The sequence below is a fragment of the Ruegeria sp. CDSC085 genome, from assembly GCF_059610465.1.
Genome location: NZ_JBXWNR010000008.1, coordinates 57672 through 112290, shown reverse-complemented (window position 1 = coordinate 112290; position 54619 = coordinate 57672). Strand labels below are relative to the sequence as shown.

55 protein-coding genes (2 of these 55 only partly in view) are annotated in these 54619 nt (G+C 58.2%); 33 read left to right on the top strand and 22 right to left on the bottom strand.

Annotation, left to right across the window (positions count from 1 at the left end; genetic code table 11):
- Nucleotides 1–318 carry the 3' portion of a 2-hydroxyacid dehydrogenase gene (locus AC2FJB_RS13255; protein ID WP_496718740.1) on the top strand. The gene continues 633 nt to the left of window position 1, outside the view, so the window shows 318 of its 951 coding nt (coding positions 634–951); its start codon lies beyond the left edge, outside the window; it ends in the stop codon at nucleotides 316–318.
- Here AC2FJB_RS13255 and AC2FJB_RS13250 read toward each other — a convergent pair.
- Nucleotides 315–893: a thymidine kinase gene (locus AC2FJB_RS13250; protein WP_299895409.1), complete on the bottom strand. Its 579-nt coding sequence runs from the start codon at nucleotides 891–893 to the stop codon at nucleotides 315–317. The two genes, AC2FJB_RS13255 and AC2FJB_RS13250, sit on opposite strands and share 4 nt — an antisense overlap.
- Nucleotides 894–1247: 354 nt before the next feature.
- Between AC2FJB_RS13250 and AC2FJB_RS13245 the strand changes: the two genes are divergently transcribed.
- Both AC2FJB_RS13245 and AC2FJB_RS13240 read left to right on the top strand, forming a co-directional pair.
- Entirely contained in the window at nucleotides 1248–1709 is a 462-nt protein-coding gene (locus AC2FJB_RS13245; protein ID WP_117872550.1) for a hypothetical protein, read from the top strand.
- Between the two features lie 166 nt (nucleotides 1710–1875).
- Nucleotides 1876–3678, top strand: coding sequence for a hypothetical protein (locus AC2FJB_RS13240; RefSeq protein WP_496718741.1), 1803 nt, complete (start codon nucleotides 1876–1878; stop codon nucleotides 3676–3678).
- Nucleotides 3679–3696: 18 nt separating this feature from the next.
- Here AC2FJB_RS13240 and AC2FJB_RS13235 read toward each other — a convergent pair whose 3' ends face one another.
- Nucleotides 3697–4821 carry a beta-ketoacyl-ACP synthase III gene (locus tag AC2FJB_RS13235; protein ID WP_496718743.1) on the bottom strand — a complete coding sequence of 375 codons (1125 nt, stop codon included), beginning with the start codon at nucleotides 4819–4821 and terminating at the stop codon, nucleotides 3697–3699.
- 159 nt (nucleotides 4822–4980) lie between these two features.
- On the opposite strand from AC2FJB_RS13235, the gene AC2FJB_RS13230 reads away from it, so the two are divergent.
- From AC2FJB_RS13230 to AC2FJB_RS13220, 3 genes are read left to right on the top strand one after another with little or no spacing between them, the layout of a single operon-like run.
- A complete protein-coding gene (locus AC2FJB_RS13230) occupies nucleotides 4981–5448 on the top strand; it encodes a MarR family winged helix-turn-helix transcriptional regulator (protein WP_496718744.1) in 468 nt (155 codons plus the stop codon).
- Nucleotides 5445–6482: an efflux RND transporter periplasmic adaptor subunit gene (locus AC2FJB_RS13225; protein WP_496718746.1), complete on the top strand. Its 1038-nt coding sequence runs from the start codon at nucleotides 5445–5447 to the stop codon at nucleotides 6480–6482. Before AC2FJB_RS13230 ends, AC2FJB_RS13225 begins: the two co-directional genes overlap by 4 nt.
- An 11-nt stretch (nucleotides 6483–6493) precedes the next feature.
- Nucleotides 6494–9535 (top strand): efflux RND transporter permease subunit, encoded by a 3042-nt coding sequence (locus tag AC2FJB_RS13220; RefSeq protein WP_496718747.1) that lies wholly within the window; start codon nucleotides 6494–6496, stop codon nucleotides 9533–9535.
- A 232-nt stretch (nucleotides 9536–9767) separates the two neighbouring features.
- Here the strand turns inward: AC2FJB_RS13220 and carB are convergent, their stop codons facing one another.
- Nucleotides 9768–13112: a carbamoyl-phosphate synthase large subunit gene (carB, locus tag AC2FJB_RS13215; protein WP_496718748.1), complete on the bottom strand. Its 3345-nt coding sequence runs from the start codon at nucleotides 13110–13112 to the stop codon at nucleotides 9768–9770.
- 177 nt (nucleotides 13113–13289) lie between these two features.
- Between carB and AC2FJB_RS13210 the strand changes: the two genes are divergently transcribed.
- The 4 genes from AC2FJB_RS13210 to aspS all read left to right on the top strand — a co-directional run bounded on the left by AC2FJB_RS13210 (nucleotide 13290) and on the right by aspS (nucleotide 17540).
- Complete coding sequence (locus AC2FJB_RS13210) at nucleotides 13290–14417, top strand: aminodeoxychorismate synthase component I (protein ID WP_496718821.1); 1128 nt, start codon at nucleotides 13290–13292, stop codon at nucleotides 14415–14417.
- Nucleotides 14372–15019 (top strand): aminotransferase class IV family protein, encoded by a 648-nt coding sequence (locus tag AC2FJB_RS13205; RefSeq protein ID WP_496718749.1) that lies wholly within the window; start codon nucleotides 14372–14374, stop codon nucleotides 15017–15019. The genes AC2FJB_RS13210 and AC2FJB_RS13205 overlap by 46 nt, the downstream gene beginning before the upstream one ends.
- Nucleotides 15016–15687: a CPBP family intramembrane glutamic endopeptidase gene (locus AC2FJB_RS13200; RefSeq protein WP_496718750.1), complete on the top strand. Its 672-nt coding sequence runs from the start codon at nucleotides 15016–15018 to the stop codon at nucleotides 15685–15687. The genes AC2FJB_RS13205 and AC2FJB_RS13200 overlap by 4 nt, the downstream gene beginning before the upstream one ends.
- 77 nt (nucleotides 15688–15764) lie before the next feature.
- The gene (aspS, locus tag AC2FJB_RS13195) at nucleotides 15765–17540 is read left to right on the top strand and encodes an aspartate--tRNA ligase (protein ID WP_117867931.1); all 1776 of its coding nucleotides are present in this window, start codon (nucleotides 15765–15767) and stop codon (nucleotides 17538–17540) included.
- 173 nt (nucleotides 17541–17713) lie between these two features.
- On the opposite strand, the gene AC2FJB_RS13190 is transcribed toward aspS, so the two are convergent.
- Nucleotides 17714–18433, bottom strand: a complete 720-nt coding sequence (locus AC2FJB_RS13190) for a response regulator (RefSeq protein WP_496718751.1) — start codon at nucleotides 18431–18433, stop codon at nucleotides 17714–17716.
- A 136-nt stretch (nucleotides 18434–18569) separates the two neighbouring features.
- Between AC2FJB_RS13190 and mce the strand changes: the two genes are divergently transcribed.
- Together mce and AC2FJB_RS13180 are read left to right on the top strand one after the other, a co-directional pair.
- Complete coding sequence (gene mce / locus AC2FJB_RS13185) at nucleotides 18570–18974, top strand: methylmalonyl-CoA epimerase (RefSeq protein WP_496718753.1); 405 nt, start codon at nucleotides 18570–18572, stop codon at nucleotides 18972–18974.
- A 24-nt stretch (nucleotides 18975–18998) separates the two neighbouring features.
- The gene (locus tag AC2FJB_RS13180; protein ID WP_117867937.1) at nucleotides 18999–19271 is read left to right on the top strand and encodes a DUF1467 family protein; all 273 of its coding nucleotides are present in this window, start codon (nucleotides 18999–19001) and stop codon (nucleotides 19269–19271) included.
- Nucleotides 19272–19283: 12 nt separating this feature from the next.
- Here the strand turns inward: AC2FJB_RS13180 and AC2FJB_RS13175 are convergent, their stop codons facing one another.
- The gene (locus tag AC2FJB_RS13175; protein ID WP_496674313.1) at nucleotides 19284–19976 is read right to left on the bottom strand and encodes an EI24 domain-containing protein; all 693 of its coding nucleotides are present in this window, start codon (nucleotides 19974–19976) and stop codon (nucleotides 19284–19286) included.
- Nucleotides 19973–20551, bottom strand: a complete 579-nt coding sequence (locus AC2FJB_RS13170; RefSeq protein ID WP_496674316.1) for a nitroreductase family protein — start codon at nucleotides 20549–20551, stop codon at nucleotides 19973–19975. The genes AC2FJB_RS13175 and AC2FJB_RS13170 overlap by 4 nt, the downstream gene beginning before the upstream one ends.
- 135 nt (nucleotides 20552–20686) lie before the next feature.
- On the opposite strand from AC2FJB_RS13170, the gene AC2FJB_RS13165 reads away from it, so the two are divergent.
- Nucleotides 20687–20962, top strand: a complete 276-nt coding sequence (locus AC2FJB_RS13165) for a DUF167 domain-containing protein (RefSeq protein ID WP_496718754.1) — start codon at nucleotides 20687–20689, stop codon at nucleotides 20960–20962.
- On the opposite strand, the gene AC2FJB_RS13160 is transcribed toward AC2FJB_RS13165, so the two are convergent.
- Nucleotides 20950–21198 (bottom strand): DUF8831 family protein, encoded by a 249-nt coding sequence (locus AC2FJB_RS13160; RefSeq protein WP_117867943.1) that lies wholly within the window; start codon nucleotides 21196–21198, stop codon nucleotides 20950–20952. The two genes, AC2FJB_RS13165 and AC2FJB_RS13160, sit on opposite strands and share 13 nt — an antisense overlap.
- A gap of 120 nt (nucleotides 21199–21318) precedes the next feature.
- Between AC2FJB_RS13160 and AC2FJB_RS13155 the strand changes: the two genes are divergently transcribed.
- The 5 genes from AC2FJB_RS13155 (at nucleotide 21319) to AC2FJB_RS13135 (ending at nucleotide 23256) form a co-directional block, all read left to right on the top strand.
- Nucleotides 21319–22026, top strand: a complete 708-nt coding sequence (locus tag AC2FJB_RS13155) for a M48 family metallopeptidase (RefSeq protein ID WP_496683331.1) — start codon at nucleotides 21319–21321, stop codon at nucleotides 22024–22026.
- A complete protein-coding gene (locus tag AC2FJB_RS13150; RefSeq protein ID WP_496683334.1) occupies nucleotides 22023–22391 on the top strand; it encodes a YigZ family protein in 369 nt (122 codons plus the stop codon). The genes AC2FJB_RS13155 and AC2FJB_RS13150 overlap by 4 nt, the downstream gene beginning before the upstream one ends.
- 69 nt (nucleotides 22392–22460) lie before the next feature.
- Nucleotides 22461–22712, top strand: coding sequence for a DUF6455 family protein (locus tag AC2FJB_RS13145; RefSeq protein WP_117867945.1), 252 nt, complete (start codon nucleotides 22461–22463; stop codon nucleotides 22710–22712).
- A 14-nt stretch (nucleotides 22713–22726) separates the two neighbouring features.
- Nucleotides 22727–22996, top strand: a complete 270-nt coding sequence (locus tag AC2FJB_RS13140; RefSeq protein ID WP_117867947.1) for a DUF6455 family protein — start codon at nucleotides 22727–22729, stop codon at nucleotides 22994–22996.
- Complete coding sequence (locus AC2FJB_RS13135) at nucleotides 22996–23256, top strand: DUF6455 family protein (protein WP_117867949.1); 261 nt, start codon at nucleotides 22996–22998, stop codon at nucleotides 23254–23256. Before AC2FJB_RS13140 ends, AC2FJB_RS13135 begins: the two co-directional genes overlap by 1 nt.
- On the opposite strand, the gene AC2FJB_RS13130 is transcribed toward AC2FJB_RS13135, so the two are convergent.
- Nucleotides 23257–23499: a CDGSH iron-sulfur domain-containing protein gene (locus AC2FJB_RS13130; protein ID WP_496718755.1), complete on the bottom strand. Its 243-nt coding sequence runs from the start codon at nucleotides 23497–23499 to the stop codon at nucleotides 23257–23259.
- 229 nt (nucleotides 23500–23728) lie between these two features.
- Here AC2FJB_RS13130 and AC2FJB_RS13125 point away from each other — a divergent pair, with 229 nt between their 5' ends.
- The gene (locus tag AC2FJB_RS13125; RefSeq protein ID WP_050604769.1) at nucleotides 23729–23917 is read left to right on the top strand and encodes a hypothetical protein; all 189 of its coding nucleotides are present in this window, start codon (nucleotides 23729–23731) and stop codon (nucleotides 23915–23917) included.
- A gap of 132 nt (nucleotides 23918–24049) precedes the next feature.
- Here the strand turns inward: AC2FJB_RS13125 and AC2FJB_RS13120 are convergent, their stop codons facing one another.
- Nucleotides 24050–24409, bottom strand: a complete 360-nt coding sequence (locus AC2FJB_RS13120; protein ID WP_496718756.1) for a hypothetical protein — start codon at nucleotides 24407–24409, stop codon at nucleotides 24050–24052.
- Nucleotides 24410–24521: 112 nt separating this feature from the next.
- Complete coding sequence (gene rimO, locus AC2FJB_RS13115) at nucleotides 24522–25910, bottom strand: 30S ribosomal protein S12 methylthiotransferase RimO (RefSeq protein ID WP_496718757.1); 1389 nt, start codon at nucleotides 25908–25910, stop codon at nucleotides 24522–24524.
- 94 nt (nucleotides 25911–26004) lie between these two features.
- Between rimO and AC2FJB_RS13110 the strand changes: the two genes are divergently transcribed.
- Nucleotides 26005–27960, top strand: a complete 1956-nt coding sequence (locus AC2FJB_RS13110; RefSeq protein WP_496718758.1) for an AsmA family protein — start codon at nucleotides 26005–26007, stop codon at nucleotides 27958–27960.
- A gap of 47 nt (nucleotides 27961–28007) precedes the next feature.
- Here the strand turns inward: AC2FJB_RS13110 and AC2FJB_RS13105 are convergent, their stop codons facing one another.
- From AC2FJB_RS13105 to AC2FJB_RS13090, 4 genes are read right to left on the bottom strand one after another with little or no spacing between them, the layout of a single operon-like run.
- Nucleotides 28008–29504, bottom strand: coding sequence for a phosphomannomutase/phosphoglucomutase (locus tag AC2FJB_RS13105; RefSeq protein WP_496718759.1), 1497 nt, complete (start codon nucleotides 29502–29504; stop codon nucleotides 28008–28010).
- 15 nt (nucleotides 29505–29519) lie between these two features.
- Nucleotides 29520–30353: a 3-deoxy-8-phosphooctulonate synthase gene (gene kdsA / locus AC2FJB_RS13100; RefSeq protein ID WP_496683353.1), complete on the bottom strand. Its 834-nt coding sequence runs from the start codon at nucleotides 30351–30353 to the stop codon at nucleotides 29520–29522.
- A gap of 5 nt (nucleotides 30354–30358) precedes the next feature.
- Nucleotides 30359–31936, bottom strand: a complete 1578-nt coding sequence (locus AC2FJB_RS13095) for a KpsE/RkpR family capsule polysaccharide export protein (RefSeq protein WP_496718760.1) — start codon at nucleotides 31934–31936, stop codon at nucleotides 30359–30361.
- Nucleotides 31914–32573 carry an ABC transporter ATP-binding protein gene (locus tag AC2FJB_RS13090; RefSeq protein ID WP_117867966.1) on the bottom strand — a complete coding sequence of 220 codons (660 nt, stop codon included), beginning with the start codon at nucleotides 32571–32573 and terminating at the stop codon, nucleotides 31914–31916. Before AC2FJB_RS13090 ends, AC2FJB_RS13095 begins: the two co-directional genes overlap by 23 nt.
- Nucleotides 32574–32819: 246 nt before the next feature.
- Here AC2FJB_RS13090 and AC2FJB_RS13085 point away from each other — a divergent pair, with 246 nt between their 5' ends.
- Complete coding sequence (locus tag AC2FJB_RS13085; RefSeq protein WP_496674457.1) at nucleotides 32820–33407, top strand: uracil-DNA glycosylase family protein; 588 nt, start codon at nucleotides 32820–32822, stop codon at nucleotides 33405–33407.
- Nucleotides 33400–34188, top strand: a complete 789-nt coding sequence (locus tag AC2FJB_RS13080; RefSeq protein WP_117867968.1) for an SseB family protein — start codon at nucleotides 33400–33402, stop codon at nucleotides 34186–34188. The genes AC2FJB_RS13085 and AC2FJB_RS13080 overlap by 8 nt, the downstream gene beginning before the upstream one ends.
- 59 nt (nucleotides 34189–34247) lie before the next feature.
- Here the strand turns inward: AC2FJB_RS13080 and yghU are convergent, their stop codons facing one another.
- Complete coding sequence (gene yghU / locus AC2FJB_RS13075) at nucleotides 34248–35126, bottom strand: glutathione-dependent disulfide-bond oxidoreductase (protein ID WP_496718761.1); 879 nt, start codon at nucleotides 35124–35126, stop codon at nucleotides 34248–34250.
- A gap of 236 nt (nucleotides 35127–35362) precedes the next feature.
- Between yghU and AC2FJB_RS13070 the strand changes: the two genes are divergently transcribed.
- Entirely contained in the window at nucleotides 35363–35881 is a 519-nt protein-coding gene (locus tag AC2FJB_RS13070; protein WP_117872564.1) for a YHS domain-containing (seleno)protein, read from the top strand.
- A gap of 49 nt (nucleotides 35882–35930) precedes the next feature.
- Here the strand turns inward: AC2FJB_RS13070 and AC2FJB_RS13065 are convergent, their stop codons facing one another.
- Together AC2FJB_RS13065 and metF are read right to left on the bottom strand one after the other, a co-directional pair.
- Nucleotides 35931–36596: a J domain-containing protein gene (locus AC2FJB_RS13065; RefSeq protein ID WP_496674350.1), complete on the bottom strand. Its 666-nt coding sequence runs from the start codon at nucleotides 36594–36596 to the stop codon at nucleotides 35931–35933.
- A 230-nt stretch (nucleotides 36597–36826) separates the two neighbouring features.
- Complete coding sequence (gene metF, locus AC2FJB_RS13060; RefSeq protein WP_496718763.1) at nucleotides 36827–37693, bottom strand: methylenetetrahydrofolate reductase [NAD(P)H]; 867 nt, start codon at nucleotides 37691–37693, stop codon at nucleotides 36827–36829.
- A 94-nt stretch (nucleotides 37694–37787) separates the two neighbouring features.
- Between metF and AC2FJB_RS13055 the strand changes: the two genes are divergently transcribed.
- Together AC2FJB_RS13055 and AC2FJB_RS13050 are read left to right on the top strand one after the other, a co-directional pair.
- The gene (locus AC2FJB_RS13055) at nucleotides 37788–38693 is read left to right on the top strand and encodes a LysR family transcriptional regulator (RefSeq protein ID WP_117872567.1); all 906 of its coding nucleotides are present in this window, start codon (nucleotides 37788–37790) and stop codon (nucleotides 38691–38693) included.
- 98 nt (nucleotides 38694–38791) lie between these two features.
- Nucleotides 38792–39577 (top strand): inositol monophosphatase family protein, encoded by a 786-nt coding sequence (locus tag AC2FJB_RS13050; RefSeq protein WP_496718764.1) that lies wholly within the window; start codon nucleotides 38792–38794, stop codon nucleotides 39575–39577.
- An 18-nt stretch (nucleotides 39578–39595) separates the two neighbouring features.
- On the opposite strand, the gene AC2FJB_RS13045 is transcribed toward AC2FJB_RS13050, so the two are convergent.
- A complete protein-coding gene (locus tag AC2FJB_RS13045; protein ID WP_496718765.1) occupies nucleotides 39596–40339 on the bottom strand; it encodes a rhomboid family intramembrane serine protease in 744 nt (247 codons plus the stop codon).
- A 42-nt stretch (nucleotides 40340–40381) separates the two neighbouring features.
- On the bottom strand, nucleotides 40382–43780 hold the full coding sequence (gene putA, locus AC2FJB_RS13040; protein WP_496718767.1) for a bifunctional proline dehydrogenase/L-glutamate gamma-semialdehyde dehydrogenase PutA: 3399 nt from the start codon (nucleotides 43778–43780) through the stop codon (nucleotides 40382–40384).
- 108 nt (nucleotides 43781–43888) lie between these two features.
- Here putA and AC2FJB_RS13035 point away from each other — a divergent pair, with 108 nt between their 5' ends.
- Both AC2FJB_RS13035 and AC2FJB_RS13030 read left to right on the top strand, forming a co-directional pair.
- Complete coding sequence (locus AC2FJB_RS13035) at nucleotides 43889–44371, top strand: Lrp/AsnC family transcriptional regulator (RefSeq protein ID WP_117872569.1); 483 nt, start codon at nucleotides 43889–43891, stop codon at nucleotides 44369–44371.
- Between the two features lie 12 nt (nucleotides 44372–44383).
- On the top strand, nucleotides 44384–44968 hold the full coding sequence (locus tag AC2FJB_RS13030) for a tetratricopeptide repeat protein (protein ID WP_496818451.1): 585 nt from the start codon (nucleotides 44384–44386) through the stop codon (nucleotides 44966–44968).
- 113 nt (nucleotides 44969–45081) lie between these two features.
- On the opposite strand, the gene AC2FJB_RS13025 is transcribed toward AC2FJB_RS13030, so the two are convergent.
- Complete coding sequence (locus AC2FJB_RS13025) at nucleotides 45082–45855, bottom strand: FadR/GntR family transcriptional regulator (RefSeq protein WP_299895329.1); 774 nt, start codon at nucleotides 45853–45855, stop codon at nucleotides 45082–45084.
- A gap of 335 nt (nucleotides 45856–46190) precedes the next feature.
- Here AC2FJB_RS13025 and AC2FJB_RS13020 point away from each other — a divergent pair, with 335 nt between their 5' ends.
- From AC2FJB_RS13020 to dld, 4 genes are all read left to right on the top strand, one after another.
- Complete coding sequence (locus AC2FJB_RS13020) at nucleotides 46191–47240, top strand: TRAP transporter substrate-binding protein (RefSeq protein ID WP_299895328.1); 1050 nt, start codon at nucleotides 46191–46193, stop codon at nucleotides 47238–47240.
- A 120-nt stretch (nucleotides 47241–47360) separates the two neighbouring features.
- Nucleotides 47361–49424, top strand: a complete 2064-nt coding sequence (locus AC2FJB_RS13015; protein WP_496718770.1) for a TRAP transporter large permease subunit — start codon at nucleotides 47361–47363, stop codon at nucleotides 49422–49424.
- A gap of 12 nt (nucleotides 49425–49436) precedes the next feature.
- Nucleotides 49437–50588, top strand: coding sequence for an alpha-hydroxy acid oxidase (locus tag AC2FJB_RS13010; protein WP_496718772.1), 1152 nt, complete (start codon nucleotides 49437–49439; stop codon nucleotides 50586–50588).
- A gap of 18 nt (nucleotides 50589–50606) precedes the next feature.
- Nucleotides 50607–52286, top strand: coding sequence for a D-lactate dehydrogenase (dld, locus tag AC2FJB_RS13005; protein WP_496718773.1), 1680 nt, complete (start codon nucleotides 50607–50609; stop codon nucleotides 52284–52286).
- A gap of 747 nt (nucleotides 52287–53033) precedes the next feature.
- Here dld and gph read toward each other — a convergent pair.
- Complete coding sequence (gph, locus tag AC2FJB_RS13000) at nucleotides 53034–53693, bottom strand: phosphoglycolate phosphatase (protein WP_496718774.1); 660 nt, start codon at nucleotides 53691–53693, stop codon at nucleotides 53034–53036.
- A 207-nt stretch (nucleotides 53694–53900) separates the two neighbouring features.
- Between gph and hemP the strand changes: the two genes are divergently transcribed.
- Both hemP and AC2FJB_RS12990 read left to right on the top strand, forming a co-directional pair.
- Nucleotides 53901–54068 carry a hemin uptake protein HemP gene (gene hemP, locus AC2FJB_RS12995; RefSeq protein ID WP_496718822.1) on the top strand — a complete coding sequence of 56 codons (168 nt, stop codon included), beginning with the start codon at nucleotides 53901–53903 and terminating at the stop codon, nucleotides 54066–54068.
- On the top strand, nucleotides 54065–54541 hold the full coding sequence (locus AC2FJB_RS12990) for a hypothetical protein (RefSeq protein ID WP_496718775.1): 477 nt from the start codon (nucleotides 54065–54067) through the stop codon (nucleotides 54539–54541). The genes hemP and AC2FJB_RS12990 overlap by 4 nt, the downstream gene beginning before the upstream one ends.
- Nucleotides 54542–54591: 50 nt before the next feature.
- On the opposite strand, the gene AC2FJB_RS12985 is transcribed toward AC2FJB_RS12990, so the two are convergent.
- Nucleotides 54592–54619, bottom strand: the end of a protein-coding gene (locus tag AC2FJB_RS12985) for an aminotransferase class III-fold pyridoxal phosphate-dependent enzyme (RefSeq protein ID WP_496718776.1). The gene runs 3038 nt beyond the window's last position; the window shows 28 of its 3066 coding nt (coding positions 3039–3066); its start codon lies beyond the right edge, outside the window — the gene reads right to left on this strand; its stop codon occupies nucleotides 54592–54594.

Here is a 54619-nt window from a genome sequence, read left to right as displayed (position 1 = left end):
GAAACCCGACACCTGATCGATGCACAGGTTCTTGAGACGATGAAACCTTCGGCCATTCTGGTCAATATCGCGCGGGGAGAGGTTGTAGACGAAGCGGCCCTGGTTGCGGCGTTGCAAAAAGGTCAGATCGCGGGGGCGGGGCTGGATGTCTACGAGTTCGAACCCGAAGTACCACAGGCGCTCTGTGAAATGGAAAACGTCACCCTGCTGCCCCATCTGGGCACAGCCACCGAAGAGGTGCGCAGCAGCATGGGACACATGGCCCTGGATAACGTAGCGGCCTTTGTGGCGGGCGAGGCATTGCCCAACCCGGTCTAGTCGCCCACCGCCTCGCGCCAATGCTTGCGGCAGAGTGAGACATAGGTCTCGTTGCCGCCGATCTGCACCTGGGCACCTTCGGTGATGGCTTTGCCGTTTTCGTCCTGACGTATCACCATCGTGGCCTTGCGTCCGCATTTGCATATGGTGCGGACTTCACGCATCTCATCGGCCAGCGCCAGCAGCGCCGCTGATCCCGGAAACAGCTTGCCCTGAAAATCCACCCGTAACCCGTAGGCCAGCACTGGTACGTCCAGATCGTCGACGGCCCGCGCCAATTGCCAGACCTGAGCTTCAGACAGGAACTGGGCCTCGTCAATGAACACGCAGGTCACGGGACCTTCGTTCAGACGATTTCGGATCATCGCAAAGACGTCGTCTCGGGGCGTGAAGGTATCAGCCTCCTCCGAGATGCCGATGCGCGATGCGATCCGTCCGGCACCCGCCCTTCCGTCAATGGCTGCCGTCATCAGGTAGGTCTGCATCCCACGCTCGCGATAGTTGTGCGATGCTTGCAGCAACACGGTCGATTTCCCCGCGTTCATGGTCGAATAGTTGAAATACAGCTTTGCCATGACGCGGGTCTAAAACGCTTGGGGAAAAGGAACAAGATATCAATCGCTTTGATGGAGCGACGTCGCCGTTGCGTTCGCAGAGGCCGAGCTACGCTCTAGGGGATGGAACCCCCACATCTGCAACAGCGACGCCGTCGGCCAACATGTGGCCAAAACGCAGCAAGGCGTAACAATATCACCCTGCAATTACTCATTACCGGCTTGAACTGCCGCCACTCACTCACAAAATCCCTCGCATATCTGAGGGATAGCCAATGTATGACATTTCAATTATGACTTTGTTATGGGAAATTTACCCACGCTTTCCCCCGATTGGACATTGGGCAGGCGTTTGCAGGTAACAAAGGTAAAACAATGGCAGATATCGGGGCCTATCTGAAAAAACACACAGAAGCGCTGGTTAAAGATGTTGGAATCGAAGCCGCGTGCGAAATTACAGGAAAATCCAAGGCCACTTTAGGACGGTACTATTCCGACAATGCTGAACACGAGGACAGGTTCATGCCTGTGGACGCGGTGGCCCGCCTTGAAAACGTGGCGACATTTCCGCATGTAACGTCGGCTTTGGCAGATCTGAAGAACATCACCTTGTCCTATTGCGACAGCAACACAGCCACACCCCGCACCGGTGGTGTTAATTCGGATGTCATAGCGCTCAGCCAGCGGTTTGCGATGTTGATGACCGAGTATCAGGCCGCAATCGAAGACGGAATCATCACGGTCAACGAAGCCAAGCGGCTACTGAAAGAAACCAGCTTGCTGCAACAGGTTCTGATCGAGATGAAACTGCATCTTGAAGAAGAAAGCGTCAGCTAGCCGGGATCCGGAGCCGTTGCGCCCATGACCGGCCACATTCCGCCTGTATGGCTTAGCTGTATTCACTCGTCAAAAGGCAGAAACGCTGACTGGGCCTTTTGCCTCAATTCAGTCACGTCTGTCCTGTAAGGTCCGTCGCGGGCAAGATCGTCAAGGGCGGAGGACCATGCAGAATTCGCAGGGAACATACAGTCTTTTCGCAGACCGGCTGGTTCTGAGATTTTTTGTATGCGCCTATGCGGCACTTCTGGTTCTTATGGCCCTGAGTGGTCATCAGGAAGGCTCTGACGACGTAATGCGCTGGGTGGTCGTGCAGGATCTGTTGCAGGGGCAGGGCTGGTTCGACAGCCAACAGTATCGGCTGGGCCCCGAGGGCGGCACGCTGATGCATTGGTCTCGACTGATCGACGCGCCGATTGCCTTGCTCTACAGAACATTCGGGTTGGTCTTGCCGCCTGATATGGCCCTTCAGGTGACGGCTTTTGTCTGGCCCTCACTTTTGGCGGGTCTGACCTTGTGGGCCTTTGCCGTGACGGGAAGCGTTTTGGGCGCGCGGGAAGGTGCTGTTTCGGCGCTGGTTGTGGGTGTGTTGGCGCTCGAACACTCCCGGAAGTTCGACTATTTTTCGTTTGATCACCACAATGCTCAGATTCTTCTGTTCGCCACGGCCCTGATGCTGTTCGCATTGCGCAGGGACAAACCATATGCCGGATGGTTGCTGGGTGCCTGCCTGGCGCTTTCGGTATCGATAGGCACCGAATCGATATTGCAGATCGCGCTTGTCGCAATATTCTTTGCCGTTGATTGGATCATCAATGGTGAACCGGCCCGCCGCCCGACCATGGCATTTGGTGTAGGGCTGACCGTGACGCTTGTGCTGATCAGCCTTGCAACTACAGGACAAAAGGCCTTTCTGTTCCCAAGCTGTGACGCCCTGACACTCAGTGTGGCGTTACCGGCAAGCGTCGCCGCGATGGGACTTTGCGCTGCAGCCCGGGTCGGGTCTGCTTGGCCGCTTTGGGGCCGCATCAGTGCGTTCCTTGCGGTTGGTGCGGTGACCTTGGCCTGCGCTTACAGCTTTGCCCCGCATTGCCTCAGCAACCCGATCGAAGCCCTGCCTCAGGACATGCGGGACTACTGGCTGAGCCAGGTGGCAGAAGCGCAGAAAATCAGTGTCATATTGGAGCTGCACAGGGGCGAAGTTCTGGCCCTGATCGCAATGTCGTTCGTCACCATGGCAGCCGCCCTGATCTTTGCAGTCAGGTCGCCTTTCAGATTGGAATACGCCCTGTTTCTGGCCCTGATCGTGACCGGCCTGGTGGTGTTCCTCTATCAGTCCAGAATGATGACGTTCCTGGGTGTTTCGCTGGTGGCTGTCCAGGCGCAGATCCTGCGTGTCCTTTACACCCGCTATGCGAGCAGTCGCCGCGCGGTATGTGGGCTTGCGATGGTTGCTTTTGTTCTCTGCATCTCACCGAAAATCGGTGCAACTATCGAGGAACAACTGGGGCGTTTTGCCGGGCCGTCTCTTGCCGCACCGGCGCTGCCGGCCCGACAGTCACGGCAAAACTCCGGGGCATCCTGCAAAACGCCCGAAGCCTATGCGGCCCTGCGTGATCTTCCAGCCGGGAGAGTTCTTGTTGATTTCGACTTTGCCGCAAACGTTCTGCGCCGTACCGACCATTCTGTTCTGGCGGGCAATTACCATCGGAATCAGGCTGGAATTCTGGCGCAGATCGAACTGTTCCGCTCGGACGCCTCTCAGATCGGATCACGTCTGACTGAGCTGGATGTGGATTACGTCATGCTCTGCACGTCCGCGCCGCGTGCCGAATTCTGGTTCTGGGCCTCACAGGGTCGTGGTTTGCAATTGCACTTGGTTGCAGGTGAAATCCCTGACTACCTAATGCGGGTACAAACTACGGAAGATGCGGCGTTCCAGGTCTTCAAAGTGACTGCGCTACGCTAGGCCGGACAAAACCTGCCATCAAGCGTGGCGTTTCACGATCACCGACCCAACGGAATACCCAGCTCCAAAGGAACATATCAGGCCAAGATCCCCTTCCTGCAAGTCGTCGGAATACTTCGAAAACGCGATGATCGACCCCGCAGATGACGTGTTGGCATAATCCTGAAGGATGTTTGGTTGCTCGCCCGCCTCGGGTTCGCGGCCCAGAACCTTCTTGCCGATGAAGTCGTTCATCGTCTTGTTGGCCTGATGCAGCCACAGGCGTTTCAGGTCGGTGTTTCTGATCCCTTCGGCATTCATATGGTCGCTGATATGCTTGCTGACCATCGGCAGTACTTCCTTGAACACTTTCCGACCGTTTTGCATGAACTGCATGTCACGCCGGTCGGCCAGCCCGTCAGGGAGTGAGCGGCGCAGAAAGCCGTTGTTGTTACGAATATTGTTGGAAAACACCGTGGCGCAACGCGTCGACAAGATCTCGAAATGCGGCCCCTTGGCGTCTTCGATCCGTTCGATCAGCGTCGCTGTTGCCACATCGCCAAAGATGAAATGACAATCCCGGTCGCGCCACTCCAGATGGCCCGAGCAGATTTCGGGGTTCACCACCAACGCCGCACGCACCGATCCCGACCGCACCATATCCGCCGCAGCCTGAATGCCGAACGTGGCCGACGAACAGGCGACGTTCATGTCAAAGCCGAATCCGTCGATTCCCAGTTCCTGCTGAATTTCGATCGCAATTGCCGGATAGGCGCGCTCGTGGTTCGAGGCCGCGCAGATCACCAGATCAACATCCGCCGCGGTGCGCCCCGCCTGTGCCAGCGCCTTGTTGCAGGCGTCCACCGCCATCTCGGTCATGATGCCGGGTTCGTCATCGCTGCGCTGCCGCAGAGACGGGTGCATCACGTCCGGGTCGAGCACACCGCTCTTGTCCATCACGTAACGGTTCTCGATCCCTGATGCCTTGACGATGAACTCTTCAGATGAATGCTGCATCGGCTCCATCTGCCCGGCGGCGATGGCTTCGGCATTCTTCGCGTTCTGCTTGTCGGCATAAGCGTTGAATGCCTCGACAAGCTCGGCATTGGTGATGACGTTCTGAGGCGTGAAGACACCGGTACCGGTGATGGCGGGGGTATACATGGCGGGCCCTGAATGTTTCGGATTTGCCCAAAATGCAGTCATGGTGTGATTTGATCAAGGCATGTTGACCTAAGGGAATGCGCGCAGCGCGGCAGTTTCATATCTTGAATAGTTCAGAAACTGAAGTATATGACCCCTCCAAGCGCGCGGAGATCCCCCATGCCCGACGATATCAGTTCCAGACTTGGCCGCCTCAGCCCCGAGATTCAGGCGATCATGGGGGTGTATGCCCTGTACTGGAAACTGGAAGAGACATTTGACTGCATCGAGACCGACCTGAGCCACCCCGAATGCCACATGCTGATCAAGCTGGATCAGCCGAAACGCATGGGGGTCCTGGCTGCTGACATGCTGAGCGTACCGTCCACAATCACCGCAACCGCGGATTCCCTGGAAAAAGCAGGCTATCTGACGCGCGAGCATGACCCCGAAGACCGCCGCGCCTGGTTGCTGGTGCTGACCGAGCAGGGTGAAGAGGTCCGCAACATGCTGGTGGCCGAGGCCGGAGACCTGTTTCACAGGGCCTCGGGTCTGAACGTAGAAGAAACAGCCGAATTCGCGCGGCTGGCGCGCAAAATCCGTGACAACGTTTTGAAAACGGGAATTCCCGAGGGACTGAAGAAATGAAACTCCTGACCTCTCTGGGCCTTGCACTGGCCGTTCTGGCAACTCCGATTGCCGCTCAAGATACTCCGAAACCGGTAAAGCTGATGCAGGTGAGCGAAACGGCGCCCGGCTTCACCCGACAGTTTTTCGGCCGTGTTGCGGCGCGGCAGACGGTCGATCTTGCCTTTCAGGTCGCTGGTCAGATCGTCGAGATGCCGGTCAACGAAGGGTTTGTCATCGCCAAAGGCGGCCTGATTGCGCGACTGGATCAGGAACCATTCGAACTGCGGCTTGAGCGGGCGCAGCTTCAAAAGGAACAGGCCGACCGAACCGTAGCGCGCCTGTCGCGTTTGCGTGGCACCACGGCCAGTCAGGTGGCGGTCGATGACGCAGAGACCGAAGCGCAACTGGCCGCGATCGCTCTGCGCGACGCGGAATACGAGCTGGAACACGCAACACTGACCGCGCCATTTGACGCGCTGGTCTCCAGCCGCGCGGTCGAGGCTTTCACCACCGTATCGGCAGGCACGCCCATAGTCCGCATTCACGACATGTCCGAATTGCGCATCGAGGTCGACGTTCCCGAGATCCTGTTTCAACGCTCAGGCCAGAATGACGACATCACCATCACTGCCAAGTTCCCGGTAAGTGATGAAGTCTTCCCGTTGGAAATTCGTGAATTCGACGCTGAAACCTCCAGCGTCGGGCAGACCTTCCGCATCCAGTTCGGCCTGACCCCGCCCGAGGGGCTGCAAATTCTTCCCGGCTCGTCCGTCACCGTCAACGTAAAGGTTCAGGATGAACGCACAGGCATTGTTGTGCCAGCGACGGCCGTTGTTGCTGATGCAACAGGCGAGCTGAGCGTCATGGTGTTCTCGCCGGTTGGTGCGGATGAAGGCACGGTCCGCCGCGTTCCGGTGACGATTGAGCCCACGCAGACGGGCGATGTTCGGGTTTTGACGGGTTTGTCCGACGATGACGAAGTTGTTGTGGCTGGCGGCGCCGTGCTGACAGACGGTCAGCCCGTGCGCCGGTTCACCGGCTTCGCGAACTGAGGGGCTGACAGATGAACATCGCGCGCGCCTCGATTGATCGACCGCTTTACACATGGCTGATTATCCTCATCGCTCTGTTTGGGGGCATCTGGGGGTTCACGTCGCTTGGTCGCTTGGAAGACCCGGCTTTCACCATCAAGAACGCCGTCATCGCCACGCAGTATCCAGGTGCGACGGCGGAACAGGTGGCGCTGGAAGTGTCCGAGCCCTTGGAATCCGCGATCCAGCAAATGGGCGAGGTGGATGTCATCACCTCGGTCAACCAACCCGGACAATCGTTGATCGAGGTAGAGATCAAGTCGACTTACGACGGCACCGAACTGCCCGATATCTGGACCCGCCTGCGGGCCAAGGTGCGTGATGCCGCCCGCGGGCTTCCGTCGGGTGTCAGCCAACCTTACGTGAATGACGGGTTCGGTGATGTATTCGGCCTGTTCTATGCGGTGACCGCCGAAGGGTTCTCGGACGCCGAAAAGCATGAATTGGCAACGTTTCTGCGACGGGAATTGCTGACCGTGGACGGCGTCGCCGATGTCGAGGTTCAGGGCCTGCCGGACGAGGCGATTTTTGTCGAACCCGACCTTGCGATTTCGGTGAACCAGAACGTCCCGCTTCAAGCAATCAACGAAGCTATCGCCAATGCGGACTCGGTGAATTCCTCGGGGTCCTTACGCTCTGAAAACGACCGCACCACCATTCTGACCGCCGAAGGCTCGGACAGTGTCTCGGCCATTGCGGGCCTGTCCGTCGGCTCGCAAGGGCAGGTGATCAACCTGTTCGACATGTCCGATGTCTATCGCGCGCGTCAGAACGATCCGGACATCGTGATCCGGTATAACGGTACCGAAGCGTTCACCCTCGGCATCGCTGGTCTGGCCACGGAAAACATCGTCGAGGTCGGCAAACGGGCCGACGCCAAATTTGCTGAGCTGGAGACGAACATCCCCTTCGGGGTCGATATTCTGCCGATCTACCAGCAACATGTGGTGGTCGAGCAGGCCTCGAACGACTTCCTTGTCAATCTGGCCATGTCAGTGACGATTGTGGTCGCCGTGCTGGGTATCTTCATGGGGTGGCGCGCGGCCATCGTCGTCGGCTCGACATTGCTGCTGACAGTGGTCGGCACGCTTCTGTTCATGTCGCTGTTTTCAATCGAGATGGAGCGGATTTCGCTGGGTGCACTGATCATCGCCATGGGGATGCTTGTAGACAATGCCATCGTCGTGGCCGAGGGGATGCAGATCGCGATGCTGCGCGGAAAAAATTCGCGCGATGCGGCGGAGGATGTGGCGGCAAAAACCCAGATCCCCCTTCTGGGGGCCACCGTGATCGGCATCATGGCCTTTGCCGGGATCGGGCTCAGCCCGGATGCGACGGGTGAATTTCTGTTTTCTCTGTTTGCGGTGATTGGTATCTCATTGCTGCTCAGCTGGATACTTGCCATCACTGTGACGCCCTTGCTTGGCCACTATTTCTTCAAGCAAGGCAAGGAAGGTGAGATCGACGCTTACGGAGGCATCCTGTTCCGCACCTATGGTGCGATCCTGCGCTTTGCGCTGCGCTTCCGCTGGCTGGTTGTTGCCGGGCTCGTTGGAGTAACGGTGGTGTGTTACGCCGGGTTTGGGCTGATGAAACAGCAGTTCTTCCCCAATTCGAACACGCCTTTGTTCTTTGTGCATTACAAGCTGCCACAGGGCACACCGATTGCACGTACGGCGCAGGATATGGCGGTGTTCGAAGACTGGCTGGCCCAACGCGAAGATGTGGTTTCGGTCACGACATTCGTCGGTCAGGGGGCAACCCGGTTCATGCTGACCTATTCGGCGGAAAAACCGAACCCGAGCTATGGCCACATGATCATCCGCACGGAAAGCCTGGATGACATCCCGGCATTGCAGGCGGACCTGGAAGCGTTCGGGTCGGTCCAGTTCCCGGAAGGAGAGTTCGGAACCAAGCGTCTGGTCTTTGGCCCCGGTGGCGGCGATCCGATTCAGGCCCGGTTCTCGGGCAGCGATCCGGTGGTTCTGCGTCAGCTTGCTGACGAGGCCGTGCAGCGCATGGCGGCGGCGTCACCCAACGCGCTGCTCGTTCATCATGACTGGCGCGAACAGGAACTGGCGGTGCAACCGATCTATGCCACAGAACGGGCGCAGACCGCGGGTGTCACGCGCGAGGATATCGCGGCCACTCTACAATTCTCGACCGACGGCATCACCGGCGGCGTGTTCCGGGAACGGGATCGTCTGATCCCGATCATCCTGCGCCGTCCGGCTGATGGGGATTACTCGATTGTCGATCAGGTGGTCTATTCGGACCAGTCCGAGAAATTTGTCCCAATCGAACAGATGGTCGATGGATTCGAATACAAATCCCTGAATACTCTGGTTCACCGTCGCGATCGTGTTCTGACCATCACTGTTGGTGCGGACATCCCGCCTGACCTGACGGCGGCACAGGTTCACGCCGAAGTAAAGGACGCCATCGAAGCCATCGAGCTGCCTCCCGGGTATAAGATGGAGTGGGGTGGAGAGTTCGAGAACTCGCGCGATGCGCAGGAAAGTCTGGGTAAGCAATTGCCGCTGAGCCTGCTGATAATGGTGTTGATCTCGGTTCTGCTGTTCAATGCAATCCGTCAGCCGATCATCATCTGGCTGCTGGTTCCGATGTCGGTAAACGGAGTGGTGATTGGCCTGTTGGGAACAGGTTTGCCCTTCACCTTTACGGCCCTTCTGGGTCTGCTCAGCCTGTCGGGAATGTTGATCAAGAACGGTATCGTTCTGGTCGAAGAGATCGACCTTGTTCGCGCCACGGGTAAACCCCTGCGCGAGTCCATCGTCGAAGCCTCCGTCTCACGTTTGCGTCCTGTTATGCTGGCGGCCATCACGACCATTCTGGGTATGGCGCCTTTGCTGACGGACGCGTTCTTTGTCTCGATGGCGGTGACGATCATGGGCGGGCTGGCTTTTGCGACCGTCCTGACAATGGTTGCCGCGCCGGTGTTCTACCTGCTCTTCTTTGCGCGGGATGAAAAACGCGAGGCACAGGCAGTCTGAAAACGGTCTGTGACCGGGTCCGGGCTTGATCGGACGGACCCGGTTGGATCAGATCAATGGGACAAACGGCACATCACATGCAGCCAGAACTGTATGTAACGTGAGAACCAGAAATATGCGCATTGATCCACTTTCCTTGTGCCCTAATTAGATGCGCGCCCGTTGAGATCAAGTCAACGGGCGCGCATCTGTACGTTCATGAATGAGCCAATTGTGGCTCAGGCCAAGCAAGTTAACCCTGAAGGGATTTCACCTCGACATCCCCTTCAGCCTGCGCCTTGATTGCCAGAGCGGCAGCATGGCTTGCGGCCGCAGTGGTGTAATACGGGATCTTGTCATAGAGCGCGATGGACCGGATGGCCTTGCTGTCCTCTACCGCCTGTGCGCCTTCGGTGGTGTTCATCAGCAGTTGAACCTGACCGTCTTTCAGCATGTCGACCACGTCCGGGCGACCCTCATAGACCTTGTTGACCACATCGCATGGCACACCCTGTTCCGCCAGCCAGCTTTGCGTGCCGCGGGTGGCGACCAGCGTGAAGCCTTGTTCGACCAGAACCTGTGCGGCCTCAAGCATCGCCGCGCCCTTGTCGGCATCCTTGATCGAAATAAAGGCCCGGCCCGAGGTCGGCAGGACCATGCCCGCGCCCATCTGCGCCTTGAGGAAGGCGCGCGGGAAATCGCGGTCCCAGCCCATGACCTCGCCGGTCGAGCGCATTTCCGGACCCAGGATCGTGTCGACGCCCGGGAAACGGGCGAAGGGTAGAACCGCCTCTTTCACCGAGAACCACGGCATATCAGGGTCGGCCAGCGTCATCTGATCGGCGATCTTGGTGTCGTCCACGGTCTTGTATGGCGGGCGCTGCGGGAAACTCGTCAGCTTTTCGCCTGCCATGACGCGCGCGGCGATGGACGCAATCGCACTGTCGGTGGCCTTTGCCACGAACGGCACGGTGCGCGAGGCGCGCGGGTTCACCTCGATCAGGTAGATCTCGTCATCCTTGATCGCGAACTGGACATTCATCAGGCCGACAACGTTCAGCGCCTTGGCCAGCTTGAACGTCTGATCCTTGATCTGCCCGATGATCTCTTTCGACAGTGAATAGGGCGGCAGCGAACAGGCCGAGTCGCCCGAGTGAACGCCGGCTTCTTCGATATGCTGCATGATGCCCGCGACGTGCACATCGGTGCCATCGCACAGGGCATCGACATCCAGTTCCACGGCGCCAGACAGATAGCTGTCCAGCAGAACCGGGCTGTCGCCCGAGACCACCACGGCTTCGTTGATGTAGCGTCTCAACTGATCCATATCGCGCACGATTTCCATCGCACGACCGCCCAGTACGTAAGAGGGGCGGATGACCAGTGGGAAGCCGATCTCTTCGGCAATCTCCAGCGCTTGTTCGTCGGTCGAGGCGATACCATTTTTTGGCTGTTTCAGGCCCAGTTCATTGACCAGCGCCTGGAACCGCTCGCGGTCTTCGGCCAGGTCGATGGCATCCGGAGTGGTGCCCAGGATCGGAATACCTTCGGCTTCCAGTGCGTTGGCTAGTTTCAGGGGGGTTTGACCACCGTACTGAACGATCACACCGTGCAGTGTTCCGTTTTCCTGTTCCTTGGTCAGGATTTCCATGACGTGTTCGAAAGTCAGCGGTTCAAAATACAAACGATCCGAGGTGTCGTAGTCGGTCGACACGGTCTCGGGGTTGCAGTTGATCATGATGGTTTCATAGCCTGCTTCGGTCAGCGCAAAACAGGCGTGGCAGCAGCAATAGTCGAACTCGATGCCTTGACCGATCCGGTTTGGGCCACCGCCAAGGATGACGACTTTCTTACGGTCAGACGGACGAGCCTCGCATTCTACGTCACCCATCATGGGGGCTTCGTAGGTCGAGTACATATAGGGCGTCTGCGCCTCGAACTCGGCGGCGCAGGTGTCGATGCGTTTGAACACGGCTGTAACGCCCAGATTGCGGCGCGCCCGGCGGATGTTGTCTTCGTCGCGGCCCGTCAGGTTGCCCAGACGCGCATCGGTGAAGCCCAGCATTTTCAGCTTTCGGATGCCGCCCTCGGTGACGGGCAGACCGTCTTTACGGACCTGACGTTCTGCCTCGATAATCTCGCGGATGCGGGCCAGGAACCACGGGTCGAACTTGGTGACACCGAATATCTCATCATCGGTCAGGCCATGACGCATCGCTTGCGCGATGGTGCGCAGACGGTCAGGCGTTTGCTGGCTGATCGCCTTGATCACGGCGGCCTTGTCGTCGGCTTCGTCCCACAGGCCCACGTTCAAGCCGGGGATTTCGATCTCATCAAAGCCGGTCAGGTCCGATTCCATCGACGCCAGAGCTTTCTGCATCGATTCGTGGATCGTGCGGCCGATGGACATCGCCTCACCCACCGACTTCATAGCGGTGGTCAGGTAGGGTTCCGAGCCGGGGAATTTCTCGAACGCGAATTTCGGAATCTTGGTGACAACATAATCGATGGTCGGCTCGAACGAGGCGGGCGTGACCTTGGTGATATCGTTGTCCAGCTCGTCCAGCGTGTAGCCAACGGCCAGCTTGGCTGCGATCTTGGCAATCGGGAAACCGGTCGCTTTCGAGGCCAATGCAGAAGACCGGGACACGCGCGGGTTCATCTCGATCACGACCATGCGGCCGTCTTCGGGGTTGATGGCCCATTGCACGTTCGAACCACCGGTTTCGACGCCGATCTCGCGCAGAACGGCAATCGAGCCGTTGCGCATGATCTGGTATTCCTTGTCGGTCAGCGTCAGGGCAGGGGCCACGGTGATCGAGTCACCTGTGTGCACGCCCATCGGATCGACGTTTTCGATTGAGCAGACGATGATGGCGTTGTCGGCAGTGTCGCGCACCACCTCCATCTCGTATTCCTTCCAGCCCAGCAGGCTTTCATCGACAAGGATCTGGTTTACCGGCGAGGCATCCATGCCAGAGCGGCAGAAATGGATGTAATCCTCACGGTTGTAGGCCACGCCACCGCCGGTCCCGCCCAGCGTAAAGGCCGGACGGATGATGGCGGGCAGGCCGATTTCATCCAGCTCATCCAGCGCCATCTGCACACCGGCGTCCAGATCGGTGGTTCCGTCTTCGCGCCTGGGGGCGGTCACGATGGTCGCCTTGGGGTTTTCCAGACCCAGTCGATCCATCGCCTCGCGGAACAGCTTGCGGTCCTCGGCCATTTCGATGGCCTCGCGCTTGGCGCCGATCATCTCTACGCCGAATTTCTCCAGCACGCCCATCTCTTCCAGTGCCAGCGAGGTGTTCAGGCCGGTCTGCCCGCCCATGGTAGGCAACAGGGCGTCGGGGCGTTCTTTCTCGATGATCTTGGCGACAACCTCGGGCGTGATCGGCTCGATATAAGTGGCATCTGCCAGGCCGGGGTCGGTCATGATCGTCGCCGGGTTTGAGTTCACCAGAATAACCCGGTAGCCTTCTTCGCGCAGGGCCTTGCAGGCCTGAGCGCCGGAATAGTCGAATTCGCAGGCCTGACCGATAACAATGGGGCCCGCCCCAATGATCATGATCGACTGGATGTCGGTTCTTCTCGGCATGGCCTTGTTCCTTCGATTGTCCGCGAGTCAGGGCACCGCCCCAGCGCCCAAATTGTCCTGCGTTATAGGGACCGCGCAAAAAGGTGCAAGAGGTATCGGAAACAGGGGCGAAATTGCCGCTTTCCCCTCTTTCACTTGGCAGAGTATTCTCTATACGGCCCCTCACGGCAAATGAGGATGCAAGTGCGTATTCGTTTCGATCAGGGACCGGCCGGGCGAGGAACCCGGTTTCAGCGTCCGTCTCAGGTGATCCGCGCGGATGTGGCGGAGGACGTGCCCCAGGCTCTGGCGGCGCTGGATGAGGCGCGCGCAGACGGTGCCTGGCTGGCAGGGTATGCCAGTTACGAGCTGGGCTATGCGCTCGAGCCCCGGCTCAACGGTCTTTTGCCGGAAGAACGCCGTCTGCCTTTGGTGTGCTTTGGGGTTTACGATGCACCGGATCGGGTCGCCCTTCCGTCGCCTGCGGGTGACGTGGGCGCATTCCGGCCCCGCTGGGATGAAGCGCGTTACAGCAAGGCGTATCAGACCGTGCATGACGCCATCGGTGCTGGTGACATCTATCAGGCCAACCTGACCTTTCCGATTGATCTGACCGTCTCGGGCAACAGCGAAACGCTCTATGCCGCGCTGGCGGCGGGGCAGCCAGTGGGCCACGGAGCACTGGTGCAACAGGATGGGCTGCCTGATCTGCTCAGCCGCTCGCCGGAGTTGTTTTTCCGCACCGATGAGGGTGGACGGATCGAAACCCGGCCGATGAAGGGCACGCAACCGCGCAGTGAAGACCCGGATGAGGATGCGCGCCGCCGGGCTTTTCTGACCACGGACGAAAAGAATCGGGCCGAGAATCTGATGATTGTTGACCTGCTGCGAAACGACATCAGCCGTGTCGCGCTGCCCGGATCCGTTCATGTGCCCGAGCTGTTCCGGGTGGAAACCTATGCTACCGTTCATCAGATGGTCTCGCTGGTCCGGGCGCAGCTGCACAAATGCGTTGGGCTGGGTGAGATACTGACTGCGCTGTTCCCCTGCGGGTCGATCACAGGTGCACCCAAGATCCGCGCAATGGAAATTCTGGTGGAACTGGAGCCATGGGCGCGCGACATCTATTGCGGGACGATTGGCTGGGCCGCACCTGATGGTCGGTCCGAGTTCAACGTGGCCATCCGCACCTTGATGCTTGAAGATGATCAGGCCACTCTGAACGTAGGCGGCGGTGTCGTTTGGGACAGCACCGCCCCATCAGAGTATGAGGAGGCGTTATGGAAAGCCCGCTTCGCCCGCCAGCTGAACCTGATTTCAGCCTGATTGAAACACTGGCCTTCCGCCCGGATCAGGGCTTTGTCAGGCTGGACCGCCATCTTGCACGGATGGCCCGTACTGCGCGGGTGTTCGAGATTCCTTTCAATCCGGATGAAGCGACCGCCCGGCTGAATAGCGCGGCTTGTGACTCCCCGCTGCGTTGCCGCCTTACGCTGGATGTGACGGGCTCGTTCGATCTGTCGACCGGCGAACTGGTGGGCAATTCCAGAATCTGGAGCGTCGCTGTGTCAGATCAGCGTCTGGCTTCGAATGACCTGTGGTTGCGTCACAAGACCACGCGCCGTGCGCTCTATGATTCTGCGCGCGCTGCACTGCCAGAGGGGGTGGATGAGCTGTTGTTTCTGAATGAACTGGATGAGCTGTGTGAAGGCACCATCACGAATTTGTTTTTGAAAATGCCTGATAGCCGGGTTCTGACACCCGCTCTGTCCAGCGGGCTTTTGCCGGGGATACTGCGGGAAGAACTGCTGGATAATGAAACGGTCACCGAAGCCGTTCTGACCTTGACCGACCTGAAAAGCGCCCAAACTGTATACATGGGCAATTCATTGCGCGGACTGATCGAGGTGGAGCTTATAGACAGGTGACAAAAAACAGCACGATGGTCGGACCGCCGGTAGCATTGCGCCGGCTGCGGCTGGAATTCGGCATGTTCTATATCGGCTTCCCGTTGCTGATCGCTGTTCTCTTTCCACCGAACTGGATGTTTCCGGCCCTGTTTGCACTGACCGGGCTAGGGATCGTTCTTCTGCACCGGACGCCCGGATTTCAATGGGCTGAGCTTCGTTACGGCTGGGCCAGCTGGACCCTGCGCGAGATTGCTCTGTTCTCTGCCATCGTGACCGTCTTTTGCGTAGGACTGATACAGATCACACGCCCGGATGCCGCGTTCTTCCTGCTTATGCACCGCCCCGAAATGCTGGCCCTCATCTGGGTCGGCTACCCACTTTTGTCAGCGCTGCCACAGGAGCTGCTGTTCCGCCCTTTGTTCTTTCGCCGCTATCACGCGATCCTGCCAGAAGGGCGCGCGGCCTATCTGCTGAACGCGGCCATATTCTCGTTCGCACACCTGATGTACTGGAGTTGGATCGTCGCCCTGATGACACTTGTCGGCGGGCTACTGTTCACCTGGGCCTACCGGCAGCGCGGGTCATTCTTCTATGCGGTACTGCTGCACGCGATTGCAGGCAATATCATCTTTGCGGTGGGGCTGGGTGTCTATTTCTACTCAGGCAATGTGCAAAGGCCGTTTTGAAAGGGCGACCCGCCTTGACTTTCCGGGTCTGACAGGGTGTATCGGCGCGACGAATTCTGCGCCCGAAGGGATATTCCATGCACGCCTACCGCAGCCACACCTGCGCCGCCTTGACCGCCGCCAATGTTGGAGAAACCGTTCGCCTGTCCGGTTGGGTGCATCGGGTTCGAGATCATGGGGGCGTGCTGTTCATCGACCTGCGCGACCATTTCGGCGTAACTCAGATCCTGTGCGACGGCGACAGTGCCGCCTTTGCCGAGTTGGAAAAGGTGCGGTCTGAATGGTGTATCCGCATCGACGGCACCGTCAAAGCCCGCGACACGGACCTGGTGAACCCGAAACTGCCCACCGGCGAGATTGAAGTTTATGTACGCGAGCTGGAAGTTCTGGGAGCCGCCGACGAATTGCCGCTGATGGTCTTCGGTGATCAGGAATACCCCGAGGAAACCCGCCTGCGCTATCGCTATCTGGACCTGCGCCGCGAGGCTATGCAGCAGAACATGACCCTGCGCTCGGACGTTGTCGCATCCATGCGTAAAAGGATGTGGGATCAGGGTTTCCGCGAGTATCAGACGCCGATCATCACCGCGTCCTCACCGGAAGGCGCGCGCGACTTTTTGGTGCCTTCGCGTCTGCACCAGGGCAAGTTCTACGCGCTACCGCAGGCCCCGCAGCAATTCAAACAGCTGATCATGGTGTCGGGCTTTGACAAGTATTTCCAGATCGCGCCGTGTTTCCGTGATGAAGACCCGCGTGCTGACCGCTCGCCCACCGATTTCTACCAGCTTGACCTTGAGATGTCGTTTGTCGAGCAGCAGGATGTGTTCGACACGATCCAGCCCGTTCTAACCGGTGTGTTCGAAGAGTTCGGCGGGGGCCGCAAGGTTGATCAGGAATGGCCGCAGATTTCCTACAAGGATGCAGCGCTCTGGTACGGCACCGACAAGCCCGACCTGCGGAACCCTATCAAGATGCAGGTTGTATCTGAGCATTTCCGTGGTTCTGGCTTTGCGATATTCGCCAAATTGCTAGAGCAGGAAGGCACCGAAATCCGAGCCATCCCGGCCCCAACTGGTGGCAGCCGTAAGTTCTGTGACCGTATGAACGCCTTTGCCCAAAAAGAAGGTCTGCCGGGCATGGGCTATATCTTCTGGCGCGATCAGGGTGAAGGGATGGAGGCTGCGGGACCGCTGGCCAAGAACATCGGCCCCGAGCGGACTGAGGCGATCCGTCAGCAACTGGGTCTGGGCGTTGGTGATGCGGCGTTCTTCTTGGGTGGCAAGCCGAAGGCCTTTGAAAAGGTCGCCGGTAAGGCACGTGACGTGATCGGTGAGGAATTGAACCTGACCGAAAAAGACCGCTTTGCCTTTGCGTGGATCGTGGACTTCCCCATTTACGAGCAGGATGAAGAAACCGGCGCGATCGACTTTGAACATAACCCGTTCTCGATGCCGCAGGGCGGCATGGACGCGTTGCAGGGCAACCCGCTGGATGTGCGCGGTTATCAGTATGATCTGGCGTGTAACGGGTACGAGCTGGTTTCAGGCGCGATCCGAAACCACAAGCCGGAAATCATGCTGAAGGCCTTTGAACTGGCTGGCTATGGCGAGGATGAAGTGAAATCCCGCTTTGGCGCACTGTTCAACGCCTTCCACTACGGCGCACCGCCACACGGTGGTTGCGCGGCCGGTATCGACCGGATCGTGATGTTGCTGGCGGACGAGGCCAATATCCGCGAAGTCATGATGTTCCCGATGAACCAGCGCGCTGAAGATCTGATGATGGACGCACCTTCGGATCCGACCTCGGATCAGTTGATGGAGCTGGGTCTTCGCATTATCCCTCAGGACTGATCAATGACCGTCCGCTAAAAAGCGGGCGGTATTTCCACGCAGGTTTCGCGTGTCAGTCCAGCGGATTTTTCAGATTGTTCCGATTGACACGAATGGAACGCGCTGCATGCCGTGTCTGGCGGTAAAACCAAACGCACAAAAGGGTCGCAGTGATGAAATAGGCTGTGACCATTTCAAATTGCCTCTCGCTGTTCCAGACGGTTCTGTACCATCCCGGCAACCTGCGCTGCCTGCGCGGTGATCGGTGTCCCGTTTGCGCGTGACAGTGCCAGCTTTCGCGCGGCTTCCGCCAGGGGTCTGTCGTCTGCCTCGCGCGCGACTCCCTGTAGGAACTGTGCGGCGTAGTCCAATGTGCGATGATCGTTGGGACCTGCGAGCACATCGGCGATGTGGGCCATGTCGTCCTGATAGGCCAGAGGGTCCGGGTGGATGATTTCATCGCGTACCGCATGCAACCCGCAAGGCCGCCGATCTTCCGGCAGGCGTTCCAGAATGGATTTCTGAAAATAAGACATTGATTTTAGAGGCTTGGACAAAAATCCATCCGCTCCGGCCGCAAGAGCCACGTCTTCGCTGGCGTCATCGCCCGACAGGCCCATGATGACGCTGATACGGGGCGTGGCATCCGCCAATTCGGCGATCAGGTCGGCACCGGACCCGTCCGGCAGGCCCATATCGACCAGTATGACCGAAGGCCGATAGATCTGCAGATGCCTTCGGGCCGATTTCAGACAATCCGCGCGGCGAATACGTGCGCCGCTGTGCAGGCACATCAGGCGGATGGCATCGCAAGCGTACCGGCTGTCTTCGACAACCAGTATGGTCTGACCCAGCAAGGGTCGAGTCGCGGTAGGCGCGGCGGTGGTGGTGGCAAGTTGGCCCGAATCGTCCATGGCAGCTCTCCTATGCAGCAGATGCCTCACGCTAGGAACTTCTGGCTAACACGACGTTAACGCGCGATTTGGCGCACTTGTCCTTTGGCGGATCAGCCCCCATAACCCATCCAACGCAGGACAGCAGGAGTGAGACATGATTGGACGCCTGAACCACGTAGCCATCGCCGTACCCGATCTTGAGACGGCGTCCGAGCAATACCGCAATGCGCTGGGCGCCAAGGTCGGCGCACCGCAGGATGAGCCGGATCACGGTGTCACGGTTGTGTTCATCGAGTTGCCAAACACCAAGATCGAACTTTTGTACCCACTGGGCGATGACAGCCCGATCAACGGATTTTTGGAAAAGAACCCGTCCGGCGGCATCCACCATGTATGTTATGAGGTCGAGGATATCATCGCTGCCCGCGATCATCTGAAAGCAACCGGCGCGCGTGTTCTGGGATCAGGTGAGCCCAAGATCGGTGCGCATGGAAAACCGGTTCTGTTTCTGCACCCCAAGGATTTCAACGGCTGCCTGGTCGAACTGGAGCAGGTGTAATCCCCCACCCTCGGAGGGCCTGAAATGACCATTACTGCCGCACTGGTGTTGTTCGCCGTCATCTGGTTCATGACGTTGTTGGTGGTGCTGCCCATTCGCATCAAAACCCAGGGCGATCTGGGTGATATCGTTCCCGGCACGCATGCGGGCGCGCCGGAAGTGCATCACATGAAAAGAAAGATGTGGATCACCACCGGTATCTCTGTGGTTCTGTGGGCGATCATCGCCGGGATAATCCTGTCGGGCGTGATCTCGGTGCGCGATTTCGACTGGCTGAATCAGCTGGAGCCAAGGTAATCCCCGTCAGGCCTATTGGCCGGACACGGCGTGATATATATGGGTGAACGTGGCGGCCCCGATGATCGGGATCACCAGGTTCACCAGCGGCACTGAAAGAGGAATGGCCATCAAGGTGCCCGCCACCCAGATCGTTGTCGAGTGTTTGGACCGCAGCTTGCGTGCCCCGTCGCGCCCGATTCTTCGCATCGCAGCCAGGGTGAAATATTCCCTCCCCAGCAAGAACCCGTTCATGGCCCAGAAGATGAAAGGCGCAAGCGGGGTGAAAATTGCGTACAGGATCAGCGCCAGCAGGTTTGCGACAATCAGAACTCCAAGAAAGCTGAGACCGTCCATAACCGCCTCTGAGACAGGGATGCGTCGTGCGGGCGGCAAAGCCGGAAAATGCTTGTCCTCAACCGCCTGTGCCACCTCGTCCAGAAAGATCGAGGTGATGGCCGATGCGACCGGCACCATCAGAAATACAGGCAAAACAAGGACAAGGACGATACCGGAATAGTTCAGGACGTCGTTCAGCCACGGGACAGCACCCACAAATGGCAGAGAGATTTCACTGCCTGACAACCAGTTGATCAACCAGATCGCACCTGCACAGGCGAGAACCAGCAACAGAATGGTCAACCCCACACCGCGCAGCAAGACGGCCCGAAACTTGGGATCTCCGATCTGGCCAAGTGCGCTGAAAAAGGCGTTCAGGATAATCATTTCGTAACCCACTCTGTCAGCGCGGCCACATCGGGCCGCGGGCGTTCCGGCGGGGCCGTCCCCTCGGTGGCGATATGAATCAACCCGGCTACACGTTCGTTTTCAGCAAGTCCAAATGCGTCGACGCAGAATTCGCGATCATGTGTTTGCCAACCCGACAGCCAATTTGCGCCCCAGCCCGCAGCCAGCGCGGCGTTCAGCAGGGCCAGACAGACCGCACCAGCGGAGTAGGTTTGTTCGATGGCCGGAATCTTCTCGGATGGTTTTTGAACCTCGATGATCGCAACTGCCAGATGCCCCATATCGAACTGGCTGCGGGCTTTGGTGATGTCTTCCGGGCTTTTGTTCAGCTTTTGTCCGCAGGTCTCGGTCAGGGCCGCCAGACGAGGCATGGCGCCCTTTTCGAGAACGATGAACCGCCACGGCTCCAGTTTGCCGTGATCGGGGCTGCGTGCTGCGGCCGTCAGCAGGGGCAACAACTCTTCCCGGGTCGGGGCCGGTGCAACCAGTGTCTTGGCGGGCCGGGACCGGCGCGACTGTAAAAACTCCAGAGCGGCGGGGTTTTTCAGGGACATATGTTAACTTCCTTTACATCACGACTCTGTATCTTGGTCGGCGTTCAGCCCGTTTCAAGGGCGCGCCGATCGATTGCGTGGATCAATTTCATTCCGATGTCCTTCATGCAAGACTATTGAAAGAGGGGGGAAACAATGACGAAATCCAAACTGCGCGATTTGCCGGACCTCAGCGCGCTGGCGCGGACAGAGGCTACGTTCGAACTGAAGGTGACGCCAAAGGCGGCCCGTGATCGCGTGATCGTTGAAGGAGATCAGATCAGGGTTTTCGTGACAGCCCCACCTGAAAACGGTAAAGCCAATAGCGCTGTGCAGTCACTACTTGCAAAATGCCTTGGTGTCGCGCCTTCAACCCTGACACTGAAACACGGGCAATCCGCACGGATCAAGGTGTTTGTCTATGACCCCTGAGGCCCGGTTTCGCGAATCTGATAAACGCCTTCGGGCAGGTCCAGCGCGGCCGCCAGATCCCGCACCTGCTCCGGTGACAAAGTGATCCTTTGTATTTGATCGGTACGGGGATCCAGTTGCTCCAGCGTGACGCATTCGGCGAAATTATTGATCACAACATCTTCCTGCAAAGGTCTTTCACCTTCGTCCACAAGCGTAATGACCGTCGAGTCGAATTCATGCTCAATCGAAAACATGAGACCAGAGTGCAGGCCGCCGAGGCGCAATGCAAGCCGTTCGTTGAGCCGGCGGTGTGGTTTCGCCGGTTCGCTCGTACTATGTTGAAATCACGGTCATTCGACCTCAAAGGATATGACATGCACAGATGGTTTGTTTTATTGCTGTCCCTGCTGCTTGCTGCGTGCGGAGAGGGGGCCTTGCGTGTCCAACCCGCCGAGGAATGGCTGGGGGATGAACCAGAGGCCGAACCCATGGTGCAAACCTTTCGCGAGGTCAGCCGGGCGGTCGGGGCCGAAGCCCGTAGCCAGTGCCTGAAACAGACGACTGGGCAGAATTGCGACTTCCGGATTCTTGTTGACCTGAACCCTCAGGCATCGGCCAATGCGTTTCAGACGCTGGACAACAAAAAGCAGCCGGTGATCATATTCACTCGCTCGATGATCGAATCCACCCAGAACGCGGATGAACTGGCGTTTGTCATGGGGCACGAAGCAGCCCACCACGTGTTGGGGCATATCGCCAGACAGAGTGAAATCGCCAGCGCCAGCGCGGCCGAGTTCGGGCGGGTGGCGCAGTTGCGTGGCGGGGACGCCGCTGCAATAGAGGAAGCGCAAAAGCTGGGTGCGCAGGTTGGTGTTCAGGCCTACGTGAAAGACTTTGAGCTGGAGGCAGACCAGTTGGGAACCATCATCACCTATAACGCGGGATACAATCCGTTGGTTGGGGCAAAATTCTTTGATCGGATCCCCGATCCCGGTGACAGATTTTTGGGAACCCACCCGCCAAATGCTCAACGCGTTCAGATCGTGCTGGAGACAGCAGAGCAACTGGGTCTGTCCCAATGACCGCGCTTACATGTCTGGGGGTTATCTTGACGGATCGCGGTTCGAAATACGCGGTGTCCGGGGCGCAGGTCACGACGCGGGCTGAAATCGACGCCGTTCTGGACGATTTGAAATCCGACAAGAGCTATGCCAAAGCCACCCATAACACCTGGGCTGCGGCTTTGCCGACCGGCGCGTTGAAAGCTGATGACGGGGAAAGCGGCGCGGGCATGGTGATCCTACGTATGATCGAACGCGCCGGGCTGAAAGATCATGTAATTATCGTGACGCGCTGGTACGGCGGCAAGAAACTGGGCGGGGATCGCTTTCGCCGTGTTCAGGATGCCACGCGGGCCTATCTGGATCACATCGGCGTCCAATCTTGACCTGAGTCAATGTTTGCCCTCGCGGATGCGCTACCCTTTGGACACAGCGTGAAAGCGAAAGGAAACAGCATGCCCACCCAAGAGACCCTGCGGCTGCATGCCGGATTGGTGGACGATATGGCCAGAATGCTGGACATTGATCTTGAGGAAGCCGCCATTGATGGCTCCGTTTCCGTGGACCAGATCTCTGACGCTGTTTTGCGCTGTACCGACTGCCCGAACCCGGATCACTGCAAGAGTTTGCTGAACAATCCCGGTTCTGCTCGGCGTACGCCCGAATACTGCCGAAATCAGGAATTGCTCGACAATCTCCTGCCTTAACGTACAGGTGTGCCATGACACGTCTGGGCGAAATCATGACCCATCTGCGTTTGGTGTTGCGCATGGGGCGAGCAACTGGAACCGATTTGGCAGCAGCCTATCGGAGCGGTCATCTGAAACAAGAAGAATGGGCGGAAATCGTGCAGCAGTGCCGCGGCTGTTCCTGGGCCAAGGACTGCCCGGAGTGGTTGGAACGGCGTGAGCAGGTCGAACAGGCCCCGTTTTCATGCCCGAATCGCAAGTGTTTTGCCGCCCTCAAGGCCAAGCAGAAGGAGCACGCTTGATGTCTCAGGTCGCGTTAGGGGAAATCGAAAAGCATTTCTGGCTTACACGCTCGGTTTCGCGCTGTATGGGCATTTCCATGACCGAAGTGATGGCCGACGGACGCCTTTCGCCGGAACAATACGCCGAGCTTGTCACGCGGTGCCGCGCTGCCGGATGTGACGTGCAATGCGAATACTGGCTGGCCCGGCAGCAGGGCCAGGCGGCCACGGCCCCGGATTTTTGCCCGAATGCCGAGACCTTGAATGGACTGAAAACCTGATCAAAGCCCGCTGTGCGTTCCGTCGCACAAAGGCGGTTTCGAGCTGTGTTTGCACCCGCAAAAGAAGACCTTTTTACTTTTATCCGCTGTATATTTCACGGGTTCAAATCCGGTGCCTTTATGCGATCCGTCGCAAAACGGCTGGCGGCCGGATTTTCCGCAGGCGCACCAGAAATAGGTTTCCCCTTCGACCACCTCTACCGGAAAAGGTGATTTCTGGGCAATGATGGGTGCGTCTGACATGTGGCTTCTCCGTCTTTTGCTGATCTCGCTGCAACATTTTAGGGCGCTGACGCCAAAAGGATAGTTGCGACGCTGCAATGATCACCACTGCGGCCTCGGATTGGCATGGATTCGCTGTGACTCACAAAGACGTGATCGAGTCAGTTGCCAGATTGTCGTTCAGCCCGTATTCTGAATCTGGCCCCGAAAAGCTGGGCAATATCAGAAAAGTAATAGAGGATTGACGGACATGAAACTGAAACTCGCTGCTGTTGGCGCATTTGCACTGATCCTGACTGCCTGCGCGCAGCAGGAAGAACCGACACCTGTTTACGTTCAGCCCAGCTATGACAAAGCCGGCACACCTAGCTGCCCGGGCGGTTATCAATTGGCCACAACCGAGGCTGGTCAGACGGTCTGCGACCCGATTACTCAATAAGCCATTCGCAGGCGGCCCGGATGCGGACCGCCTGCACCAATCTGGGGATTGCAGCCGCCATTCGAGGCGGTTTTTTCTTGCCTGCGTTTGCGGCTATCGGGCAGGCTGCTTTTTGCAGTGCGCAAACACCGTTTAGTGCCTTTGGAAGCCGTAGGAATGCTTGAACTTGAATGATTTGAATTTGTGTCGCTTGACCGACCTATGGGGGATATGCTCCAGGACACGCCGTTTGGGGGCGGTGTATCGATGAACCGGGGTCGGCTTTTTGGTATGCACCTTGGGGTGCTTGGCATGTGACTTGGCTTTCGGGGCCACGAAATACCGGTTTATCTTGTGACGGCCGTTTTTATGAAAACTCAGATGTTTGCCGCCGGCCACAATAAATCCGGCAGAGCCGACCTGTGTGGGCTGGGCGTAACCGGGGGTGGCCAAGAAATGCGCGGCCATCAGGAAAATTACGCCGTTCAGGCCAAGCTTGAAGATACGAGACATGAAAACCTCCGTGTTCGGCTTTCAGCCCAAGATCGTATCTGACCGCGTGTTCTGCCAATAAACTCGCTTCACGCTTTGTCCATATGACGTGTGTCTGACGCATTGTCAGACCTTAGACGGGCTTGCCCCACAAATCGTATTCTCCGGCCTCGTCCACTTCGACCGTGACGATGTCACCGGGGTTGAGGTTTTCGAATCCTTCATCGATGAACAGGTTGCCGTCGATCTCGGGCGCGTCTGCCTTGGTGCGGCAGGTGGCGGCCTCGTTGTCGATCTCGTCCACGATCACCTCAAGCGTCTGTCCGACCTTCGCTTGCAACTTGGCCTCCGAGATCGCCTGTGCCTTTTCCATGAAACGATCCCAGCGCTCTTGCTTGATTTCTGCCGGGACGTGATCGGGCAGGTCGTTCGAGCGCGCGCCTTCGACGTTTTCATATTGAAAGCAGCCGACACGATCCAGTTGCGCCTCGTCCATCCAGTCCAGCAGGGTCTGAAATTCCGCTTCGGTCTCGCCCGGATAGCCAACGATAAAGGTAGATCGCAGGGTGATATCCGGGCAGATCGCGCGCCACGCCCTGATCTCATCCAGCGTTTTGGCCGCTGCAGCCGGGCGGGCCATGCGTTTCAGAACGTCCGGGTGGGCGTGTTGAAACGGGATATCCAGATAGGGCAGTACGTTGCACCCGGTATCAGCCATCAGCGGAATCAGGTCACGCACATGCGGATAGGGATACACATAGTGCAGCCGCACCCAGGCATCCAACTGCCCCAGTTCACGCGCCAGATCGGTGATATGGCTGCGTACTTCACCGTCTTTCCAAGGGTTCACATCGTATTTTCGGTCCAGCCCGTAGGCCGAGGTGTCCTGCGAAATCACCAGCAATTCACGCACGCCATTGTCGACCAGCTTTTCCGCCTCGCGCAGAACCGCATGCGCGGGGCGGCTGGCCAGCTTTCCGCGCATGTCAGGGATGATGCAGAACCTGCACTTGTGGTTACAGCCCTCAGAGATTTTCAGATAACTGTAATGGCGCGGGGTCAGTTGCACGCTGCTGGCGGGTAGCAGGTCCACGAACGGATCAGGATCGGGTGGCACGGCGGCGTGCACCGCATCCAGAACCTGCTCGTATTGGTGCGGGCCGGTGACAGCCATGATGCGGGGGTGATGTTTGCGAATGTAATCTGGTTCTGCGCCCAGACAGCCGGTCACGATGACCTTGCCGTTTTCCACCAGCGCCTCTCCGATAGCGTCCAGCGATTCCGCCTTGGCGCTGTCAAGGAACCCGCAGGTGTTCACAATGACGGCTTCGGCCCCGGCATAATCTGGCGAAATGCCGTACCCTTCGGCACGCAGCCGGGTCAGAATGCGTTCACTGTCGACCAACGCCTTTGGGCATCCCAAGGACACCATACCGATGGTCGGCTGGTTTGATTGGGGCGTCTCGGTGATCCGGGCAGCAGGCGCCAGGTCGGGGCGGAGGTTTGGCGGGTTCGTCGTCATGCGCGGCATATAGTGGGGAAAGCTTCCCCTTGCAAATGTGACGTGTGATTTGAATGATCACGGCAATGACAAGCCAAAAGGCGGAGAGCAGAATATGAAATGGCTGATGCGCATCCTGTTTATTGTTGTGGCCGTGGTCGCGCTGATTATCGGCGCGCTGTTGCTGATGCCGGGGGAGAAGCTTGCCGCGATTCTGACCGAGCAGGTCAAGGCCCAGACCGGGAGGGATCTGACACTGACCGGCGATGTGCGCATATCCTTCTGGCCGGTGGTGGGGATGGAGACCGGGCCGGTGCGTTTCGGCAATGCAAGCTGGGCCGGACCGGAGCCGATGCTCAGCGCGGATAGCCTTGCCGTCGGGGTGGACGCTGCCGGGCTGTTGAACGGGGATCTGCGAATCAAACGTGTTTTTGCAGACAATCCCGTGTTGCGGTTGGAACGATCAGATGGGCGCGGCAATTGGGAGTTGAGCGCCCCGACAACCGAGGCAACTGCGGCCACGACCGGGGGCTCCACGCCAGCTGAACCATCGGGGCAAGTCACTCTGGATCAGCTGGAGCTGACAAATGCACGGTTGATTTACGTGGAAAATGGCGTCTCACAGATGGATTTCTCGGACGTGACGCTATCTGCAAGTTGGCCCGAGGTCACGGCCGCGATGGTGATGAAGGCGGCCATGCCGGTGCCCGGAGGGGCGGTTCAGGTTGATCTGAAAATCCCGGATTTACCGGCTTTTGCGGCCGGGTCAGTGACTGATCTGGAACTGGCTTTGACGGCTCCGGGCGGCGAGATCGGATTTGAAGGACGCGTCAATCTTACGGGTGAAATGGATGGAACCATCAAGGTCGTGACGCGGGACACCGAAAGGTTGCTTGCCGCCTTCGGTCAGGCTGGCACGACTGTACCGCCTGGATTGGGCAAAGTCGCCGACATTTCCGCGCAGATGACATATACGCAGGATGGGCGGATTTCCATGCGGAACATGACTGCGCAATTGGATGACAACCGGTTTGTAGGTGAGGCGGATGTCACCATCTCGGACCCGCCACGGATCGTGGCTCGTCTGGATGCCGGTGATCTGGATCTGTCGCGGATTTCCGAAACGGGTTCTGCTCCAAGCAGCACGTCTCAGGCAAACGCTCCTGCAACTGAGGGGTGGTCGAAGGACCCTATCGACGCGTCCGCTCTGGCACTGGCGAACGGTAAGATTCGCCTGACAGCCAACTCGATCGCCGTGCCCGGAATGACGTTCGGAAAAAGCGACCTGACCCTGTCGCTGGACCGGTCGCGGGCCGTTCTTGAAATGCATCCGGCCACGCTGTTTTCGGGGCAACTGAAGGGTCAGGTGGTTGCCAACAATCGCAACGGCCTGTCTGTCGGCGGTACTGTGACCGCGACCGGGATCGACCTGAAACAAGCGCTGACCACAATGGCCGGTGTTGAGCGCCTGTCGGGAACCGCTGCCGGCGCGTTTGAGTTTCTGGGCGTTGGTCAGTCCGAGGATCAGATCATGCGGTCCCTCAGCGGCAAGGGAAACCTAGATGTTGGTCCCGGAGTGATTTCCGGGCTCGATCTGGACCTGTTGATGGGGCAGGGCACCGGATCAGGCGGAACCACTGTGTTCAACAGCACGACGGCCAGTTTCATCATCGATCAGGGCGTGTTGACGAACAACGATCTGCTCATGTCACTGAAGAATTTTCGCGCAGATGGCACCGGTGCCGTGGATCTGGGGGGGCGCAATATCGACTACCTGTTCACGCCAGTGGCGTTGCGTGCCAATTCCGGGCAGGGGATATCGGTCCCCGTTCGCATCGTGGGTCCCTGGAGCGACCCGTCGATCAAGCCGGACCTGACCAAGGTGATCGAGGCGGCTGCGGATGTGAAGGTCAAGGAACTGGAAGACGACGCCAAACAGAAGGTTTTTGAAAAGGTCGGCAACGAATTGGACACGACGATCACGGATAGTGATCAGATCGAAGATGCAATCAAGGACAAGCTTGAAGAAGAGGCCAAGAAAGGTCTGCTCAAACTGTTTGGCGGGGATTGAACAGCTAAGGTGCTTGGGGCATTGGGATATGCCCCAAGCGGTTGTTTTCAGATGGTTTGGTCGTAATCGCCGACTCCGGGCTCGGTGCGGATGACGGCATCGATGTCCGCGAAGATGGCGCGCATCTCAGCCTCGCTTTCGCTGCTTTCACAGACAACGACCAGATTGGGGGTATTGGATGAAGCCCGCACCAGACCCCAGCTGCCGTTGTCCAGAATCACACGTGCGCCGTTTACCGTAACCACTTCTTTAATTGCGCGACCCGCGAATGTCTCACCGGCGTTGCCCTTCTCAACCAGTTTTTTGACCAGTCGCTGAAGCATATCGTATTTCTCGGTATCGGCTGCATAGGGCGACATCGTGGGTGTGGACCATGTCTTGGGCAAAGCCTTGCGCAGGTCCGACATGCTCTGATCCGGGTTGCGGTCCATCAGTTTGCAGATCTCGACTGCGACACGCATCCCGCAGTCGTACCCACGCCCGACCGGTTCGGCCAAAAAGTAGTGGCCTGACTTTTCGAACCCGGCCAGTGCGCCAATTTCCTTGACCCGACGCTTCATGTGGCTGTGGCCGGTCTTCCAGTAATCGGCTTTGACGCCCAGGGCCTGCAATTCGGGATCGCTGGCGAACAGACCGGTGGATTTCACATCCGCGACAAAGGTCGATCCGGGATACAGCTTGGCCAGATCACGCGCCATGATGACGCCGACCTTGTCGGCAAAGATCTCTTCACCCTCGTCATCGACAACACCACAACGATCACCGTCACCGTCAAACCCAAGCGCCATATCGGCACCGCTGGACTTCACCATGGCGGCCATGTCGTGCAGCATTTCCATGGCCTCAGGGTTCGGGTTGTAGTTGGGGAAGGTATAGTCCAGACGGTTATGGCTGGGCACAACCTCAACCCCGATCCGTTCGAAAATCTCGGGCGCAAAGGCCGATGCTGTGCCGTTGCCCGTTGCGCAGACCACTTTCAGCGGGCGGGACATTTTGAAATCGCCCACCAGGTCGTCGATATAGGCTTCTTTTATCCCCTCAACGAACTCGTATGATCCGCCTTCGTGTGGCAGTCCCTCGCCGTTCAGAACGATGTCACGCAGTTCCGACATCTCATCAGGGCCATGGGTCAGAGGGCGCTCAAAACCCATCTTTACACCGGTCCAGCCGTTGGGATTGTGGCTGGCTGTGACCATCGCCACGGCAGGCACGTCCAGATGAAACTGCGCGAAATAAGCCATGGGGCTGAGTGCAGGGCCAATGTCTTTCACACGGATACCGGCCTGCATCAGGCCCAGCATCAATGCGTTTTTTATCGCCAGCGAGTAATCGCGATAGTCGTTGCCAACGGCGATCACGGGCTCAATGCCGCGCCTGCGCATCTGCGTGCCAAGCCCCAGTCCAAGCGCGGTCATGCCTGGCAGGTTGATCTCTTCGGGGTATTTCCAGCGGGCGTCGTATTCACGGAACCCGGTGGGCTTGATCATTGCGTCGCGCAGAAAGCTCCAGCTGTTGGGTGTCACCTCGGGAAGGGGTTTGGTCATAACAAGTCTCAATCGTTAAATTTGAATAGGGTTTGCTTTAGCCAGCGCATCAAATCGCATCAATGTGTCAACAAGTTGGGGCATCTGGTCGAGCGGGATCATATTTGGCCCGTCCGATGGGGCGGAGTCCGGATCCTGATGGGTTTCAATGAACACAGCCCCAACACCCAGAGAAACGGCGGCGCGAGCCATCACTGGCGCAAATTCGCGCTGCCCGCCCGAAGACCCGCCTTTGCCGCCGGGTTGTTGCACGGAATGGGTGGCGTCCATCACGACCGGATACCCGGTTTTCGCCATTTGAGGCAGCGCGCGCATGTCGGCAACCAGCGTGTTGTAGCCAAATGAGGTGCCACGCTCTGTCAGCAGGATGTTCTCGTTTCCGGTGCTTTCAACTTTGTCGACGATATTGGTCATTTCCCAGGGTGCAAGGAATTGCCCCTTTTTTACATTTACCGCTTTCCCGGTGTTGCCTGCCGCCAGCAGCATATCAGTCTGACGGCACAAGAAAGCGGGGATTTGCAGAACATCCACCGCTTCGGAGGCGATGGCACATTGTGCTTCGGTATGAACATCGGTCAGAACCGGGATGCCCATCGTCTTGCGGATGCCGTCAAGCACTTGCAGCCCCACATCGATTCCCATTCCGCGCTTGCCTGACAGAGAGGTCCGGTTTGCCTTGTCATAAGACGCCTTGAAAACGTATTGCGCCCCGGCGGCGTCACAGGCTTCTTTCATCTTGCCCGCAATCATTTGCGCGTGGTCTGCGGATTCAAGCTGACACGGGCCTGCAATGATGGTCAGCGGAAGGTCGTTGCCGACTGTCAGGTCGGAGATTTTTACATGTTTCATGAGTCTTATGAGGATACCTGTTCACGAAGGACCGACGCTGTAAGCGAGATCATGAGGTAGATACCAGCAAACAACAGAAATGCCAAAATCGTATTTTCGAACTTGCGCGGATAGCTGGGTTCCTGACTGGGAACCGGGTTTACCGAGACGGTCAGATAGCGCACCTGCCGGTTGGCTTCGGACCGGGTCGATTCCATTTGCTGCATTGCCGTTTGCAGCATCATGTCCCGCGCCGCCAAGTCCGCCTGCGCGATCTGGATGCGCACGCTCAACCGCGCCAGCGAGTTTTCGCCGTCCGAGGCATCCTGCATCTCGGCATTCAGGTCTTTCAGAACCTTCTCCAGACGGGCGATATCTGCTCTGACGCCATCAACCTTTGCTTTGTTCGGACGCAGGTTGTCCTGAAGCGCCGCGAGTTCAAGTTCTTTGTCCTGAACCAGAATTTCGATTTCGTTGATGCGGGCGCGCAGGCTGGCAATGACGTTTTCGGGGTCAAGAACCGCGCCCTGAAGCTGAAGCTCGATCAATTCTTCCTGAGCTTGTCTGCGCGCTTCCTGCGCCGCTTCGAAGCTTTGCAGTGCGTCGCGCATCTGGTCTTCACGTTTTTTCCCGGACAAGGCGTTCACCCTGTCTTCTGCATAAGAGATCAGACGTTCGGCAAACTCGGTCGACGTCTGGGCATCGGGGGCAGCAACTTCCATCCGAATGACCCCTTCGGTCGGGTCATAGCCGATGGTGATCATGCGTTTGAACAGCTTGTAGGCGTCTTCAAGCGTGGCGTCCGGGGCCAGTCTCTGAATCGGGTCGATCCATTCCTGTTTGAAGACATCGGAAAACCCGGCATCCCGATCCAGCAACAGCAAAGCTTCTTTCGATTCCAGGAAGGACTGAACCGAGATCGAGTCCTGCGTGGTGGCGAATTGCGTGCCGGCAAGCAGACCGCCGATATTGCCGGGCCCGCCATCAGCTTGCAGGATCAGGAATTCGGAATCGCTCGCATACATCGGAGTGGCGATGCGGTAGAAATAGAACCCGACAATGAAGGTCGGCAGGAATACAAAGACTGCCAAGCGCGCAAACAGTCCAAACAATTTACGCCTGCGGCGACGGGCGATGTCTTTTTGGATTTGGCCGATTTCGAAATTGCGCCGTTCGGCCGGGCTGAGCTCGGGCCCGGGCAGGTTTGTTTTCTCGGCACCCATGGCCTGCGGCAGTTGAACGTTGATCTTGTCCTTGGGTTTGTCACCCCCGTTCGATGGTTTTGCGGCAGCAAGGTCAAGAAGATTGGTGCGCTGGAAGGGATCTACGCCCTTTTTGCGCAACAACCGCACCGCGTCATAGTCGGATGTGGCAGCCAGATTGTGTTTTTGCGCCAAGCGTCGTGCGATACGCAATTGACGGCCCGTCAGGCCTTCGCGCTTGATGTCATCCAGCTGCGTCCCCGGCTGCGCCACGCCTGCGGCGGCAGGGTCATGCGTCGCGTTGCGAATACGCGAAATTGCGTCCGACCTCGCCTCAGCCGAACTTTCAGTCTGGCGTTTGTGGCGCCAGTTATATTTTCTAACCTTGGGTTTCGTAGTCATACAGCTGCTTCGCCTCTTCCAAGGAGTCAAACATATACAATTGCCCGTCCAGAAGTACGGCCGCTTTCCGGGCGAATTTCTCTAACACGGACGGGCTGTGCGATACGATCACCAAAGTCGTTGTGCGCAACCTTTCCTTCAGGATCGACCCTGCCTTTTCGTTGAATTCGACATCTGTTGTCGCCGGCATCCCTTCGTCGATGAGGTACATGTCAAAGTCCAACGCCAGCATCAAAGAAAAGGTAAAACGCGCTCTCATCCCAGAGGAATACGTAGCGAGGGGCTGGTCGAAATATTCGCCCAAGCCGCAGAGCCATTTGCAATAGGCCTCGATATAGTCGGGGTCCATACCGTAGATTTTAGCGATGTAACGTGCGTTCTCAAGCGCTGACAGTTTCCCCGACACGCCACCGGTGAACCCCATGGGAAAGGAAACGCGGCATTCGCGACGGATCACGCCTTCGTCGGGTTTTTCCAGACCTGCCATCATGTTGATCAACGTGGTTTTCCCGGTTCCGTTCGGGGCCAGAACACCCAGCGAGGTGCCCAGTTCGACCCGAAATGAGACCCGATCCAGAATCACCTTGCGGCGCGTTCCGGTCCAGAAGGATTTGCTGACGTTGTCGAACTCTAGCATTCGCGGTCTGCTGCTCGTTTTGGTCGTGTTGTCGCACTTGCGGGCGGCCAGAAAGGTTTTTTTTACCGACCCATGTTGGCTACATTATGTCGAATTATGAAACAAATGATCAATGCGTCCCGGTAATGCGCATGAATGTCTGGTCAGTTGCAGCAAGAAATTCCATTCACTTGGTGCTGCGTCCGGTCGATACTATCTGTTTTATCGACCAACAACAGTCTGGATGGGCAGGGCCTTCACGATCAGATGAACGCTTTACGTCAGGGGATCCGCGCCTGCCGCTTGTGTGCTGACAGGTTCGCGCAAACAGAAACGGCACACGAGCCGCGTCCGGTGGTCTGGTTCCGCCCCGGAACGCCAATCCTTGTCGCCGGGCAGGCACCGGGCGCCCGTGTGCACGAGTCGGGGCGGCCCTTTACCGACCCGTCAGGCGACAGGCTGCGGCACTGGCTGGGGATTGATGAGACGGTGTTTTACGATCGCGACCGCGTTTCGATCGTACCGATGGCGTTCTGCTTTCCGGGATATGATGCGCGCAATGCTGATCTTCCTCCACCTGCGATTTGCCGCAAGACCTGGCATGACCGGGTGATGCAGGAACTGGGGCGTGTGCCGCTGACCGTGTTGGTCGGAGGTCATGCGCACAAGTTTCATCTTGGCGTGCGCGGGTCGGTGACGGACACCGTTCGCAACTGGCGGGACCATGCGCCGCGGGTCTTTGCCTTGCCTCACCCGTCCTGGCGCAATACGGCATGGTTGAAGAAAAACCCGTGGTTCGAGGCTGAATTGCTGCCTGTTTTGCGTGCACGGGTCCAAGAGGTGCTGAATGACTGACTCCACGGCGCTGGACACCGCGCATGCAGCGATGCAGGCGGACCCGCAAAATGATGCCGCCCGGCTGCGTTTCTTTGAACGGCTCGCGGACAGCGAGCTGTTTCTGATGCTGACTGAAGAAGCACGGGACGAGAATATCTCGCCCGAATTGTTCGATGTGGCTGACGGGCGCTTTGTTCTGGCCTTTGACCGTGAGGACCGGCTGGCGCAGTTTGCCGGGCAGCCCGTGCCTTATGTGGCGTTGTCGGGGCGTGCGCTGTCGGGGATGCTGTCGGGGCAGGGCATCGGGCTTGGTCTGAATCTGGAGACGGCGCCATCTTCCATGCTTGTTCCGGCAGAAGCTTTGGGTTGGCTGGCCGAGACATTGCAACACAGCCCGCAAGAGGTTGAGGAAGAACTTTCCGAGTTTTTGCCCCCTGCCGGCCTGCCGCAGAACCTGCTGACCGCGTTGGATGCGAAACTGGCGACGACAGGCGGACTTGCCAGCGCGGCTTATCTGGTCGCCACCAAGTCCAAATCGGGCGCGCAGAGCCATCTGTTGGGATTTGTCGATGCGATCGAGGGGGCCGAGCCCGCTTTGGCCAAGGCCGCGTCCGAGGCGCTGACCTTTTCCGGGATCGAGGCAGGCGCGATGGATGTCGGTTTTTTCACCGCAAGCGAGGCCGCCGCTGCGCTGTTGGCCAAGGTGGGGCTTCGGTTTGATCTGCCTCAGTCTCAAATTGCCGAAACGGTCCGTGAAACCCCCGGCAGCAACCCGGACAACCCACCCATTCTGAAATAATCATCCAAACGCAAACACGCGGCGCAAGCTGCACCGCGTGTTGTTGCATTGGGGCTTGTTTATTCCGCGGCTGCTTCCAATTTGTCCTGCGTGCGGGTTTCGAAGTCGCTGGCGTCGTGGCGTTCGTGAAGCTGGGTGTGCGGTTCGCCAAAGGCGCGGTTGACCATGCGGCCACGCTGAACCGCAGGGCGCGCGTCGATCGCCTTGGCCCATCGCATGACGTTCTTGTAGGAATCCACGTCCAAGAACTCTGCCGCGCTATAAAGGCGGCCCAGAACCAACTGACCATACCATGGCCAAATCGCCATGTCGGCGATCGAATAGTTTTCACCCGCGATGAAGGTCTTATCCGCCAGTTCACGATCCAGAACATCCAGTTGGCGCTTGGTCTCCATGGCGAAACGGTTGATCGGGTATTCCCATTTCTCTGGTGCGTAGGCGTAGAAATGCCCGAAGCCACCGCCCAGGTAAGGCGCGCTGCCCATCTGCCAGAAAACCCAGTTCATCACCTCGGTCCGCTCCGGGCCAGACGCGGGCAGGAACGCGCCGAATTTCTCAGCCAAATGGAACAGGATCGAGGCGCTTTCAAAAACACGGACAGGTTTGTCACCCGACCGATCCCAAAGCGCGGGGATTTTCGAGTTCGGGTTGGCCTCGACAAAGCCCGAGCTGAATTGATCGCCTTCTCCGATGTTGATCAGCCAGGCATTGTATTCGGCACCTTCATGACCAAGTGCCAGCAGCTCTTCCAGCATTACCGTGACTTTCACGCCATTGGGCGTGGCGAGCGAGTACAACTGAAGGGGATGCTGTCCGACCGGCAGGTCCTTGTCATGAGTGGCACCGGCAATCGGTCGGTTGATGTTGGCGAATTGTCCGCCACTTTTACTGTCCCAGGTCCAGACTGCTGGTGGGGTGTACGAGGATTGGTCGCTCATCTCTTGCCTTTCTTGCCTATATCAGGACTGCCTTACAGCTAATATTGCAAACCGCCGAGTCCAACCCGGTGCGACCGGCTTATTCTGTAACATTCCGCAGCCAAACTCTCACGTTTTCTCGTGCCAGGTCACAGCGGCGTTAGGGGGACTACGCACCGCACGGGAATCGCATATTGTCCTGACAGACCTGCCAGCACGGCATCACGGACATAGTTGACCCGAAAAGGATGGACCACATGAAACGCTTTGCATTGACCCTCGCTGCGGCCATAGTTCTGGCGGTTCCGGCTTTTGCCGGACCTCAATATGTTGACGGCACAGGTTTTGCTGTCTCGGGATATGACGTCGTTGCCTATCGCAGTCTGGATCAGGTGCCGGTTGGCCAGCCGCAGCACGAAGGTGTGCGCGGAAAAGCCGACATCACCGCAGAGTACAACGGTGCAACCTGGGCTTTTGCGACCGAGGAAAACCGCGCCAAGTTCTTGGAAAACCCTGCATATTATGCGCCGCAATATGATGGACACTGCGCTTACGGCGTGTCGCGCGGCGGCAAGGTTCCGGCAAACCCGAACCTGTGGCGGATCGTGGATGACAAGCTGTATCTCAACATCACCGACGTGGTTGTGGGATTTTTTGAGGAAGACATTCCGGGCAATATCAATCTTGCCGAAGGAAATTGGCCCGGTATCGAACCGAGCGACGCCTCAACCAACGTGATCCCGAAATTCACCTCCGAAGGCCCGGTTTCAAACTGATCCGGCGACACAATATCAGTGCCCGGCTGGTTCAGCCGGGCTCAGGCCCTTACCCCGCAAGCCAGAATTGATCCCGAATATCCTGATCAGCATCAAATCTGATCCGCACACTCTTGGCCCCTGGAAACTTGCGTTCGCGGATTGTATCGGGGATGATGACTTCCCCCGCACCGGTATCTTTGGACTGAAAGCTCAGAATTTCAGCGTCGGTGTGGCGTGTGCTGCTCAGGACAGTCGTTGGCAAGGCGACGCGATTTGCTCCATGATGCACGGGCGTGGTTACAAAATAGGTCAAATGCCGCCCGTAACACCCGACCGCATCAGGAACGTGGTCCGAGACACTTGCATCAGGCATTTCCTCGACATCCCTCTCATTGTGCATATGCGGCAGCACCTGGTGGGGGTTCAGCATCGCCTTGCAGGCGGCGATGTCTTCCTGCGGAAGTTCGATGATGCGTTTTTTCAAACGGGGTCGACGCGGCTGCGGAGAACCGGAACTGGCACCAGCTTTTGTTGCCAACCCTTCCTTGCGCAGAAAATCATAGGCCGCTTTGGCGCGCGAGAACCCGGAACTGTCACCGTCCTTGTGATCAGGATGCGAATGAAAGGCGATCTGCCGCCAAGCCTCTCTGATTTCACTGGAATTGGCGCAGGGGGTTAAACCCAGATCTGCCAGCGCGTTCGTGCGTGCCCGCACTTTATCGACAGGTTCCATACTCAAAACACTCTTTACAAACTACACTCTTCCAGTGTCGCCAGGGTCGTGGTTTTGTCAAATTTCGAGGCTGATTTGCAGGGCTTGCGACGACAATCACGATGCGGAGATTCAATTGTTCCGTAAAGGCGGCGTTCAGCGCGCGCGATTGTGAAACAGTTCACACATTCCGAGACGTCAAAACGCCCGGGGCAAACGTAACCCGGGCGAATCTTTGGGGTTTTTGGGTTTTAGGCGACGTTTTCCAGTTCGACCCGTGGTGAAATGCCCAGCGCAAAGCAGACATCGCGTGTCAGTTCGGGGCGGTTCAGGGTATAGAAATGCAGCTTGTCCACGCCGCCTTCGATCAGGTCCGAACACAGTTCAGTGCAGATTGCCGTGGCCAGCAGATCCTCGCGCTCGTCGCGCACCGCTTTTTCAAAGGCCTGTTCGACCCACTCCGGAATATGCGTGCCACAGCGTTTTGCAAAATTGCGGGCACCCGACCAGTTCTCGATCGGCAGGATGCCCGGCACGATCGGTTTGTCGATCCCGGCCTTGGCGCATGCGTCACGGAACCGGAAAAAGGTCTCGGCTTCGAAGAAGAACTGCGTCAGCGCTTCGTCTGCGCCAGCGTCCAGTTTGGCTTTCAACCAGTCCACATCCGCAGCCATGTCTGCGGCTTCGGGGTGGGTGTCAGGATAGGCCCCGACACGGATGCTGAACATTTCGGTTTCGGCCAGTGCTTCTATCAGCTCAACCGAACTGGAAAACCCGTCCGGGTGCGGCACAAACTTGTCCTGACCCTTTGGCGGATCGCCGCGCAGGGCGACGATATCTTGCACCCCAGCGCGTGCGAAGGCGTCTGCGATCTCCAGGGTTTCCTGCCGCGAAGTATCGACGCAGGTCAGATGAGCGGCCACGTTCAGGCCCGATGACTTGTGCAGGGTTGAAACCGCGTCACGTGTCAGTTCACGCGTTGTGCCGCCAGCGCCGTAGGTGACAGAAACGAAGCGGGGATCCAAGGGGGCCAATGTCTGAACCGTATCCCAAAGGCGGAAAGAGGCTTCCAGAGTTTTGGGGGGAAAGAACTCGAAGGAAATTTCAGGATTGGACATTGTGGCCTCACTGGATCAACTGAGCCCCTTGTGCCATGACGGGCAATGTGAAACAAACTCATATTGCTCATCAATAACATGAATGCTGTTTGAAATGCATATTGAATTCCGGCACCTGCGTACGATAAAGGCAATCCACGAATGCGGCGGGCTGGCCCGTGCTGCGGATCAGCTGAATATCACCCAGTCCGCATTAAGTCATCAAATCAAAGGGTTGGAAGATCAGGCGGGAGTTGAACTGTTTCTGCGTCGCTCAAAGCCAATGAAACTGTCAGCCGCCGGATTCCGCCTTTTGAGACTGGCCGAGCAAATCCTTCCTCAGGTCGAGGCCGCGCAGAGTGAGTTTTCATCGCTGCGGGACGGGCGCACGGGGCGGATGCATATTGCCATCGAATGCCATGCCTGTTTCGAATGGTTGTTTCCTGTTCTTGAGGCCTTCAGGAAGTCTTGGAGCGATGTGGATGTCGATATTCGTCCTGGCCTGGCTTTCGACGCCCTGCCAGCCTTGCAGAAGGAAGAGGTCGATCTGGTGGTCTCATCCGATCCCGAAGACTTGCCGGGTGTCGAGTTTGTGGAGCTTTTTGATTACAACGCAGTCTTTGTAGCGGCTTCGACCCATCCGTTGGCCAAAAAAGACTATGTCGAGGCCGAGGACTTTCGGGGTCAGACTCTGATCACCTATCCGGTCGAACGCACGCGTCTGGATGTGTTCAGCCAGTTGCTGATCCCTGCACGGATTGAACCGGCAACGATCCGGCAGGTTGAACTGACCGCCGTCATTTTGCTTCTGGTGGCCTCAAATCGCGGGATTTCGGTTCTGCCGGATTGGGTCGTGCGCGAGGTCAAATACAACTCGGACTACGTCACCCGACCGCTGACGAAAGAGGGCATTACACGGCGTCTCTACGCAGCTGTCCGGTCGGAAGATCTGGAGAAGCCCTTTGTTCAGGAACTGGTGAAACTGGCCCGGGAAGAGGCGCGCAAGCTGCAATCCCAGTAACGGCGTTTCCTGCGGGTCTGTTATGCGCATCATTCCTCTTGGCAATGGCGCATTGCGGCAGTATACGCGCGGTTTGACCGGACAGGAGCCTTTTGACAATGGTTGGCAGTGCAAATCTCAACATCATGATCAAGGCCGCGCGCAAGGCGGGGCGTTCTTTGGTCAAGGATTTCCGTGAAGTCGAGAATCTGCAGGTGTCGATGAAAGGTGCCGGTGATTTTGTCTCGAAGGCAGATATCGCCGCTGAAGCCATCCTGAAAGAAGAGTTGTTGGGCGCACGACCGACCTATGGCTGGCTGGCCGAAGAGGGCGGTGCCGTTGACGGCGAAGACCCAACCCGCCGCTGGATCGTCGATCCGCTGGACGGCACCACCAATTTCCTGCACGGCCTGCCGCATTGGGCGATTTCCATAGCTCTGGAACACAAGGGCAAGATCGTTGCCGGCGTGGTCTATGACGCCGCCAAGGATGAGATGTTCTTTGCTGAAAAAGGTGAGGGGGCCTGGATGAACGACACTCGTATGCGCGTGTCGAGCCGTCACCGCATGATTGAATCGGTCTTCGCGACAGGTCTGCCCTTTGGTGGTCGTTCGGACCTGCCAGCAACCCTGCAGGATCTGGCGCGCCTGATGCCGGCCTGCGCCGGTGTCCGTCGTTGGGGTGCTGCCGCGCTCGACATGGCATATGTGGCTGCCGGCCGGTATGAGGGCTTTTGGGAACGCCGCCTGAATGCGTGGGATCTGGCTGCCGGTGTCATCATCATCAAAGAAGCTGGTGGTTTCGTGCAGGCGTTGAACCCTGAAGGCAATGTGCTGGAAGATGGTGAGGTGATCTGTTCGAACGAACCGATCTTCGATCAGTTCGCCAAGGTGATCCGGGGCTAGACGCCCTTTGGACCGGCCTTAACGACGCGGAACGCGCGGAATGCGGGATTGGGACAGCTTGTACTTCGCCTCCGGGTGGGGCGGATGTCCATGGGTGCGATCCCAGAACTGAATTCCGCCGCGTCTCAGCCACAGCGGTACGCACAGGATCAGGCCAACGGCAAACCCCCCGGTATGGGCCCAATAGGCGATGCCGCCTTCGTCCGGGTTGCTGGTGACGCTGCCAAAGAACTGTATCGCCAGCCAGACGCCCAGCATGATGAAGGCGGGAATGGTAAAGATCCTGAAATAGACGATCAGGATCAGCAGGACATCCACCCGTGCTTTCGGGAACAGCAGCAGATACCCGCCCATAATGCCAGCAATCGCGCCCGAGGCCCCAACTGTGGGGACCTGAGAGTCCGGCCCGGTGATGATGTGAATCAGGCCCGCGCCAATCCCGGCTGCCAGATAGAACAGCAGGAATGGCAGATGGCCCATCTCGTCTTCCAGGTTGTCACCGAAGATCCACAGAAACAGCATGTTTCCGGCAAGGTGCATCCACCCTCCGTGCAGGAACATGGATGTCACGAGGGTTTCCAGCCCGAACCCGTCGCTGACCCGCGCCGGGATGATGGCGTAGTCGAGGAACAGCCTGTTTATCCGCGGCCCGTCACCCAAAATCCCCACATAGCTGAGGAAGATCAGGATGTTGGCCGCCAGCAAGGCATAGACAACATAAGGCGTACGCCCCGAAGGGTTGTGGTCACGGATCGGAAACATGGTGTGACGCTGGGCTTTTGTGCGCCCAGCGTCAAGGCAAGCTTATGCCGCACCTCCCAACAATGCAGCGTTTCCGCCCGCTGCGGTCGTGTCGACGCAGACATGGCGTTCACCCAGAACACGCGCGCAGTCGGGCTTGCCGGGGATAAGCGGCAGAATCGGGCCGTCGCGGCGCGCGAGATGCTGTTCGATCTGCCGCGCTGTTTCGTCATCTCCCCACCACAACACGCCCGAAATGCCGGTCAGGTTTTCCAACCTGTGCAGGTCAAGCATCCCGGTCGCCTGAATGGCGGTGCCACCCAGCGCACATACAGCATCGGCCTGCGCGCGCGCTGCGGCTTCTCCGGGCCCCATGCACAGAAGGGGCGGACGGGGATACTCGCTCAGGCGGTTCGATTCACCGGTCGGGCCGGGCAGGGATCGGGTTTTTACCGGCGCAGGTTGACCTTGCGCAGCAGGCAGATTAGCCACGGCGTCCCAGGTATCCGCCGTGCTTTTACGGTCGGGCGCACAGAACCGGATCATGTAGTTCGGTCCGCCCGCCTTGGGGCCGGTGCCTGACAATCCTTCGCCGCCGAAGGGCTGCGAGCCGACGATGGCGCCGATCTGGTTGCGGTTCACATAGATGTTGCCCGCATGGATCGCCTCGGTCACATGCTGCACGCGGTCGTCGATGCGGGTGTGCAGGCCGAAGGTCAGGCCGTATCCGGTGGCGTTGATATCGGCGATGATCTTGTCGATCTCTTGCGACTTGAACCGGGCGACGTGCAGCACCGGGCCGAACACCTCGCGTTCCAGCGCGGCGATGCCGGGGATCTCGATCAGTGTCGGTGCAACAAAGATGCCTTCGGGCGGCAACGGAAGCTCCTTCAGCACCCGCCCTTCGTGGCGCGCCCTGGTCACATGTTCGGCGATGCCCTGTCGGGCTTGCGCGTCGATGACCGGGCCGCAATCCGTCGAGATCAGCCACGGATCTGCAACACTCAGCGCATCTATCGCCCCTTTGAGCATGGTCAGAACGTCGTCGGCGATATCCTCCTGCAGATACAGACACCGCAGCGCGGAACAGCGCTGGCCCGCCGACTGAAAGGCGCTTTCGATGATCGATTGCACGGCCTGTTCGGGAAGGGCGGTGCTGTCGACGATCATGGCGTTCAGACCACCAGTTTCCGCGATAAGCGGCGTGCCGGGGCGCATGGACTCCGCCATCGCCGCCCGAATCTTCAGAGCGGTTGCCGTCGACCCGGTGAAGGCTACACCTGACACGCGCGCATCCGAGGTCAGCGCGGCACCTACGACTGGCCCACCCGGCAGCAATTGCAGCACATCGCGTGGTACGCCCGCCTCATGCAGCAATTGAATGGCGCGATGTGCAATCAAGGGAGTCTGCGGCGCAGGGGCGGCCAGAACCGCGTTTCCGGTGGCCAGCGCGGCCGAAATTTGACCGGTGAAAATCGCCAGCGGGAAGTTCCACGGGCTGATACAGGTGAAAACCCCCGCGGGATCGGCGTCGGGGATGTTGGCTGCATAGTAACGCAGGAAATCCACCGCCTCGCGCAGTTCCGCCACCGCATCGGGCAGCGACTTCCCGGCCTCACGCGCCAGCAGCGCAAACAACTCGCCATAATGCGCTTCATAAAGATCGGCTGCGGCATTGAGGACACGGGCGCGTTCGGCAGCAGGGGCGTCCCAGGGGTCGGCCGAAGCCAATGCCATCTCCACGTCCGCTGCACTTGCCGCGGCCACCGCGCCGGGCTTGTCCTGAGGCCGTGCCGGATTGATCACCGGCTCATCCGCTTCGGGTTTGGCCGTGTCGGCCAGCAATGGTTGCGCATACCAGTGATGAGAGCGGAACTGATCCCGTGCCGCATCAATCTGATCCAGTGTTGGTGTGTGATGCAGGTCAAAACCCTTGGAATTCGGCCTTTCAGGCTGGAACAGTTCCGGTCCGGTCGGCAGTGCGGGCGGAGGGGTCCGGACCGCAACAAACGGATCGGCGGCGACTTGTTCCGGTGGCACATCCTCGTCCACAATCTGGTTGACGAAGGATGAGTTTGCACCGTTCTCCAGCAAGCGTCGAACCAGATAAGCCAGCAAGTCGCGATGTGCCCCGACCGGCGCATAAATGCGGCAACGGGAGGTCTGCTTGTTCATCACGATCTGATGCAAGGTCTCGCCCATGCCGTGCAGGCGCTGGAACTCGAACGGTTGATCTTCGGCCATGTGAAGGATGGCGCTGACCGTGTGGGCGTTGTGCGTGGCAAATTGCGGGTAGACCCGGTCGGTCATGCCCAGCAGTTTGCGTGCAGTGGCGATATAAGAGACGTCGGTCGCGGCCTTGTGCGTGAAGACCGGAAAGCCATCCACCCCTTCGACCTGCGCGCGTTTGATCTCCGTATCCCAATAGGCTCCTTTGACCAATCGCACCATAATATGGCGATCGTGACGTTCGGCCATGCCATACAGCGTATCCAGTACCAAACCTGCACGCGGGCCATAGGCCTGAACCACGATACCAAACCCGTGCCAGCCGGCAAGGGCTGGGTCGGACATCACCGCCTCTATCACCTGCAACGACAGCGACAAACGATCCGCCTCTTCTGCATCGACGTTCAGGCCCATTCCGGCCGCCTTGGCCAGCAGAGCCAGCGCCCGCAGTCGCGGCACCAGTTCGTCCATCACACGCTGTTCCTGTGCCAGTTCATAACGGGGATGAAGGGCGGACAGTTTTACCGAAATGCCGGGGTTGGCGCGGATATCGTTGTGGATGCATGCCTCGGCAATGGCCGAGATGGCGCGGGAATAGGACAGGTGATAGCGCGCCGCGTCCGCTTCGGTCCGGGCCGCTTCGCCCAGCATGTCGTAGGAATAGGTATAGCCCTTGGCCTCCATCCCCGCGGCGCGCTTCATGGCGGACTGGATGGTCTCGCCCAGAACGAACTGCCGGCCCATTTCCTTCATCGCGCGCCCGACGGCGGTGCGGATCACCGGCTCACCCAGCCGCTTGATGGCGCCGCGCAGGGCGCTGACCGGGGAGGCCTTGCCCTCGTCCAGCACCTTGCCGGTCAGCATCAGCGCCCAGGTCGAGGCATTGACCAGCGACGAGGAAGAGTGGCCCAGGTGCTTGCCCCAATTGGATGGCGCGATCTTGTCTTCGATCAGCGCATCAATTGTGTCGGCATCCGGCACGCGCAACAACGCTTCAGCCAGACACATAAGGGCGATACCTTCGTCGGTGGACAGGCCATATTCGGCCAGAAATACCTCCATCAACCCCGGAGAAGTACTGGACCGGATGTCGCGTACAAGCTGCGCAGCGGCGGTGCTGATGGCGCTGCGATCCGGGTCTGTCAGGTTTGCCTGAAAGATCAGGGTATCAAGAACTGCCGACTGATCGGCGTAGGTTGAGCTATCGATGAGTGTGCGCAGGCTGTGTGACATATGTCCTCCGGTCTTTGTGATAATATAATGCGGAAAATTCAGGACAACGGACCGATTATTGGCTATTGGAAGGTCAGTGTTCTGAAAATTTGGCACAAGACAGCGCAAATGAGCTTTCCTGATCTGGATCGGTTCGACCGGTCGATTCTAAGAATTCTGGCCGAGGATGGTCGTATCTCGGTGGCCGACCTTGCGCGCGAGATCGGGCTTTCGAAATCTCCGACTCAAGCGCGGCTCAAGCGGCTTGAGGCAAGCGGGGTAATCCAGGGGTATCGGGCGATGCTGGATCCGATCCGACTGGGCCTGGATCATGTTGCGTTTGTCGAGGTGCGTTTGACCGATACCCGCGAAAAGGCTCTGGCCGAGTTCAACGCAGCCGTCCGCAAAACCGCTGAGGTCGAGCAGGCACATATGATCGCGTCCAATTTTGACTATCTTTTGAAAATACGCACCGCAACGATGTCCGAGTATCGCCGTGTTCTGGCCGAGAAGATTTCGTCTCTGCCGCATGTCGCCAATACGTCAACTTTTGTTGCGATGGAGGCCGTGAAGGAAACCGGTATGCTGGGTGGTTTTGAATATCAGCCTTGACCCGGCGGAAGTATGGCCCACTTTTGGTTCGTGATGCGAACACTTGCTGCAACCTTTTTTATGATCGCTTGTTCATGCTCGGCCATCGCCGAGACATGCCCCACTGCTCCGGATCATATTGAAGGGGTGAATGCGCTGATCAAGCAGGTCCAAAAAGCGCAATCGCAAAGCGACGCCCGGGTCATCTCGAACCAAATGTGGGAGCTCTGGACAGACGCGCCGGATGCTCGGTCGCAGACACTGCTGGACCGGGGAATGGCGCGACGAGAGGCATGGGACTTGTCGGGCGCATTGGATGACTTCAACCAGCTTGTCGAATATTGCCCGAGTTACGCCGAAGGTTACAATCAGCGGGCTTTTGTAAACTACCTGAGGCAGGATTTTGACGCGGCGCTGCGCGACCTGAATGTCACGATCGAAATGTCGCCAAACCATATCGGCGCACTCAGCGGACGCGCATTGTCTTTACTGGGTTTGAAACGTCTTGAAGACGCGCGCACAGCACTGTCCGCAGCGCTTGAACTCAATCCCTGGCTGTCAGAGCGGGCGTTGTTGGAACCCGGTGGCCTTCTGGAAGCGCCCGGAGAGGATATCTGACGTCAATCCCTTGATGTCGACCCAACTGGCCGACCAGCTCCAAAACAATGTCTCGGGTAGCAGAACCATTCCATCAGCGTCGCAACCTGAAGAACAAGTGAGTGGCTATTCGATTAGCGCGACAGTATCCGGCGCTTTTCGGCCATGGCTTCGCGTCGCCGCTGTTCAATCCCGAGTTTGAAGGACTCTTCGACAAAGTCGATGTGATCCGTAGCCGCTTTTTCGGCCCGCTCCTCATCACCTTCGATTACTGCACGGCCGAGTTCGAGATGTTGCTGCAACAGCTTTTCGCCGGTCCCATCGATCGTGCGCAGGAAGTCGCGATTGTAGAAAACGCCCTTGCGGGTGAGTTCGTAGATCGACGCCATCATGTGGATCAGGGTCGCGTTCTGGCTGGCATCAACAATCGCTGAATGCAGGGCAAAGTCTGCTTCTTGCGAAGCCTTGGCATCCTGCTCCTGCCATGCCCGCTCGTTTTCGTGGAGGATTTCTGAAATCCTTTCCTTGTCTGCCTTGGTCGCACGACGTGCGGCGAGGCGGGCGGCAAAACCTTCCTGTTCGCGGCGATACTCCAGATAGTCGAAAAAAGCCGGCTCATGGCGTTCGTACAAAGCAAGAAGCGCGGGCATCATGGCTTGTCCGGTCAGGGCTGCGACGAATGTCCCTTCACCGTGTTGCGTTGTGACCAGACCGCGTTCTTCCAGCACCTGAAGGGCCTCGCGCAGTTTTGGGCGTGACACGCGCAGCATCTCGGCCAGATCGCGCTCCGAGGGCAGTTTCCGGCCCTGTTTCAGGATGCCCGACGCGATCAGGTCCTCGACTTGTGAAACCACCGCATCGGCCAGCGATTCGTGTCCAACCGGTTCAAATATCGCCGTGGTGTTCATGAGATGCTGCCCTGTGTGACGCTAAAAAGCCCGGAATAACTGGTAAACAAACATAACCATATCCGTTCAATTTTCAAGCACGAGGGTGGTCTTCCCTTGGATGAGGCACACATCTGTTTGTGAACGGTTTTTGAGAAATCAGCATGGCTTTAAGGCGGTCATCCCGGGTTTTTGCAGGAGTTTTTGGGGTCGGATCTCAAAACTCAAACTTCTCCAGTGGTAAATAAAGTTATTGACTGGTTTGGTCTGGTAAAGTTAGTTTACCACCGGAGCGGCGCTGGAAGAGCCTGCGCCAATGATCGGAAAAAAAACCGACCAACCTTGGAGGAGATTTCATGAAGAAGACCCTGACGAGCCTGGCCATGGTCGCCAGCCTGCTGGCAGCACCCGCGGTTGCGGCGGACAAGTTGCTGCTGAAAACACCAATTGCCTTTTCAACCGAGTTGCCGGGTCTGGGCTCACCGATCCCTCGGGTGGCTGATCAGCTGGAACTGATGTCCGGTGGCACGCTGAAGATGAAGGTGTACGAGCCGGGAAAACTGGTGCCGCCCTTCGAAATTCTGGACGCTGTGTCCACCGGCAAGATCAACTCGGGCTACACCACGGCTGGTTACTGGGCCGGTAAAATCCCGGCTGCGCCGCTGTTCTCGGCCGTGCCGTTCGGCCCCGAGGCCGGCGAATACATGGCTTGGCTGTATTATGGCAACGGCATGACCCTGTATCAGGAGATGTATGATCAGGCCGGCTTCAACGTCAAAGTTCTGCCTTGCGCCATCATCGCGCCGGAAACCTCGGGCTGGTTCGCGTCCGAGATCAACTCGCCCGAAGACCTGAACGGGCTGAAGATGCGTTTCTTTGGTCTGGGCGGCAAGGTGATGCAGAAACTGGGTGTGGCGACCTCTTTGTTGCCAGGTGGCGAGATATTCCCTGCATTGGAAAAAGGCGCGATTGATGCGACCGAGTTTTCGATGCCTGCGATCGACGCGCGTCTGGGCTTTCACAAACTGGTCAAATTCAACTATTTCCCCGGCTGGCATCAGCAGGCGACCGTATTTGAACTGCTGATCAACAAGGACGTCTGGAATGAATCCAGCGATCAGCACAAGGCAATCATCGAAAACGCCTGCAAGGCTTCGATGGCAGACAGCTTTGCCGAAGGCGAAGCCATTCAGCACGCGGCCCTGATCGACAACGTTGAAAACAACGGCGTTACCATCAAGCAGTGGTCGCCCGAGATGCTGGATACCTTCCGCGCAACCTGGGAAGAGGTTGCCACTGAAGAGGCCGCCAATGATGCCTTCTTTGCACAGGTTCTGGCCGATATGAACGAGTTCCGTGACGGCTATAACCTCTGGAAGACAAACGCGTTCCTCCCACGTCAGTAACCTCTCCCTCACTGACGTTGCCGGGGCGGCCTGATCCGCCGCTCCGGTTCCTGCTTCCTGATCTTCGGACTTTCTAACCTTTCACTGCCCGTATTCCGGGTTGCTGAGCGAGGAATGACCATGACCACCCAAAACAACCTCAACGATCCGGTCGAAGCCTATGAAGGCATCCTGGAACACCCCGAAACCGACCGCCAGAAAGTCGCAGTTGCGATCGATGCCGGGGTCAAGGCGGTGGGTCATGTGGTCATGTGGGCCAATGTCCTGCTGATGGGCGCGATCTTTGCACAGGTCTCGCTGCGTTACCTGTTCAGCCAGAACTATCCCAAGTTGGACGAGATTCAGTGGCACTTCTACGGGATCGTCACGATGATCGGCATCTCATACGCTCTGATCACCGACAGCCATGTGCGCGTGGACGTCTTGCATACGCAACTGTCACGCCGCGCGCAGCGGATCATCGAGGTGATCGGCATCCTGACCCTGCTGACCCCGTTCATCTATCTGATGGTCGATCAGGGCCATGACTATTTCTACGAAAGCCTTCGCGTCAACGAACGCTCTGACAGCCCCACCGGCCTGCCTGCGCGTTGGGCCTTCAAGGCGGTCATTCCCATCAGCTTTGTTCTGTTGGCGCTGGCCGCGTTGGCACGCTTGATCCACGACGGGCACGCGTTGATGTACGGACCGGCCTCGGAACGTGAAGGCGCGCCACTGCGCCGTATTCTTCTGGTGCTCGCCGTGTTCGCCGCCGTCTGTGTAGGCCTGACGTTCCTGGTCGAAACGACCGAGGAAAAGCTGGTCATCGCGATGTTCCTGACCTTCATCGCGCTGCTCTTCACCGGCTACCCGGTCGCTTGGGTTCTGGCCGGTGTTGGCGTCTCCTATTGTGGTCTGGCCTATCTGTTCGACAACGATCTGATGCTGTGGACCGGGCTTGAGAGCACATTTACCGGTCTCGATTATCTGACGCTGGGCGCGGTTGTGAACCGGGTTTACGCGACCATGTCCAATGCGGTTCTGGTTGCCCTGCCGATGTTCATCTTCATGGGTCTTATGCTGGACGAATCCGGTGTGGCCGAGCGTCTGATGTCCTCGATGCAGCGTCTGTTCGGGACAGTGCGCGGAGGTCTGGCCATCACTGTGACCCTGATCGGGATCATTCTGGCGGCCTCGACCGGCATCATTGGTGCCTCGGTGGTTCTTCTGGGCGTGCTGTCGTTGCCGTCGATGATGCAGCAGAAATACCAGCCGACGCTGGCGGCGGGCGTGGTTTCGGCCTCGGGGACGCTGGGCATTCTGATCCCGCCCTCGATCATGCTGGTGATCATGGCCGACCAGATGGCGCTTTCAGTCGGCGACCTGTTCATGGCGGCGGTGTTCCCGGGCGTGATCATAGGCGGCCTGTACCTGACCTATATCTTTATCCTCGCGCTGGTGAAGCGCGACGCGGCCCCTGTGCCTGAGGGTGCAAAGGCGCCCGATTGGGCCGCCGTCAAGGACGTGCTGATCGCCGTCATCCCGACGCTGATGCTGATCCTTGCGGTACTGGGTTCGATCTTCGCCGGTCTGACCACGCCGACCGAGGCCTCGGGCATCGGCGCGCTGGGTGCCACCTTGCTGGCTTTGGGCTATCGCAAGCTGACCTTCCAGAAGCTCTGGAATGTGCTGGTTTCGACCTTCAACACCACCGCCTATATCTTCGCGATCTTCCTTGGCGCGACCGTATTCTCGTATGTCCTGCGTGAACTGGGCGGGGACGAGTTGATCGAACATGTGGTGCAATCCACCGGGTTCGGGGCAAACGGCACGATCCTCTTCATCCTGTTCATCGTCTTCCTGCTGGGATTCGTTCTGGACTGGATTGAAATCACACTGATCGTGCTGCCCCTGATGCGCCCGATTGTGAACGGTCTGGGCATCGATATTCCTGGCTTTGGCGTACTGGATGAACCGGCACTGGTGTGGTTCGTGATTCTTGTCGCTGTGACGCTACAAACCAGCTTCCTGACGCCGCCCGTTGGCTTTGCCTTGTTCTATCTCAAAGGCGTTTGCCCGCCAGAGATCAAGCTGACGCATATCTACAAAGGCATCGTGCCCTTTGTTTTGCTGCAACTGACAGGACTCGCGCTGGTCTTCCTGTGGCCGACATTGGCCACATGGCTGCCGTCAGTCGCTTATTAAGGAGCTATCGCCATGCGTCTGAGCCAGTGTCATAACTTCCACGATTTCCGGCGGCTGGCCAAGCAGCGGCTGCCGGGGCCGATCTTCAATTACATCGACGGCGGCGCGGATGACGAGGTGACGTATCGGGAAAACACCTACGCATTTGACCGCTGTGACCTTCTTCCGTCAGTTCTGCGTGGGGTGAAGGATGTGGACATGTCCGTCACGGTCATGGGGCAAAAGCTGAATATGCCGGTCTATTGCTCGCCTACCGCGTTGCAGCGCCTGTTCCACCATCAGGGTGAACGCGCCGTCGCGGCAGCGGCAGAGAAATACGGTACCATGTTCGGAGTTTCCTCTCTGGGAACCGTCTCGCTGGAGGAGCTGCGCCGGAAACACAAGAACCCGCAGGTCTATCAATTCTACTTTCACAAGGATCGCGGGTTGAATGCCGCCATGATGCAACGCGCCAAAGAGGCGGGTGTTGAGGTCATGATGCTGACCGTCGACAGCATCACCGGCGGTAACCGCGAGCGTGATCTGCGCACGGGGTTCTCGATCCCGTTCCGATTGACGCTGAGCGGCATGATACAGTTTGCGATCAAGCCGATGTGGGGCATCAACTATGTCACCCATGAAAAGTTCCGGCTGCCTCAGCTTGAGGAACATGTGGATATGGGCGGTGGGGCCAGCTCGATCGGGGGGTATTTCACCGATATGCTCGATCCGTCGATGAACTGGGATGACGTGGCGCAGATGGTGCGCGACTGGGATGGTCAGTTCTGCCTGAAAGGGATCATGACCGTCGAAGATGCCAAACGCGCGGCTGAGATTGGTTGTACCGGCATCATCCTGTCGAACCACGGTGGCCGCCAACTGGACGGATCGCGCACGCCGTTTGACCAGCTGGCCGAGATTGTAGATGCCGTTGGCGACAAGCTGGACGTGATGATGGACAGTGGCATTCAGCGTGGCACCCATGTGCTCAAGGCGCTTTCGATCGGGGCCAAAGCCGTGGGTATCGGGCGGCACTACCTGTATCCTCTGGCTGCCGCAGGGCAGGCTGGGGTCGAACGGGCCCTTGGGTTGATGCGTGCCGAGATCGAGCGCGACATGAAGTTGATGGGTGTCACCAGTGTTGGCCAGCTCAGCCGCGAGAATATTCGTTTCCGCAATCCCTAAACCGAAACGGGGGCCGATATGACCAATGACGCGTTGATCAAACATTTCCGCTCTATCGTCGGCACGCGTCACGTGCTGATCGGAGCGCGCGCGACAGAGCGTTTTCGGCGCGGTTTCCGCTCGGGCGAGGGTGAGGCGCTGTGCGTCGTTCTGCCGGGGACTCTGCTGGAGCAATGGAAGATCCTGCAAGCCTGCGTCGCAGCCGACAAGATCGTCATCATGCAGGCGGCCAATACTGGCCTGACCGAAGGGTCTACGCCGTCCGGCACCTATGACCGGGACGTTGTTCTGATCAATACGCGTCGGATGAACACTCTGGTGCCGTTGAACGACGCAGAGCAGATTGTCAGTTTTCCGGGCGCCACGCTTTTTGCGCTGGAAAAACTGTTGGCCCCGCTGGGACGCGAGCCGCATTCGGTGATCGGTTCGTCCTGCATCGGCGCGTCGATCGTGGGTGGGGTATGCAACAATTCCGGCGGATCTCTGGTCGAACGCGGTCCGGTTTACACGGAACTTTCCGTCTATGCGCAGATCACAGAACAGGGTGATCTGGAATTGGTCAACCACCTCGGCATCGATCTGGGCAGCACGCCGGAAGAGATCCTCGCCAACCTCGATGCAGGGAAATTTGAACGCAACCCCGGGGCAACCAACAAACGCGCATCGGCCAGCGACTACGCACAATTCGTGCGGGACGTGAATGCGGAAACGCCTGCGCGGTTCAATGCGGACAAGGCCAAGCTTTTCGAATCTTCGGGCTCGGCCGGGAAGCTGGCCGTTTTTGCTGTGCGCCTTGACACCTTTCCCAAGAACGAGGTCGAGAAGGTGTTCTATGTGGGCACCAATAGTCCCGATGATCTGGCGGACCTGCGGCGCCACATATTGTCAGAGTTCAAATCGCTGCCGGTTTCGGCCGAATACATGCATCGCGAAGTGTTCGATATTGCAGCACGCTATGGCAAGGACACGGTCGTGATGATCGACAAGCTTGGCACGGACCGTCTGCCGATGTTCTTTGCGATAAAGGGCGCCGTGGATGCCCGCCTACGGCGCATCCCGTTGTTGCGAAATCTCACCGATCGTTTCATGCAGGCAGCAATAGCTCTGTGGCCAAGTGTCCTGCCCAAGCGGATGATGGATTTTCGCGACAAGTTTGAACACCACCTTATCCTGAAAATGAAGGATGAAGGTGTGTCCGAGGCCGCCGAGTGGCTGCCGCGATTTCTGAGGGACCGTGATGGCGGGTTTTTCGAATGTGATGCGCGCGAGGCCAGGATTGCAGGCCTCCATCGTTTCGCGGCGGCAGGCGCGGCCGTGCGTTACATGGCGATCCATTCGGACGATGTCGAAGACATCATCGCTCTGGATGTCGCGTTACGTCGAAACGACCAGGACTGGCTGGAGAAGCTGCCGCCTGAAATCGAAGAGCAGTTGGTTCACAAACTCTATTACGGGCACTTCATGTGCCACGTGATGCATCAGGATTACATAGTCAAAAAAGGGGCCGACCCCAAAGCGCTTAAGGCCGCAATGTTGAAATTGTTTGACGAACGCGGCGCGGAATACCCTGCTGAACATAACGTGGGGCACCTTTACAAGGCCAAGCCCGACCTGGCGGCACATTACAAATGCTGTGACCCGACAAACGCGTTCAATCCGGGTATCGGCAAAATGTCCAAGGCGAAGAATTACCAATAGCCAGCTTTACCGACGTGGACGGGTGCCGAAAAAACGCACGGCACACACGCCGGGCTTTGGCGAAAAGGGTGTTGGCGCCTGACCTTCTGACCTCATGAAGGCGGCCACGAAAACAAAACAACTTGTGCAGCGAGGGCGGCCAAAACCGAATGAGCGTCGCTTGTCAGGTACAAAGAAGATTCGGACGGTGCAGTCAGGATAATCGGAGTCGGGAAGGAATTTCGCGCTGAGGTGAGGAATTCGGCCACGATTGACGCAGATCGTTTGGTTTTGAGTGTCACACACACGCATTCGTCAGGCCGCCCAAGATTTGAACTGGCGGGTTCGTGCGGTCAATTGACAAAACACCTTTCTGTTCAGGTAAATTCAGGGATGGGTGATTTCCGCCGGGTTTTCCTAGGGTTAGCCTTGACCTGCAATCGGATTGCAACTCACGCGTCCGAAGCTGCAGGCCAGAAAGCCATCTTGCATGCGAAAAATTGCAGATGACCGGAGCCAGAAAAACGCCAATTTTCCCTTATTTTTTACGTTTTTTGGAGAACTACGGGAAACCCCCAATTTCGCGCGGCGACAATCAGGGGTAAACACAACTTACCGTACTTACCACACAAACACACACACGGTATTTACTTTCCCCGATGAGGGGCTGGCCACACCCCCTCGGCCGGCCCCTCTAAACTTTTGGGGGTCAGTGGCATTGCGGATCGTTGCCAATGTCGAAGGGCGTGATGATCTTCCCGAGCTGTGTTAACTTTGGATCAACTCGGCGACGAGCGCGGGCAAGTCTTGCGATGCGCAATAGGCCACGTTGTGCGGAATTTCAGCGACCGGCGTCTTCCGATATCCTTCGGTAAACAGCAAAAACGGGATTTTCGCACGAACGGCCGTTTCCGCGTCAACTTCGCTGTCGCCGACGAACAAACGTGGGCCAGAAGCTTGAAGCGCATCGAAGCTTGCGAACAGATGGTTCGGGTCCGGTTTTCGCGTCGAAAGGCTGTCGCCGCCAAGAACAACGTCGAAATATTGGGACAGGTCCAGTGCTTCAAGCACATGCCGTGCGGGCGCTTCTGGTTTGTTGGTGCAGACACCCAAAGCGCACCCCATCTGTCGCAAGGCAACCAGCGCTTCGGGGACACCGGGGTAGGGAACAGTCGTTTCGCTTGCAGCAGCATTGTAATGTTTCAGGGTCAGCTGCGTCAGCTCCGCGTGGCGATCCAACGGCAGGCCGCGATGGCGGATCATGCGCTCGACCAGTTTGGGTAAGCCGTTGCCGACGAATCCTTTGATGACGTCATGCGACAAGGGATCGTGCCCAACATCGTCCAGCGTGCGGTTGGCTGCTGCCGCCAGATCACCCAGGCTGTCCACCAGCGTTCCGTCCAGATCAAATACAACTGCTGCGGTCATATTTTACGCGCCTTTCATCATCTGGCCCAAGACCTAACGCGCCTTGTGCCGGTCCGCAATCGCTTGTGTTAAAACGACACTTGACAATCCTTACTAAAATAATCAGATTAAGCTTCAGGAACAGAAAGCCAGCCCTTTCGGGGTCAGCCAGATCACATGAAACGCGATAGATATGGCACCATGCCGAAATGCTCTGGAGATGTCCCGATGAACGTACAGAACCCGACCCCAACCCAAGGTTACGCTGTCTCGATGCTTCCCGCGCACAAGGCCGAGGATCTGACCAAGGGCGGCAACCTAGCCCAAATAGAACTGGGTGATCAGCTCTATACCCTGCGCATCACCCGCGCAGGCAAACTGATCCTGACGAAATGAGCGCGCCTTTCAAGCGCGGTGGCGCAGCGGTGGGCCGTCTTGCCGACCTCGAACCCGTCGAAGCGGGTGCCGTGATGTATCTGCGGATGTGGAGCGACGGTGAGGGCGGCCGCGCCGATGCTGCCAGCGATTTTCAAGTCGCGCTGGGCTCGGATTGCGGGCGTGCCGCAATGCTGACCCTGGATCGCTTATGTTCGCTATTCGCCACCCATGGCCGCCGCCCTCTGATCCGGCATGGTCTTGGATGTGCTTGCCTTGGCGCGGATGAGAATTGCTTTGCCCAGATGATCGCGGCAGCGTCCGAAGGGGCGCGTGAAGATGCGATGATGCTGGCGTCCTTGATCGTACGTCCGGATTTTGCCCCTGCTTTGGCGTCCCTGTCGGAAGAACTGGGCCTGACTCTCAGACGTATGACGGCAGGTTTCAAAATGCCGATCACCGGCCACCAGACCCCCTCGGCCGTGCTCCACTGACCCTGAGTGTTGAACGGCCAAACCCCGGCAATACGCCGGGGTTTTTTCACTCAGCAGCACCCGCATCCGGCATGGTGA

What these genes read in the sequence shown, in the direction of transcription:
- AC2FJB_RS13250 (WP_299895409.1), bottom strand. Translation starts at nt 893, where the DNA reads ATGGCAAAGCTGTATTTCAACTATTCGACCATGAACGCGGGGAAATCG.
- AC2FJB_RS13245 (WP_117872550.1), top strand. Translation starts at nt 1,248, where the DNA reads ATGGCAGATATCGGGGCCTATCTGAAAAAACACACAGAAGCGCTGGTT.
- AC2FJB_RS13240 (WP_496718741.1), top strand. Translation starts at nt 1,876, where the DNA reads ATGCAGAATTCGCAGGGAACATACAGTCTTTTCGCAGACCGGCTGGTT.
- AC2FJB_RS13235 (WP_496718743.1), bottom strand. Translation starts at nt 4,821, where the DNA reads ATGTATACCCCCGCCATCACCGGTACCGGTGTCTTCACGCCTCAGAAC.
- AC2FJB_RS13230 (WP_496718744.1), top strand. Translation starts at nt 4,981, where the DNA reads ATGCCCGACGATATCAGTTCCAGACTTGGCCGCCTCAGCCCCGAGATT.
- AC2FJB_RS13225 (WP_496718746.1), top strand. Translation starts at nt 5,445, where the DNA reads ATGAAACTCCTGACCTCTCTGGGCCTTGCACTGGCCGTTCTGGCAACT.
- AC2FJB_RS13220 (WP_496718747.1), top strand. Translation starts at nt 6,494, where the DNA reads ATGAACATCGCGCGCGCCTCGATTGATCGACCGCTTTACACATGGCTG.
- carB (WP_496718748.1), bottom strand. Translation starts at nt 13,112, where the DNA reads ATGCCGAGAAGAACCGACATCCAGTCGATCATGATCATTGGGGCGGGC.
- AC2FJB_RS13210 (WP_496718821.1), top strand. Translation starts at nt 13,290, where the DNA reads ATGCAAGTGCGTATTCGTTTCGATCAGGGACCGGCCGGGCGAGGAACC.
- AC2FJB_RS13205 (WP_496718749.1), top strand. Translation starts at nt 14,372, where the DNA reads ATGGAAAGCCCGCTTCGCCCGCCAGCTGAACCTGATTTCAGCCTGATT.
- aspS (WP_117867931.1), top strand. Translation starts at nt 15,765, where the DNA reads ATGCACGCCTACCGCAGCCACACCTGCGCCGCCTTGACCGCCGCCAAT.
- AC2FJB_RS13190 (WP_496718751.1), bottom strand. Translation starts at nt 18,433, where the DNA reads ATGGACGATTCGGGCCAACTTGCCACCACCACCGCCGCGCCTACCGCG.
- mce (WP_496718753.1), top strand. Translation starts at nt 18,570, where the DNA reads ATGATTGGACGCCTGAACCACGTAGCCATCGCCGTACCCGATCTTGAG.
- AC2FJB_RS13180 (WP_117867937.1), top strand. Translation starts at nt 18,999, where the DNA reads ATGACCATTACTGCCGCACTGGTGTTGTTCGCCGTCATCTGGTTCATG.
- AC2FJB_RS13175 (WP_496674313.1), bottom strand. Translation starts at nt 19,976, where the DNA reads ATGATTATCCTGAACGCCTTTTTCAGCGCACTTGGCCAGATCGGAGAT.
- AC2FJB_RS13170 (WP_496674316.1), bottom strand. Translation starts at nt 20,551, where the DNA reads ATGTCCCTGAAAAACCCCGCCGCTCTGGAGTTTTTACAGTCGCGCCGG.
- AC2FJB_RS13165 (WP_496718754.1), top strand. Translation starts at nt 20,687, where the DNA reads ATGACGAAATCCAAACTGCGCGATTTGCCGGACCTCAGCGCGCTGGCG.
- AC2FJB_RS13160 (WP_117867943.1), bottom strand. Translation starts at nt 21,198, where the DNA reads ATGTTTTCGATTGAGCATGAATTCGACTCGACGGTCATTACGCTTGTG.
- AC2FJB_RS13155 (WP_496683331.1), top strand. Translation starts at nt 21,319, where the DNA reads ATGCACAGATGGTTTGTTTTATTGCTGTCCCTGCTGCTTGCTGCGTGC.
- AC2FJB_RS13150 (WP_496683334.1), top strand. Translation starts at nt 22,023, where the DNA reads ATGACCGCGCTTACATGTCTGGGGGTTATCTTGACGGATCGCGGTTCG.
- AC2FJB_RS13145 (WP_117867945.1), top strand. Translation starts at nt 22,461, where the DNA reads ATGCCCACCCAAGAGACCCTGCGGCTGCATGCCGGATTGGTGGACGAT.
- AC2FJB_RS13140 (WP_117867947.1), top strand. Translation starts at nt 22,727, where the DNA reads ATGACACGTCTGGGCGAAATCATGACCCATCTGCGTTTGGTGTTGCGC.
- AC2FJB_RS13135 (WP_117867949.1), top strand. Translation starts at nt 22,996, where the DNA reads ATGTCTCAGGTCGCGTTAGGGGAAATCGAAAAGCATTTCTGGCTTACA.
- AC2FJB_RS13130 (WP_496718755.1), bottom strand. Translation starts at nt 23,499, where the DNA reads ATGTCAGACGCACCCATCATTGCCCAGAAATCACCTTTTCCGGTAGAG.
- AC2FJB_RS13125 (WP_050604769.1), top strand. Translation starts at nt 23,729, where the DNA reads ATGAAACTGAAACTCGCTGCTGTTGGCGCATTTGCACTGATCCTGACT.
- AC2FJB_RS13120 (WP_496718756.1), bottom strand. Translation starts at nt 24,409, where the DNA reads ATGTCTCGTATCTTCAAGCTTGGCCTGAACGGCGTAATTTTCCTGATG.
- rimO (WP_496718757.1), bottom strand. Translation starts at nt 25,910, where the DNA reads ATGACGACGAACCCGCCAAACCTCCGCCCCGACCTGGCGCCTGCTGCC.
- AC2FJB_RS13110 (WP_496718758.1), top strand. Translation starts at nt 26,005, where the DNA reads ATGAAATGGCTGATGCGCATCCTGTTTATTGTTGTGGCCGTGGTCGCG.
- AC2FJB_RS13105 (WP_496718759.1), bottom strand. Translation starts at nt 29,504, where the DNA reads ATGACCAAACCCCTTCCCGAGGTGACACCCAACAGCTGGAGCTTTCTG.
- kdsA (WP_496683353.1), bottom strand. Translation starts at nt 30,353, where the DNA reads ATGAAACATGTAAAAATCTCCGACCTGACAGTCGGCAACGACCTTCCG.
- AC2FJB_RS13095 (WP_496718760.1), bottom strand. Translation starts at nt 31,936, where the DNA reads ATGACTACGAAACCCAAGGTTAGAAAATATAACTGGCGCCACAAACGC.
- AC2FJB_RS13090 (WP_117867966.1), bottom strand. Translation starts at nt 32,573, where the DNA reads ATGCTAGAGTTCGACAACGTCAGCAAATCCTTCTGGACCGGAACGCGC.
- AC2FJB_RS13085 (WP_496674457.1), top strand. Translation starts at nt 32,820, where the DNA reads ATGAACGCTTTACGTCAGGGGATCCGCGCCTGCCGCTTGTGTGCTGAC.
- AC2FJB_RS13080 (WP_117867968.1), top strand. Translation starts at nt 33,400, where the DNA reads ATGACTGACTCCACGGCGCTGGACACCGCGCATGCAGCGATGCAGGCG.
- yghU (WP_496718761.1), bottom strand. Translation starts at nt 35,126, where the DNA reads ATGAGCGACCAATCCTCGTACACCCCACCAGCAGTCTGGACCTGGGAC.
- AC2FJB_RS13070 (WP_117872564.1), top strand. Translation starts at nt 35,363, where the DNA reads ATGAAACGCTTTGCATTGACCCTCGCTGCGGCCATAGTTCTGGCGGTT.
- AC2FJB_RS13065 (WP_496674350.1), bottom strand. Translation starts at nt 36,596, where the DNA reads ATGGAACCTGTCGATAAAGTGCGGGCACGCACGAACGCGCTGGCAGAT.
- metF (WP_496718763.1), bottom strand. Translation starts at nt 37,693, where the DNA reads ATGTCCAATCCTGAAATTTCCTTCGAGTTCTTTCCCCCCAAAACTCTG.
- AC2FJB_RS13055 (WP_117872567.1), top strand. Translation starts at nt 37,788, where the DNA reads ATGCATATTGAATTCCGGCACCTGCGTACGATAAAGGCAATCCACGAA.
- AC2FJB_RS13050 (WP_496718764.1), top strand. Translation starts at nt 38,792, where the DNA reads ATGGTTGGCAGTGCAAATCTCAACATCATGATCAAGGCCGCGCGCAAG.
- AC2FJB_RS13045 (WP_496718765.1), bottom strand. Translation starts at nt 40,339, where the DNA reads ATGTTTCCGATCCGTGACCACAACCCTTCGGGGCGTACGCCTTATGTT.
- putA (WP_496718767.1), bottom strand. Translation starts at nt 43,780, where the DNA reads ATGTCACACAGCCTGCGCACACTCATCGATAGCTCAACCTACGCCGAT.
- AC2FJB_RS13035 (WP_117872569.1), top strand. Translation starts at nt 43,889, where the DNA reads ATGAGCTTTCCTGATCTGGATCGGTTCGACCGGTCGATTCTAAGAATT.
- AC2FJB_RS13030 (WP_496818451.1), top strand. Translation starts at nt 44,384, where the DNA reads ATGGCCCACTTTTGGTTCGTGATGCGAACACTTGCTGCAACCTTTTTT.
- AC2FJB_RS13025 (WP_299895329.1), bottom strand. Translation starts at nt 45,855, where the DNA reads ATGAACACCACGGCGATATTTGAACCGGTTGGACACGAATCGCTGGCC.
- AC2FJB_RS13020 (WP_299895328.1), top strand. Translation starts at nt 46,191, where the DNA reads ATGAAGAAGACCCTGACGAGCCTGGCCATGGTCGCCAGCCTGCTGGCA.
- AC2FJB_RS13015 (WP_496718770.1), top strand. Translation starts at nt 47,361, where the DNA reads ATGACCACCCAAAACAACCTCAACGATCCGGTCGAAGCCTATGAAGGC.
- AC2FJB_RS13010 (WP_496718772.1), top strand. Translation starts at nt 49,437, where the DNA reads ATGCGTCTGAGCCAGTGTCATAACTTCCACGATTTCCGGCGGCTGGCC.
- dld (WP_496718773.1), top strand. Translation starts at nt 50,607, where the DNA reads ATGACCAATGACGCGTTGATCAAACATTTCCGCTCTATCGTCGGCACG.
- gph (WP_496718774.1), bottom strand. Translation starts at nt 53,693, where the DNA reads ATGACCGCAGCAGTTGTATTTGATCTGGACGGAACGCTGGTGGACAGC.
- hemP (WP_496718822.1), top strand. Translation starts at nt 53,901, where the DNA reads ATGAACGTACAGAACCCGACCCCAACCCAAGGTTACGCTGTCTCGATG.
- AC2FJB_RS12990 (WP_496718775.1), top strand. Translation starts at nt 54,065, where the DNA reads ATGAGCGCGCCTTTCAAGCGCGGTGGCGCAGCGGTGGGCCGTCTTGCC.